The organism is Rhizobium sp. TBD182, assembly GCF_001950375.1.
Lineage (GTDB): Bacteria > Pseudomonadota > Alphaproteobacteria > Rhizobiales > Rhizobiaceae > Agrobacterium > Agrobacterium tumefaciens.
Genome location: NZ_BDLN01000009.1, coordinates 110,145 through 167,815 on the forward strand (window position 1 = coordinate 110,145; position 57,671 = coordinate 167,815).

Genomic DNA, 57,671 nt, shown 5'->3' on the forward strand with positions numbered 1-57,671 from the left:
GTTTTCCCTGGAAAACGTCGGGAATGTCAAAGCGCTTACAGGCACCGCCCTGATTTTGCCGCCGGTCCCAGATAGCTCCTCTTCAACCGAAGCCTACCCGCATGTTCTGGGCCGATCTGACGCCCAACCATAGTCCCGTGCCCTAGACACCGAACTTATTCGCTTCAGGAAGGCGTTCGCGGACGCGCAAGACATGACAACCGATTTGAGATGCCCATTAGAATTATTCAGTATTAAATACTATTCTTATTTAATACAACAGTACAGTATCTTATTATAAGATACGAAATTACTAATAATACATAATTATTTCTTAAATTTGTAAGTATAATCATCACCGGAAAAGCGCATGATGCCGAAATATGACCCATGAAGGGCTCGATTTTCTTGTGGGAGCCATAACGATGAGAAATATTCCCGTTGTCGGAAAGTTTTTGACGGTATTTGCGCTATTCGGCGTATGTGCAATCCTGATTGCGGCCTACTCCGCCATACAGATCAAATCGATCGATGGAAGTTATAGTGACCTTATTGCGCGTGACAGCGCAGCGGCCTTGAATTTGGCACTCGCGAACCAAGAACTGCTGAACGGGCGTGCGGCTTTGGCCGATATGATGATCGCCTTTACGGAACAGGGTAATGCCGCTGCCGAAGCTGAGGTGAAGGCCACACGCGACAAGTTCATGGTATCGATGGATGGAGCCATCGCCAATATCCCCGAAGACAACCGCCTGCGCGTACTCAAGGACGACGTGACGACGCTCTATAACGTGACGTGCAAGAACGCCTGGCACCTGGGCCGAACCGCATCAACCGTGGATGAGGCACTTGCGTCGCAAAAAGCGTTTGGCACCGAGTGCCAGCCAGTCTTTGCCAAGATCGGCGCGAAACTTACACAGATAGCCACTGATATTTCGAACCGTAGCGCCCAGCAGAGCGATGATCTGAGCGACATAAGCCAACGGACTGCACTAATTACCGTCGCGGCGGTCGTCCTCGGCTTCATCACCGTCGTCGTCATCGGATATTTCGCGATCAGCAGCTGGCTTGTCACGCCGATCCGGGGTCTTGTCGGCACGATGCAAACGCTTGCGGAGGGTAACCTGTCCGTCAAGGTCGAGGGAACGGACCGGCGCGACGAGGTCGGCACGATGGCAAAGGCCGTTGAGGTCTTCAAGGATAACGAATTGAAGGCCCGCCGGCTGGAAGCGGATGCGGCGCAGGTGCGTAACCAGTCCGAGGCAGAGCGTCAAAGAACCGCCGAAATTGATCGCAGGCGCGCCGCCGAAATGGCGGAAGCGACCAGCGGCCTTGCCGAAGGTCTGAAGCATATGGCCAATGGCGACCTGTCCTACCAGCTGAAAACGCCTTTCTCCGCAGAATTCGAAAGCCTGCGTGCGGACTTCAATATCGCCGTAAACCAGCTTAGCAAAACACTGCTGTCCGTTGCCGATGTCACGGCCACGATCGACAACGGCTCTCGCGAGTTGAGTTCAAGTGCGAGCGACCTGTCGCAACGCACGGAAACCCAAGCCGCATCGCTAGAAGAAACAGCCGCAGCGCTCGACCAGATAACCAGCAACGTCAGCAATTCGACCAGACGGACTGAGGAGGCCCGGATCGTGGCGGTCGAGGCCAACAGATCCGCGCAGACATCCGGTCAGGTCGTCGCAACTGCGGTCGATGCCATGAAGCGCATAGAAAGCTCTTCAAGCCAGATTTCCAACATCATAGGCGTCATCGACGAGATTGCCTTCCAGACCAATCTTCTGGCACTCAACGCCGGCGTCGAGGCGGCCCGTGCGGGCGAGGCAGGCAAGGGCTTTGCGGTTGTGGCACAGGAAGTGCGTGAATTGGCCCAGCGCTCGGCGCAAGCGGCCAAGGAAATCAAGGAGCTTATCCGCAACTCCGCCGACGAAGTGCAGAACGGCGTGAAACTCGTGACCGCAACCGGCGACGCACTCAAGATCATTGAAAGTCACGTCATCGCCATCAATACACAACTCGACGCCATCGCGACATCCGCAAGGGAACAGTCGGTCGGGTTGGCCGAGGTCAACAGCGCGGTAAACCAGATGGACCAGGTGACGCAGCACAATGCCGCCATGGTCGAAAGGGCGACGGCCTCCAGCGCATCGCTTGCCGGTGATGCCGAAAAACTCCGCCAGATCGTCGGCCAGTTCAAGCTGGATGGCGCAATGGCCAGCACCAGCACGGCTAGAACCGCATATAAGCCTTCAGCGCCGGTGCGCGTTGCGGACAACGCACAGCCGAGACCATCCCCGGCACGTCGCATGATCGGCCAGGTGGCCGCAGCGCTCGGCGTATCCACGGCCTCGAAAGATCAGACATGGGGCGAATTCTGATCCACTCTCTCAGAAGACACCCGGATAGCTTATCCGGGTGTCTTAAGGTTATCTATATCAGTGAAAACCGCTCCTCCGTCATGCCGGGCTAGACCCGGGGTGACGGCACCAGGAGGAATTCCACCCACACCCGTTGGCAACTGTCAGGCAGCCGCGTCCCATACCGGTGCAAGCCCGTCCGGCGAGACGATACGGCCATCCGGTCGAGCAAGAGCACGGATCGCGTCCGTCTCAGCGACCGACAGCGTGAAATCGAAGATCGCAAGGTTTTCATCAACACGGGCTTCGCTCACCGTCTTCGAAAGCGCAATAACACCCTGCTGCTGCACGAGCCAGCGCAGCACCACCTGCGCCACCGACTTGCCCCGGCTTGCGGCGATGTCCTTTAGAACCGGATCGGCAAAAACCTTGCCGTCGGCCATACCGTAATAACCCGTCACCGACATGCCGGCAGCCTTGGCCGCCGCGATCACCATATCCTGATCGATATAGGGATGGTATTCGATCTGATTGGTGACGATCGGCGCCTTTGACAAACTGACCGCCTCAGCCATCAACGCCGTATTGAAGTTGGACACGCCGATATGGCGAACCTTGCCGGCGTCGCGAACCGCGTTCAGCGCGCCGATCTGCTCGGCCAGCGCTACCGCTTCGTTCGGCCAGTGCAGAAGCAGGAGATCGACATAATCGGTCTTCAGTTTTTTCAGGCTCTCATCGACGGAGGCAAGAAAGGCATCGTGCCTGTAGTTCTCCACCCAGACCTTGGTGGTCAGGAAGATATCGCTGCGTGCCACGCCGGAACCGGCAATGGCTTCGCCGACTTCGGCCTCATTACCGTAAATCTGTGCGGTATCGATATGGCGAAAGCCGGCCTTCAGGGCATGCGGAACGATCCGAAGAACATCGGGGCCGGGAATACGGAAGGTACCGAAGCCAAGCACCGGGATCGATGCGCCGTTGGCGGTGACATCAAACATATATTTTCTCCTTTTAGGGTACGCCCGGCCAGCCCTGCGGCAGTGGCCGGGATTTATATGAAAACTCAGGCAGTCTTCAGCGAGAGCGAGGCGCGACGGTCGAGTGCACTGCTCCAGAGGGTGAGAATGAGGGCAATGGCGACAAGGATGGCGCCGACCCATGGGGTTGCGGCAAGGCCCATCGGCGATTCCACCACCAGACCGCCAAGCCACGCACCAATCGCGATGCCGAGATTGAAGGCGGCGATATTGAGCGCCGAGGCGACATCGACAGCGCCGGGGCGGTGTTCCTTGGCCAGCTGCACCACATAAAGCTGCAGGCCGGGAACGTTGGCGAAGGACAGGAAGCCGAGCGCCACCAGCGTGATCAGGGTCAGAACCGGCGAAACGGCGGTGAAGGAAAAGACCAGCAGCACGATGGCTTGTGCCAGAAAGAGGCCGATCAACGCCTTGACCGGATTGTGGTTGGCGATTTTGCCGCCACCGATGTTACCGGCGGCAATGGCGATGCCGTAGAGCACAAGGATCAGGCCGACGCTCTTTTCGGAGAAGCCCGTGACATCCTGAAGGATCGGCGCCAGAAAGGTGAAGGCTACGAAGGTGCCGCCGTAACCAAGTGCGGTGATGGCGAAAACGATGAGCAGTCGGCCGGAACCCAGCACCCGCACCTGATCGAGAAGGCTGGCGGGCGGCGCTTTCTTCAGCGTTCCCGGCAACAGGGCCGCGATACCGGCAAAGGCGATGACACCAAGACCTGCAACCGCCCAGAAGGTGGCGCGCCAGCCGAAAATCTGCCCGATATAGGTACCGATCGGCACGCCGGTGACGATGGCGACGGTCAGACCCATGAACATCATGGCAATCGCCGAGCCACGGCGGTTTTCCGGCACGAGATCGGCGGCGATGGTGGCGCCAACGGAGAAGAACACGCCATGGGCGAAGGCGGAAAGCACCCGCGCGACCAGAAGCGTCTCATAGCTTGGCGACACGGCGGCTGCGACATTACCGACGACGAACAGCGTCATCAGACCCAGCAGCAGCGGCTTTCTTTCGATCTTGCCGGTCAGCGCAGTCAGGATCGGCGCACCGAAAGTGACACCCAGCGCGTAAACGCTGACGATAAGGCCGGCAAGCGGCAGGGTAATGTGGAGATCTGCGGCGACCGTCGGCAAAAGACCGACGATGACAAACTCCGTGGTTCCGATCGCGTAAGCCGCGATCGTCAAGGCAAATATGGCCAATGGCATGACGAGTACCTCTTCGCCCGGAGCGGGATCGCGGGCGTTATGGACAGCGGGTACTGTCCGGTTGGATCAACTGTATGATTGCAATATGGGCGAAGGGGACTTGCATGATAATCAGCAAGATTGGATAAAGGCCTTTGAATTAATTTCACAAGTGGTGCAGCGATGGACAACAGGGCCGGAGAAATGGAAGTCTTCGTCGCGGCAGCCGAGCTGGGGAGTTTTTCCGCAGCCGGGCGCAGGCTCAAGCTTTCACCCTCGGCGGTAAGCAAACTTGTCACCCGCATCGAAGACCGCCTCGGCACCCGCCTTCTCGCTCGCTCCACCCGAGTGGTGACGCTGACGCCGGAGGGGGAAATCTATCTTTCCCGGGCAAGGCGCATTCTGGCCGACATCGCCGATACGGAGCAGATGGTAGCAGGCGGCGGCAAGGTGGTGCCGCGGGGGCTATTACGTGTCAACGCCACGCTGGGCTTCGGCGAAAGGTATCTTCTGCCGCTCGCACCGGAGTTTTTATCTCTTTATCCGGAAATCGAGCTGGATATCTCGCTGACCGACGGCGTCATCAGCCTGATCGAGGAGCGCACCGACATAGCGGTACGATCCGGCGGGATGGCGGATTCGTCCCTCAAGGCAAGAAAGCTGAAAGAGGTCCGCCGGATCATCGTCGCCTCCCCTGCCTATATCGGAAAACATGGCATGCCGGAAAAGCCGCAGGATCTGGCCCAACACAATTGCATCAGCTTCAATTTCAGTCGCAGCCTCAACGAATGGCCTTTCCGTGATCCCGGCACGACGGAAGTCTACCGCCTTCCCGTGACCGGCAATGCCTCGGTCAACAGCGGCATGGCAATGCGTCGGCTGTGCCTGACGGGCCTTGGGCTGGGAAGGGTCGGAGAGTTTCATGTCGAGCCGGATATCGAGGCCGGTCTGCTCGTGCCGGTGCTGGAGGATTACAATCCGGGCGACATGGAGGTGATCCATGCCGTTTATGCCGGACATGATCACTTGGCCGCCCGCGTACGCGCCTTTATCGATTTTGTCGCGGCAAAGGTCGGGCGGTGACTAGCCGCCTCAGACGAGGCTGTGAACCATCTTCGCCAGCCAGTCCACGAAGACACGGACCTTGTTGGTGACGTGCCGTGTCTGCGGATAAACGACATAGATCGGCATGGGTTCGCGCCGCCATTCCGGCAGAACCGGCACAAGCTCGCCACGCGCAAGCGCATCCTTGACCATGAAAACGGGCAGCTGCACCATGCCCATGCCCGCCAGCGCGGCGTTGAGATAGGTGCGGCTGTCATTCACCGACACGACATAGTTGGGCGTAATCTCGACGCTGCGAAGCCCGTTGTCGAATGAGATCGGCATGATCTGGCCAGTGGTGGCATTGAAATATCCCACGGAATGATGTCCGTTTTCGAGATCTTCCGGCTGTTGCGGCATGCCGAAACTCTCGATGTACAGGGGAGAGGCGAAGGTTTCGAATTTCAGCTCGCCGACCTTGCGCGCTATAAGGGATTGATCCCGCAAGGTGCCGACCCGCAGCGCGCAATCGACATTCTCCGCGATATAATCGACCAGACGGTCGCCGACGCCGAGATCGAGCCGGATTTGCGGATAGCGCTGGTAAAATTCGCAAAGATGTGGAATAACCACGAGGTCCGCGAAGACACCGGCCATTTCCACCCGCAACCGGCCAGACGGCTGCACCTGCGCGCTGGACATGCTGCCATCAAGCTCTTCGATTTCCGACAGAATCTGCGAGGCCCGCTCATAATAGAGAGCGCCGTCCGTCGTCAGCATCACCCGCCGCGTTGTGCGGTTGAGAAGCGTGGTATGTAAATGCGCCTCCAGCGCCTGGACCATGTTGGTGACGGTGGTTTTGGGCATGTTCAGCGCGGTCGCGGCGCGGCTGAAATTGCCGGTTTCGACGACGCGAGTGAATACCCGCATGGCGGAAAGCTGATCCATGTCGCTATTATCCGTTTTTTTGGAATAGTGTTTTCATTTTGACGTACTTGATCGTTTTCTCCCGAACAATAATATGAATTTCAGATTTTGCAAATATGGTGAGCTGCTGATGGCGGCGCACGGGACCGGATCAGATGAAAGCGCACTGGGAAAATATCGAAGGCTGTGGGGGCTCGGCGTCCCAGCTTTCCGTGCGCCGATATGAAAGTGCCGGCCTGTGCACCAACCCGCCCGTGGTCCTTTATTTGCGCGGCGGCTCGTTTCTTGAAAAGGGCGGCAATTGCCCGGAGCTTCCGGTGGCACGCGCGCTCGCTGAAAGCGGCGCGATCGTCGTCGAGGCCGACTATAGCAAGTCGTCCGGCAACGAGTTTCCGATGGTGATCGATTGTGCCTTCGAAGCGCTGGATCATCTGAGCCGGGACCGCAAGCATTATGGCGGCGCAAAATCGCTGCTGTTTGTGGCCGGCGAAGAGGCTGGTGGCAATGTGGCGGCTGGGCTTGCGCTGAAGGCGCGTGACCGCATGCCGGGCAAGCTTGCCGGTCAAATACTTCTGTCGCCCATGATCGACCCGATGATGACGACGGAATCCTTCCGCGATGCGGACAGGATCGGCATGCGCCAGCGCTGGGCGGATGGTTGGAGCCATTACCTTGCCAAGGCCTGCGGGTTTTTTCACCCCTATGCCGCGCCCTGCCAGTGTACGCGGCTGAACCGGGTGGCGCCGGCGCTGATCTTTACCGCCGAGGACGACCCTCTGCGCGACGAAACGGTCGGTTATGCCGACAGGCTCATCGCCTCCGGTGTCAGCGTCCGGCAGCATGTTTTCCCCGCCGGTATTGGCTGGACGGGGCTTTATCAAGGAAAGGGCGGCGGATGGGTCCCATCCGTCTGTTCGGAGTTCAAGACCTTCGTTGACCAGATAAAACACTGAAATCGCATTTTGAGCATGTCCAGTAAAAGTGCGTAGCGGTTTTACGCCCGGACCATGCAACAAAACACACAGATAGAGAAACTGACCGGCTCCTGATCCGAGCCAAGGAGAGACCCATGACGCTGACCACAAAGCGCCGGGCCCTGACGGGCGCCGGTATCGGGCTTGCTATGTCCGTTGCAGCCGCAGCACTCATTTTCGACCTGCCCACCAGCCGTGATGCGACGGCAGCTTCCACCCCGGCTGAAACGCCGGCTATCCCAGTCACCGTCGCCAAGGTGGAAAGCCGCGATGTGATGCGCTGGGAAGAATTTTCCGGCCGTCTCGAAGCCGTCGACCGCGTGCAGATCCGCTCCCGCGTCGCTGGCCAGATCAAGGCCGTGCATTTCCGCGAAGGCGCGCTGGTGAAGGAAGGCGACCCCCTCTTCACCATCGATCCGGCCCCCTATCAGGCAGCCGTTGCAGGTGCTGAAGCCCAGGTCGCCTCCGCCGAAGCCAAGGTCAGCCTTGCCAAGACGGAACTCGACCGTGGCCGCAGGCTTTCCGACAATCGCACGATCTCCCAGAGCGATCTCGACCAGCGGCAAAGCTCGTTTGCGGATGCCGAAGCCCAGCTTCGCGCCGCCCGCGCGACGCTGACAACGGCTCAGCTCGATCTTGGTTACACCGAAATCGTTGCACCGGTTTCCGGCAGGGTCGGCCGCATCGAAATCACCGCCGGCAACCTCGTTGCCGCCGGCTCGACATCGCCTGCCCTGACGACGCTGGTTTCGGTCAACCCGATCTATGCCAGCTTCAACGCCAGCGAAGGAACGGTAGCGAAAGCGCTTTCCGAGCTGCCGAAGACAACCGACGCCCTGCCCGCGCTCGAACAGATCCCGGTGGAAATCGGCACGCTTTCGGATGAAGGCACGCCGATCAAGGGCACCCTGCACCTCATCGACAACCAGGTCGATTCCGCCAGCGGCACCATTGGTGTGCGTGCGGTCTTCGAAAATCCTGATGGCAGGCTCATTCCCGGCCAGTTCGTGCGGGTGCGCATGGGTGAACCGAAGCCGGAAAACCGGATAGTCATCAGCGACCGCGCCATCGGCACGGATCAGGACAAGCGGTTCGTCTTTGTCGTCGATGCCGAAAACAAGGTGAGCTACCGCCAGATCAAGCCCGGCGCACCGGCTGACGGCCAGCGCATCATCGACAGCGGCCTTGCCGCCGGCGATACGATCGTCGTCAACGGCCTGCAGCGCATTCGCCCCGGTGCAACCATCGCACCGCAGGCGGAAGACAAGGTCGCCGCCTCGCAATAACGCCGTCCCGCCTCCGGCGAGACGCATTTCACAAAGAACCGGCCCTCACCGGCGGCCATGATGCCGCCGGAACGGTCCTTGCATTTCCAAATCTACCCGGAGAGGGGACTGGATATGAATATTTCCAGATTTTTTGTCGACAGGCCGGTCTTCGCCGGCGTGCTGTCGATCCTGATCGTGGTCGCAGGCCTTCTCGGCATGCGCGCCCTGCCGATTTCCGAATATCCGGAAGTCGTTCCGCCATCCGTCGTCGTCCGCGCCACCTATCCCGGTGCGAACCCGGCCGTTATCGCCGAAACCGTCGCCACGCCGCTTGAAGAACAGATCAACGGCGTCGAGGACATGCTCTATATGGGCAGCCAGGCGACATCGGACGGCGTGCTGACGCTGACCGTCACGTTCAAGTTGGGCACCGACCCGGACAAGGCGCAGCAGCTGGTGCAGAACCGCGTGTCGCAGGCCGAACCGCGCCTGCCCGCGGAAGTGCGCGCACTCGGCATCACCACCGTCAAAAGCTCGCCCGACTTCATCATGGTCGTCAATCTCGTGTCGAAGACCGATGCCTATGACATCACCTATCTGCGCAACTATGCGACGCTGAACGTCAAGGATCGCCTCGCCCGTATCGAAGGCGTGGGTCAGGTGCAGGTCTTCGGCGCGGGTGACTATTCCATGCGCGTCTGGCTGGATCCGCAAAAGGTGGCCGAACACGATCTCGCCGCCAGCGACGTATCCGACGCCATCCGTCAGCAGAACGTCCAGGCCGCAGCCGGCGTTATCGGCGCATCGCCAAGCCCCAATGGCGTCGACCTGCAGCTCAACGTCAATGCCCAGGGCCGTCTGACGACTCCGGAGGAATTCGGCAACATCATCGTCAAGAGCGGCGCGAACGGCCAGATCACCCGTCTTCGCGACGTCGCCCGCATCGAACTCGGCGCTGCCGACTATACGCTGCGCTCGCTGCTCGACGGCGAACCCGCCGTGGCGATTGCCGTATTGCAGGCTCCCGGCTCCAACTCCATCGAAATCGCCGATAATGTCCGCGCGACAATGGACAATCTGCAACTGGCGATGCCTGATGGCGTGAAATATGAAATCGTCTACGACACGACGAAGTTCGTTCGCTCGTCCATCGAAAAGGTCGTTGATACGCTCCTCGAGGCCGTTGGCCTCGTGGTACTGGTGGTCATCCTGTTCCTCCAGACCTGGCGCGCCTCGATCATTCCGCTGATCGCCGTTCCGGTGTCGATCATCGGCACCTTCGCCGTCATGTATGCCTTCGGTTTCTCCATTAACGCGTTGACCCTGTTCGGCCTCGTGCTGGCCATCGGCATCGTGGTGGATGACGCGATCGTGGTGGTGGAAAACGTCGAGCGAAACATCGAAAACGGGCTTTCTCCGCGTGACGCCACCTACAAGGCTATGCGCGAAGTCTCCGGGCCGATCATAGCAATCGCGCTTGTTCTGGTCGCCGTTTTCGTCCCACTGGCTTTTATCTCCGGCCTTTCCGGCCAGTTCTACCGGCAGTTCGCGCTGACGATCGCGATTTCCACCGTCATTTCGGCGATCAATTCTCTGACGCTGTCACCCGCTCTTGCAGCCCTGCTGCTGAAAGAGCACGACGCACCGAAAGACTGGCTGACCCGCTTCATGGACCGGATTTTCGGCTGGTTCTTCCGTGGCTTCAACCGCGCCTTCGGGGCCGCCTCCAACGGTTACGGCAAAACCGTAGGCGGGCTGGTAACGCGCAAAAGCCTCGTCATGATCGTTTATATGGCGCTGGTGGCTGCCACCTACGGCATGTTCAGCGCGGTCCCAAGCGGGTTCGTACCGGCGCAGGACAAGCAATATCTCATCGGCTTCGCCCAGCTTCCGGACGGCGCAACGCTTGACCGCACGGAAAGCGTCATCAAGCGGATGAGCGATATCGCCATGCAACAGCCGGGCGTCAGCCACGCCATCGCCTTCCCCGGCCTGTCGATCAACGGCTTCACCATCGGCTCCAATTCGGGCATCGTCTTTGCAGTTCTCGACGACTTCGAAAACCGCAAGACGCCGGAACTGTCAGGCGGCGCCATCGCAATGCAGCTGAACCAGAAGTTTGCCGGCATTCAGGATGCCTTCATCGCCATGTTCCCGCCGCCGCCGGTTAACGGTCTCGGCCAGACGGGCGGCTTCAAGCTGCAGATCGAGGACCGTGCCGGTTACGGCTACCAGACGCTTGACGAAGCGGCCAAGGCGGTCATCGCCAAGGCATACCAGACACCGGAACTGGCAGGCATCTTCTCCAGCTTCCAGATCAACGTGCCGCAGCTCTTCGCCGATCTCGACCGCGCCAAGGCCGAGCAGCTGGGTGTTTCGGTCAGCGACGTCTTCCAGACGCTGCAGATCTATCTGGGCTCGCTTTATGTCAACGACTTCAACGCCTTCGGGCGGACATACAGCGTGCGTGTGCAGGCAGATGCGCAATTCCGCGCCCATGCCGAAGATATCGGCCGCCTGAAGGTCCGCTCGTCCACCGGTCAGATGATCCCGCTTTCCACGCTGTTGAAGGTAGATGCAACGACAGGACCGGAGCGCACAAACCGTTATAACGGCTTCCTTGCAGCCGATATCAACGGCGGTCCGGCACCGGGCTTCTCCTCTGGACAGGCGCAGGCAGCGATCGAGAAAATCCTTGCCGAAAACCTGCCGGCCGGGATCGAATACGAATGGACGGACCTGACTTACCAGCAGATCCTTGCCGGTAATTCCAGCCTCGTGGTCTTCCCGCTGGCGCTGCTGCTCGTCTATCTCGTATTGGCTGCGCAATATGAAAGCCTGACCCTGCCGATCGCGATCATTCTGATCGTTCCGCTCGGCGTTCTCGCCGCATTGACAGGCGTCTGGCTGACGGGAGGGGACAACAACATCTTTACGCAGATCGGCCTTGTCGTCCTTGTCGGACTATCGGCAAAGAACGCGATCCTGATCGTGGAATTCGCCCGCGAGCTGGAATTCGAAGGACGAACGCCGCTTCAGGCCGCAGTCGAGGCAAGTCGCCTGCGCCTCCGCCCAATCCTGATGACCTCACTCGCCTTCATCATGGGCGTGGTGCCTCTGGTCATCTCCACCGGTGCGGGTGCGGAAATGCGCGCGGCCATGGGTGTCGCAGTGTTCTCCGGCATGATCGGGGTGACGTTCTTCGGCATCTTCATGACACCGGTATTCTACGTGCTGGTGCGCAAGCTGTCGGGTAACCGTCCTCTCATCCAGCACAAACAGGAAGAACCTGCCAATTCGGACTACAAGCTCGAAAAGGCCGGCTGAGACCTGATCCAATCCACCGCAAACTTCGACGAAAGCCCGCCGCGCATCTCACGATGCGCGGCGTTTTTGTTGGTGGGAACGTCCATGTGCATCGCCTGAAACAGAATCTGTTTCAATGACTTAAGCAGCAAGCACATACATGTTGCGCCGCAATAAAGAAATAACGAATACACTATATCCGCATAAGGCAGCAGATACGTAAAGGAACAATGCTATTTTATGCTTTCCATTTTGTGGTAATTTCAAGAACAGGGTGATTCGGGCTAAATGATTTAGTTCAGGGGTGACATGATGGAGCAGGAATACGAAAACTGGGCGACAACCATTGCCTATTCGATAGTAATGCATGAAGGTCTGGATCTAGCGCTTGCCGCGCAGAATCTGGACAGAGGCAAGACCAGAAACAACCGTGAACGGCTGATGGAAGCCATCCGCAAATCTCTGCTGGAGGCCCGTTCGCGCAGCCATCTGTCGGTAGCGCAGCGGCTCTGAAGTCTGTCGCCGTATCCGATGCTGCCACAGGATCAGGTTGGAAGCAGATCGGTCCTTATCGCGGCTTTCAGCGGCAGGTGGTCCGAGGCAATGCGCGCCAGCGCACTGTCATGCGCTTCCACCTGCTCGATCAGCCCTTCGCGGTTGGCGATGATCCTGTCGAGCGCAAGCACCGGCAGGTTGGATGGAAAACTGGGCACTGCTGGCGGCAGGGCGCCGAATGCATCTCTCAGAGTATTGAGCGACGAGCCATTGCCGAGACGCCATTCGTTCAGGTCTCCCATGAGGATGGTCGCGCATTCGTTTCGCGCTTCCAGAAGACCGATAAGCGCCTTTGCCTGCTGGGCACGGGAATGCCTCAAAAGACCGAAATGCGCGGCGATTATTCGCAGTGCGCCACCGCTTTTCAAATCCAGTTCCACCACCAGCGCGCCGCGCGGCTCCAGCCCCGGCAATTTCAGCGTATGAACATCCCGCACCGCACCTTCCTTGAACAACAGGACATTACCGTGCCATCCATGCGCCTTCACACCCGCCAGAACAGGCACGGGGACAAGCCCGCTTTCCCGCTCCAGCCGGGCAAGATCGAGCAGGCCCGTGCGCTCGCCGAAACGGCTGTCCGCCTCCTGTAGCGCGATGATATCCGCGCCGATTTCCTGAATGACGCGGCTGGTGCGATCAGGATCGAACCTGCGGTCGCGGCCGACGCATTTATGGACGTTGTAGGACGCGATGACCGGGAAGGAGTGATCTCTCTCCACCTGCCCGGCATTCTTCCGTTGGTGGCGGTCGCGCAGCGACTGCATGACGAAGGCGGGCAGGCTGCTGTTTTTCGCCAGTGCCGTTTTTCCACGCTCCAGCAAACTGTTTTTCTTCACGCTGCGACGCCTCCCGATGCGCAAATTAAAAGTTCTAGAGCGTTTCCGACGTATGGCGCTCTAAAGATACGGCGAAGCGAGCCACAGGACGCGCTCCACAAAACGGACAACGAATGGCCGCGCATTCAGTTCGCTCAGTCGCACGGGTAAAGCGGTTGCCCGTGCTTCCCGGATGCGGTTTCCGATGGTCGCGGCGAATTCCTCATCCATAACTTCCAGATCGACTTCGAAGTTCAGCCGCAATGAACGAGGGTCCAGGTTGGAAGAACCGATGTAGCTCCAGCGCTCGTCGATCACCAGAAGCTTGGAGTGATTGAAGGGCCCTGTCGCCCGCCAGATGCGGCAGTAATTCTTCAACATCTGGTCGAATTGCGCCGTCATCGCCCTGTCCACAAGCACCAGATTGTTGCTTTGCGGCACGATGATATCCACCACGACTCCCCGCCTCGCTGCGGTAATGAGCGCTGAAATAAGCTCCCGATCGGGGAGAAAATAGGGCGACATGACGAGAATGGAGGAGCGGGCGACGGAAAACGCCCCCATCAGCATCTTGTGATTGGTCTCTATGCTCTTATCCGGCCCCGAGGAGGAAACGCGCGCAACGATCTGTGAACCCGGCACACCATCGGGAATGGCGATATCCCAGACCGGCGTGTGCAGAAGCTCCCCCGTCGTGAACCTCCAGTCCTCCGCCGCAATGGAGAAAAAATCAGAGACAACCGGCCCGCTGATCTTGAAATGAGTGTCGTGCGCCTGTTTTTCGCCGCCGAATTCAAGGGTGAAGCCCTCGCGGATATTCATGCCGCCGCTAAAGGCGAGGCGCCCGTCCACCACCAGGATCTTGCGGTGGGTGCGCAAATTCGCATAGGGCAGCCGCAGCCCAATGATGACATTGCCGTTGAATACATCGGCAACGATGCCTTTTTCCCTGAGCGTCGGCAGAATGCTCGGCACGGAATAGCGCGCGCCCACGGCATCCACCAGCACCCGCACCTCCACGCCCCGGAACTTCGCCCTTTCCAGCGCCGCGACAAAACGCGCACCGATCCTGTCATTGTCGAAAATATATGTTTCGAGGATGATCGACCGCTTCGCCTCGCCTATCGCTTCAAGCATGGCGGCATAGGCCGCGTCGCCGGTGACAAGCGGCTCGATGCGGTTACCGGTCGTCAGTGCGTGGCGCGTCACCCGGTCGCCGAGCGTCTTCATCGCCTCGAAACGGCGTCCGAACCGCGCGGCAATCACCTCGCCGCTCGCATCCAGACGCGCCACGCGATCCATGATCTCGTCCTGCATGAAAGACCGCTGCTGCCTGATACTGGACCGGCGAATCCGGTTGATGCCGGCAATCGCATAAATGACTGCACCGACGATCGGCGACAGAACGATGACGCCCACCCAGCCAAGCGCGGAGCGGACCTCTTCCTTCGTCATCGTGGCATGTACGGCCGCCACGGTTCCCATCAAAATGGAAAGAGCGGCAAGGATATGAGGCCAATAGGCGATGACGAGATCGAGCATGATGCAACTATAGGGCATCGTGCCGAAAAGTGTACCGCGGTTTTGGGAAAACCCGATGCGTAAACAAAAAGGTAGGGCAGTTCGCCGATCCCGCGATACCGGACCGGCACCGGAAAGGCCAAGAAGACCGGACGCCCATCGTTTTACGGGATAGACCCTTGCGGGATTAACGGTGGAAAGTGACGATGCGATATGTCATGAGAGCGCATCTTGATCTGTGAGCAGGGGCACTTGCGGGCTTCTGTGGCGTTTGAAAGCAGAAGGCCGTGATGCAGGAAAATACCCAGGGCGCCGTCATCGTCATTTCCAGCCACGTCATGCGTGGATCGGTCGGCAACCGTGCCGCAGTCTTCGCGCTGGAGACCCTTGGCTATCCGGTATGGGCGGTGCCCACAATCGTTTTGCCCTGGCACCCCGGCCATGGCCCGTCCACCCGGATGCGCTTTCAGGACGACGACTTCGACAAGGCCATGGCCGACCTCGAAAACGCCAAATGGATCGGCGAGGTCAAGGCTGTCCTGACCGGTTATTTCGGCAGCGCGGCGCAGGTGCTCTCCGTCGCAAGGCTGATCCGCAATCTCAAGGAAAAGAACCCGTCGCTGATTTATGCCTGTGACCCGGTCATGGGCGATCTGGGCGGACTATACATTCCCCTTGAGACTGCCGAAGCCATCCGCGATCACCTCATTCCGCTTGCCACCGTCGCCACGCCAAACCGTTATGAACTGGCCTGGATGAGCGGTGCCGAGCTTGAGACCAACAATGCCATCATGGATGCCGCGCTCGCACTCGGCCCGCCGAAAATGCTGGTCACCTCAGCCGTGTCGATGATGGCGGGCGGCACGGGAAATCTTTATTTGAGCGGCCGGCACGCGCTGATGGCGGAACACCGCGCCATAGAAGACGCACCGAACGGTCTCGGAGACCTGATGGCGGCGCTGTTCCTTGCCCGGCTGCTGGAAGGCATGGACGACGAGAAGGCGCTGCAACTGGCCACCGCCAGCGTGTTCGAAATTCTGGCGCGAACCAAAAAACGCGACATGAACGAATTGACGCTGGAGACGGATTCTTCAAGTCTCTCCACACCCATGGCGATGGTGCAGATGCGCCATCTCTTGCATCCTTCGCGCAGCAAGCGCAAATAGCGGCTAAAGGATTGGTCTTCAACGCACCGAGTTCTTCTCTTGATCTTGGTCCAAGCACAACGGTACTGCGATAGATGAAAGATTTTCCGGAAAACCTTCTCAACGGCTACAAGAACTTCATGAGCGGCCGCTATGCCGACGAGCGCGAAAGATACCGCGTTCTGGCTGATACCGGACAGAAACCGCAGACCCTGTTCATTGCCTGTTGTGACTCCCGTTCGGCGCCGGAAACGATTTTCGACTGCGGACCGGGAGAACTTTTCGTCGTGCGGAACGTCGCCAACATGGTGCCGCCCTTTGAGCCTGACGGTCAGTACCACGCCACATCAGCCGCCATCGAATATGCCGTGCAGGTTCTGAAGGTGAAGGACATCGTCGTCATGGGCCATGGCCGCTGCGGCGGCATTCAGGCCGCACTCGACCCCAATCTTGAACCTCTGTCGCCCGGCGACTTCATCGGCAAATGGATGAACATGGTGAAATCCGCCGCCGAGCAGATCCAGAGCAACGACGTCATGACCGCTTCCGAGCGCCAGACGGCGCTGGAGCGCGTTTCCATTCGCAACTCCATCGCCAACCTGCGCGGCTTCCCCTTCGTCAAGGCGCAGGAAACCGCCGGCAAGGTGAAGCTGCATGGTGCCTGGTTCGATATCTCGACCGGCGAATTGTGGGTGATGGACGGCAAAACGGGCGACTTTCGCCGCCCGGACCTGTGATTGTCGAAACCTTCTCAAAGCTTCGTCACCCCGGACGTGATCCGGGGCCAAGCGCGATCAAGTCTTTGATTGCTTAGGATTGTTTTCACGGCGCAGACGCGCCGTGACTGGATGCCGGAACTAGTCCGGCATCACGGAAGTGGACGTTCCAATTGGGATAAAGCGGCCTTATTGGCCGTCAATCGCCTTGCCGATAAACGCAATCGCCTGCTGATAAACGCTTGCAGCGTTCCAGCCCTGAATGGCCGCGTAATTCGTCTGCCCCTGCTGATAACCCGCACCGCGCTGCCAGCCGTGGCCGACAAGGAAGTTGGCGGTGGAGGCCAGCGCATCGGCGCGCGAACCGACGAGATCGATGCGTCCGTCGCGGTCGAAATCCACGCCGTAGCGCACAACGTTCAACGGCAGGAACTGCGTCTGGCCGATTTCGCCATGGGCAGCACCCTTGGCGTTAACGTTCAGCGAACCGCTGCCGACGAGCTTCAGGGCCGCATAAAGCTGCTCGGTAAAATAATCCGAACGGCGGCAGTCGAAAGAAAGCGTCGCCACGGCGGACAGCGTGTGCTGGTTGCCCATGAAGCCGCCAAATCCGGTTTCCATGCCCCAGATGGCCAGAAGCGGGCCGGCCGGCACACCATAGGCCTTTTCAATCGAGGCGAAGAGAGCCGCATTGTTCTTCTTCATGGTCTTGCCGCGCGAGATGATCGTCTGGCCGCCACGCTTCTGCATGAACTGGTCGAAGGACAGCTTGAAGCTGTGCTGGCCGCGATCGGCGCGGATGGTCGCCTGATTGTAGGAGACGCCGGAGAAGGCACGATCAAGCACCGAGGCGCTGACACCGCGGCTCGCCGCTTCCTGCTTGAAGGCACCGACCCAGGCGTCGAACCCTGCCGAAGTGTTGCCGCATTGCGCAGCCACAACCGGCGTCGCCGCCAAAACCGAGACCATGGCCACACCAGCCAGAATTGCCTTCATTGCCCGCATCAAAATCTGCCTTCGATATCCTTTGGGGAATTTATCCCGAGAACCAAAACGTCGCTGCTGTATGGGCTCGGGTGCCAAATTGCTTTTTGGCCGCCTAAATTGCCTTTTGGCAGCAAGGCCTGCAAATAAACTGGCCGTGATGATAGCCAATTGGAAAACCCGCCTGCCCCACACAGAACAGACGGGTTATACTTAACGAACCTTAAAAAATCGTATCAAGCCGCCGCCTTGCGGGGCTTGATGAGACCACGATTGACCAGAAGTTCGGCGATCTGGATGGCATTGAGGGCAGCACCCTTGCGCAGATTGTCCGAAACAACCCAGATGTTGAGGCCGTTTTCAACCGTCGCATCCTCACGGATACGCGAAATATAGGTCGCATCCTCACCGGCGGATTCAACCGGGGTGATGTAGCCGCCATCTTCATGCTTGTCGATCACAAGGCAACCCGGCGCTTCGCGCAGGATGTCACGCGCCTGATCGGCGGTGATCTCGTTTTCGAACTCGATGTTGACCGATTCCGAATGACCGATGAAAACAGGAACGCGCACGGCCGTGCAGGTTACCTTGATCTTCGGATCGAGCATCTTCTTGGTTTCGGCCAGAACCTTCCATTCTTCCTTGGTATAGCCGTCTTCCATGAAGACGTCGATATGCGGGATGACGTTGAAGGCGATGCGCTTGGTGAACTTCTTCGTTTCGACCGGATCGGCCACGAAGACGGCGCGTGTCTGCTGGAACAGTTCGTCCATGCCTTCCTTGCCAGCGCCGGAAACGGACTGGTAGGTGGAGACAACGACGCGCTTGATCTTGGCAAAGTCATGCAGCGGCTTCAGCGCGACAACGAGCTGGGCCGTGGAGCAATTCGGATTGGCGATGATGTTCTTGCGGGTGAAGCCCGAGATCGCGTCAGCATTGACTTCCGGAACGATCAGCGGAACGTCCTGGTCGTAGCGCCATGCAGACGAGTTATCGATGACGACGCAACCCTGCTGGCCGATCTTCGGCGACCACTTCTTGGAAATCTCGCCGCCGGCCGACATCAGGCAAATATCCGTGTCGGAAAAATCGTAGTTTTCGAGGTTGGAAACCTTCAGCGTGCGGTCGCCATAGGAGACTTCCGTGCCCTGCGAGCGGGAGGAAGCGAGCGGCACGACTTCATCTGCCGGAAAACCACGTTCGGCCAGGATGTTGAGCATTTCGCGACCGACATTGCCGGTGGCGCCTACAATTGCAACTTTGAAACCCATGATCAAGCTCTCTTTCTGTCTCTCCTCTTTTGGGTGAGGTGGGGAACCCGCATCGCATTGCGGCTTCCTCGATCCCCAGCCAAACCGGGGAGAGAGCGGTGGCCAGAGACGTCAGACGGTTTTAATCGTCGTTTTGGCCGTAATTCGGATAGAATAAGAAAGACGCGGATCATCGCCGGCGGATTGTGCCGGTGCTTCCATGACAATCATGTCTGCAACATGCCTGCGCAAGGTGATGCTCCTTCTTCGCGAGAAGCTATTAGAAGGTTTGGTGTTCGTGTCAAGAAAAAAGGCACGTTGCGAGCGACCCGGCGCATAAGCGCAAATGCCACCTCGCGACATTTTTGCACGTTATGCATTAGACTAAAGTCATAATCCGAAAGCATCGCTCTCATTGGGGTTACTCTAACATTACGCGCATTGCACCCTTACGGGGGAGTCCGGAGGAGAGACAGGGCTCTGCAATGCGCTCATTTGACATCTGTGGAGGACAGACAATGGCAAACGTAGCAGCCGTGAGCGGCGCCGCCCGTCCCATGACGGGTGAGGAGAAGAAGGTGATTTTCGCCTCTTCTCTCGGAACAGTCTTCGAATGGTACGATTTTTATCTGTACGGCTCGCTCGCGATCTATATCGGCGCGAACTTCTTCAGCCAATATCCGGAAACGACACGTAACATCTTCGCGCTTCTGGCATTTGCCGCCGGCTTCCTCGTGCGCCCCTTCGGCGCCCTGGTGTTCGGGCGTCTCGGCGACATTGTCGGCCGTAAATACACCTTCCTGATCACCATTCTCATCATGGGCGTTTCGACATTCCTCGTCGGCGTCCTGCCCGGTGCATCGCAGATCGGCATCGCAGCCCCGATCATCCTGATCATCCTGCGCATGCTTCAGGGTCTGGCGCTTGGCGGCGAATATGGCGGTGCTGCAACTTATGTGGCCGAACACGCGCCCAACGGTCGCAGAGGCTATTACACCTCATGGATCCAGACGACGGCGACGCTCGGGCTCTTCCTGTCGCTGATGGTCATTCTCGGCGTGCAGTTCGCACTCGGCAAGGAAGCCTTCGCCGCCTGGGGCTGGCGTATTCCCTTCCTCGTTTCGGTTCTGCTGCTTGGCGTATCGGTCTGGATTCGTCTGAAAATGAACGAATCTCCTGCCTTCAAGAAGATGAAAGAAGAAGGCAAGACCTCCAAGGCGCCGCTCAGCGAAGCCTTCGGCCAGTGGAAAAACGCAAAGATCGCCCTGCTTGCCCTCGTCGGCGCCGTTATCGGTCAGGCCGTCGTCTGGTATACGGGCCAGTTCTATGCACTGTTCTTCCTGCAGAGCATTCTGAAGGTGGACGGCCAGTCGGCCAACATCATGGTCGCGGCGGCCCTCATCCTCGGCACGGGCTTCTTCGTGCTCTTCGGCTGGCTTTCCGACAAGATCGGCCGCAAGCCGATCATCATGGCGGGTCTCGTTCTCGCGATGCTGACCTACTTCCCGCTGTTCAAGGCGCTCACATGGGCGGGCAACCCGGCACTGGCGCAAGCGCAGGCCAGCGTTCGCGCCACCGTGACCGCTGCACCGGGCGACTGCAAATTCCAGTTCAACCCGACAGGTACGGCGAAATTCACCACGTCCTGCGATATCGCCACCTCGTTCCTGACACGCAACTCCGTTCCCTATGACGTCGTTGCTGGAGCGGCTGGAACGCCGGCAAGCGTCAAGATCGGCGACGCCACCATTGCGAGCTACGACGCCATCGCAGCCGGTGCCGATGCTGCCGCAAAAGACAGGGCCTTCCAGAAACAGGTCAACATCGCGCTGCATGACGGCGGCTACCCGCTGGTGCGCGGCGTAGCACAGGTGCCGGACGCAAAACTGGATGCCTTCATTGCCGCCAACCCGGAACTCAACCTCAATGCGGAAGCCGTTCGCGCCGCCGACAAGAAGATGGTGGCGACCGACAAGCTGGTGGCCGACAAGTTGCTGACGCCGGCCGAGACCGCCGGAGCGGCGGAAATGGCCGTCTACAGCATTGCCGGTGGTGGTACCTTCGCCATGGTCGCCGATCCGGCTGCCGTGAACTGGGTCGTCATCATCGCGGTCCTGACCGTCCTCGTGATCTACGTGACGATGGTCTACGGCCCGATTGCGGCCCTGCTGGTCGAACTGTTCCCGACCCGCATCCGCTACTCCGGCATGTCGCTGCCCTACCATATCGGCAACGGCTGGTTCGGCGGCCTGCTGCCCGCCACCGCTTTTGCGATGAGCGCGGCGAAGGGCGATATCTATTACGGCCTCTGGTACCCGATCGTTTTCGCAGGCATCACGCTGGTCATCGGCCTGCTGTTCCTGCCGGAAACCAAGGATCGCGACATCCACACCATGGAGTGAGCGGTTTCGCTCCCGACGATAGAGACCCGGCGCTGACGCGCCGGGTTTTTTATTGCCGCAGTACCGCCAGTGCCCGAACTGGCCTTTCGCAGGCTGTCAATCCGCCGCAGGTAGAAACCGCCAAAAACAAGACAAAAACGCTCGAAATAGGCTATGACGCCCTATCGTGCGGAAAAGGGAGAGCCATTTTGAAAATCGGGACGCCTAAGGAATTATATGATGGCGAGGCGCGCGTCGGCATGACGCCCGACAGCGCGCAAGGCCTGCAGAAACTCGGATATGATTGCATCCTCGAAACAGGCGCGGGCAAGGCGGCGGGATTTTCCGACGACGCCTATCGCGCAGCCGGTGTCACCATCGTCGATAGCGCCGATGCGCTTTATACCGGTGCCGACATCATCGCCAAGGTTCGTCCGCCGGAAACGTCGGAGATTGATCGCCTGTCTTCGGACAAGACGCTGATCTCGTTCTTCTATCCCGCACAGAACAAGGACCTTCTGGAGCAGGCGAAGGAAAAGGGCGCAAATGTCATCGCCATGGACATGGTGCCGCGCATTTCCCGCGCCCAGAAAATGGACGCGCTGTCCTCCATGGCCAACATCGCCGGTTATCGCGCCGTCATCGAGGCTGGCAATAATTTCGGCCGCTTCTTCACCGGTCAGGTAACCGCCGCCGGCAAGGTGCCGCCCGCCAAGGTGCTGATCATCGGTGCCGGCGTTGCCGGTCTTGCCGCCATCGGCACAGCAACCTCGCTTGGCGCCATTACCTATGCCTTCGACGTGCGCCCGGAAGTGGCCGAACAGATCGAATCCATGGGCGCCGAATTCGTCTATCTCGATTTCGCCGACCAGAGCCAGGATGGCGCAGCGACCGGCGGTTACGCCGCCCCCTCGTCGCCGGAATTCCGCGAAAAGCAGCTTGAGAAATTCCGCGAACTGGCACCGCAGATCGATATCGTCATCACCACGGCGCTGATCCCCGGCCGTGACGCCCCGAAGCTGTGGCTGGCCGACATGGTGGCGGCAATGAAGCCGGGTTCGGTCATCATCGATCTCGCCGCCGAGCGCGGTGGCAATTGCGATCTCACGGTGCCCGACCAGCGCGTCGTCTCGGACAATGGCGTCATCGTCATCGGCTATACGGATTTCCCGAGCCGCATGGCCACGCAGGCCTCAACGCTCTATTCCACCAACATCCGTCACATGATGACCGATCTGACGCCCGCAAAGGACGGCAAGGTCGTTCACAACATGGAAGACGACGTCATCCGCGGTGCGACCGTCACCTATCAGGGCGACATCACCTTTCCGCCACCGCCACCGAAGATCCAGGCCATCGCCGCGCAGAAACCCAAGGAACGAGCAAAAGAGCTTACGCCTGAGGAAAAGCACGCCAAGGAACGGGCCGAGTTCAAGGCGCAGACGAAAAGCCAGGTCGGTCTGCTCGTCATCGGTACGGCGGCCCTGCTTCTCGTCGGCCTTTACGCGCCGGCAAGCTTCATGAGCCATTTCATCGTCTTCGTGCTCGCTTGCTTTATCGGCTTCTCCGTCATCTGGAATGTCAGCCACTCGCTGCACACGCCGCTGATGGCGGTGACGAACGCGATTTCCGGCATCGTCATTATCGGCGCGCTGCTGCAGATCGGTTCCGGCAACTGGCTGGTGGTGATCCTTGCCTCACTTTCCGTCCTGATCGCGACGATCAACATCGTCGGCGGTTTCCTTGTGACACGGCGCATGCTCGCCATGTTCCAGAAGTCCTGAGCCGTGTAGGGGACACATAATGACCATTGGTATCGTTTCCGCGGCCTATGTTGCCGCAGCCGTTCTATTCATCCTCTCCCTCGGTGGTCTTTCCGGGCAGGAAAGCGCCAAGCGCGCCGTCTGGTACGGCATAACAGGCATGGGTCTTGCCATTGTCGCCACGGTCTTCGGACCTGATGTCGGCAACTGGTTCATCGTACTTCTGATGCTGGCGGGTGGCGCCGTTCTCGGCTACTTCGTCGCAAACCGCGTGCAGATGACCGAGATGCCGCAGCTTGTTGCAGCACTTCACTCCTTTGTCGGCCTGGCCGCCGTCTTCATCGGCTTCAACGCCCATATCGAGGAAGCGCATGTCGCCTCGCTCGATGAGACGGCGCGCTCCCTGTTGACAGGCTTTTCCGCCCTCCTCGCCCACAAGACGCCGGTAGAACTGGCAATCATGAAGGTCGAGGTCTTCCTCGGCGTCTTCATCGGCGCCGTCACCTTCACCGGTTCCGTCGTCGCCTTCGGCAAGCTTGCCGGCAAGGTGGACGGCAAGGCGAAGAAGCTTCCGGGCGGACACGTCCTCAATGCCGGTGCCGCGATCCTGTCGCTCGTCCTGCTCATCATGTATTGCAACGGTGCTGGCGCATGGACGCTGGTGCTGATGACGCTTGCCGCCTTCTTCATCGGCTATCACTTGATCATGGGTATCGGCGGCGCAGATATGCCTGTCGTCGTCTCGATGCTGAACAGCTATTCCGGCTGGGCGGCGGCCGCCATCGGCTTCACGCTCGGCAACGATCTCCTGATCGTTACCGGTGCGCTTGTCGGCTCCTCGGGTGCGATCCTGTCCTACATCATGTGCAAGGCCATGAACCGCTCCTTCATCTCGGTCATCCTCGGCGGCTTCGGCGGCACGACGGGTCCGGCGATGGAAATCGAGGGCGAGCAGGTGGCAATCGATGCCGAAGGCGTGGCATCAGCGCTGAACGACGCTGACAGCGTCATCATCGTGCCCGGTTACGGCATGGCGGTGGCACAGGCGCAACAGGCCGTTTCCGAACTGACCCGCAAGCTGCGCGCCGACGGCAAGACCGTGCGTTTCGCCATCCACCCGGTTGCGGGTCGTCTTCCCGGCCACATGAACGTGCTGCTCGCCGAAGCAAAGGTGCCCTACGACATCGTGCTGGAAATGGACGAGATCAACGACGATTTCCCCAATACCGACGTCGTCATCGTCATCGGCTCCAACGACATCGTCAACCCGGCGGCACAGGACGATCCCAACTCGCCCATCGCCGGCATGCCGGTTCTGGAAGTATGGAAATCCAAACTGGTCATCGTTTCCAAGCGCGGCCAGGGCACGGGCTATTCCGGCATCGAGAACCCGCTGTTCTACAAGGACAACACCCGCATGTTCTACGGCGATGCGAAAAAGTCGATCAACGATCTTTTGCCGCTGATCAAGTGATGAAAAAGGGCGTTTCCGGGAGACCGGAAACGCCCTTCTTACAGATGGGAACGCGAACGTTTCTTCCGTCATGCCGGACTTGATCCGGCATCCAGCCACGGCGCGTCCGCGCCGTAAAAGAGTCTTTCGCGATCAAAGACTTGATCGCACTGGACCCCGGATCAGGTCCGGGGTGACGCTGTGCGGATGCTACGGCCCCGCCACACGAAACTTTATCGATAGACCGCTCTCAAAGCACCCGGTAACGCCGGTTGAAATACATCAGTGCTTCGTCGCCCTCATTGATCTTCATATCGACGACATCGCAGATCAGGATATCGTGCGTGCCGCCATCATGTGCCTCGCGAATGCGGCAATCGAAGGAGACCAGTGCGTCTTCCAGAACAGGCGAGCCGGTTTCGAGCACGCCCCAGCTTCCGGCAGCGAAACGTTCTTCCGCCGGTGTCTTGCCGCCGAACAGGGTGCTCAGCACCTCGTGCTTGGAAGCAAGCGTGTTGACGCAGATGACGCCATTGCCCTTCACCACATTATAAGCGGAAGAGCCGCGGTTGAGGCAGACGAGAAGCGTGGGCGGATTGTCGGAAACGCTGCAAACGGCCGTCGCTGCAAATCCCGCACGGCCTGCCGCACCGTCCGTGGTGACGATGTTGACTGCCGCACCGAGCCGCGCCATGGCGTTTCTATAATCGAGGCTGCGTTCCTGTGCAGTCTTCGTCTCCATTTCCGCTTCCTTTTCAAGAGACATCATCCGCATCTAAACCATCCTTCCTTAACAGGCCCTCAAGCCAGAACACAGGCGTCTTCAAACGCCAGTCGCGGCAGGCGGCCGAACAGCTTCGACGGATCGCCGTAACCAAGATTGATGAGGAAATTGGATTTCCACGTCGTACCCGCAAAAAATGCCGCATCCACCTTGCCCTTGTCGAAACCGGACATGGCTCCGGTATCAAGCCCGAGCGCGCGGGCGGCAAGAATGAGATAACCGGCTTGCAGCGTGGCATTGCGGAATGCCGTTTCCTCGGCCATCGCCGCACTGGAGGTGAACCAGGAACGCGCATCGGCATGGGGAAACAGCACCGGCAGCTTCTCGTAAAATTCGCTGTCGATGGCAGCGATGACCGTGACGGGTGCTGCCATGGTCTTTTCCAGATTGCCCGAAGAAAGCGCCGGCCTCAATTTTTCCTTGGCTTCCGGGCTGCGTACGAACACGAAACGCGCCGGCGAGCAATTGGCCGAAGTCGGCCCCATCTTCGTCAGGTCATAAAGCGCTGTCAGCGTCTCATCCCCGATTGGCTTGTCCGTCCAGCCATTGTGGGTGCGTGCCTCGGTGAAAAGTGTTGCCAATGCAGCGTCGTCCAATGCTCTCGTCATTTTACTCTCAAATCCCGTCAGAATGTTTGTGTTGCCGGTAGCAGAAACTGCAAAAGCCGCGCGTTGAAAAGGTCAGAATCGGTGATATTGACCGCATGCGCTCCGAAATCGAGAAGGCAAAGCTCGCTTTGCGGCAAACCTTCCGCAAGACGCAGCGACCGGGTATAGGGCACCAGAAGATCGTCTTTGGTTGCCACTACCAGAACCGGACTGCCGATCTCGCCGAGGCGCGCGTCGACATCAAAGGCCCGGAGCGCCGCGATGCGCCGAAGCACATTCGCCCTGCCCTGAAAATGCGCGACGCCATGCGCATCGTCACGTGCCAGCCGCTCCTGATGCTCTGACATCCAGGCCGCCGGATAAAGAAACAGCGGCTGGGCTTTCACGAAAGCCTCGACACCGGATTTTTCCAGAAGCTCGATCCGTACATCGAAGCAGCGCCCGGAATGCGGATCAGCCTTGCTCCAGGCATTGATAAGAACAAGCCTGTCGATGAGGCCGGGCTTGCGAAGCGCGATATCGAGTCCGATCAGACCGCCAAGCGCATGGCCCATGAAGTGAAATTTTTCGAGGTTCAGCGCCGAGACGATCTCCAGCACATCATCGGCCATCGCCGATATGCCGCCATCTGCCGGCACCTCGCCGCCGGTCCGGCCAGTTCCGCGATGGTCATAGGTAACGATCCGGAAATGGCTGGAAAGGGCCTCGATCTGCGGCGCCCAATAGGCGCCCGATCCACCCAGCCCCGATGACAGCAGGATAGTGGGCGCCTCAGGCTCGGCCCGGCCATGAACCTCGAAATGCATCATTTTGCCGTTTCGCCTTACTTGCCGATATGTGCGACGGTGGCGATTTCCACCAGTGCATCAGGCTTTACGAGGCCGCACTGGATGCAATAACGCGCGGGCTTGTCGCCGGGGAAATATTCGGCATAGACCGTGTTAACGGCCTGGTAATTCGCCCAGTCGGTGATGAAGATGTGGTTCATCGTCACGTCCTCCATCGTGCCGCCGGCGGTCTCAATAACGGATTTGATGGTTTCCAGAACATGGCGTGTCTGGGCGCTGGCATCGCCCACATGCACGACATTATTGTCCTTGTCGAATGGCAGCGTTCCGGAAACGTAAACCACGCCATCGGCAAGGGTTCCCGGCGAAAAAGGGGCGATGGGTTTGCTTGTACCGGCAGGCACGACGATCTTCTTCGGCATTTCATTCTCCTCTTTGTGTTTGGGGATCAATCCCTGACGGGTGCGGCCTGCGAGATGACGCCGCAGAAATCATTGACGGTCGCCACCCAGCCGAAAAATTTCTCGACATTGTAGACAGTCGCCTGCTGGATATAGTCCGGGCCCAGATGATGCGTGGCATCCTCCAGCATCACCCCGAAATATTCGAGATGGAAAGCGTCGCGCAGCGAGCTTTCGACGCAGACATTGGTGGCGATGCCGACGAACACCAGATTGCGGATGCCGCGGGCGCGCAGGACGCTGTCCATATTGGTGTTAAAAAAACCGCTGTAACGCGTCTTCGGCACCAAGATATCGCCGGGCTGGGGCTGCAACTCGTCAACGATGGCATAGTCCCATGTGCCCTTGGCCAAGAGTTGGCCCTGCAATTCAGGCCTTTTGCGCATTGTTTTCAGCGCGTTGGACTTGTGCCAGTTGGGCGAACCCGGCCCACCGGCCTCGACATAATCCTTGTCCCAGCCATTCTGGAAATAGATGACCTGAACACCTGCCGCCCGCGCTGCATCCAGCGTCTTCTTGATGTTGGCGATGGTGCCCTTGGCGCCGGAAATATCGAACCCGGCAAGATCGACATAACCGCCCTCGGTCGAATAGGCGTTCTGCATGTCGACCACGACAACGGCGGTCTCGCTGGGCTTGAGGGTAATCGGCTCCGGCCTTGCGGGAAGTGTGACACTTTCCGAACGGCTTTCCGGCCCCTTGTAACCCGCCACGACGGCTTCACTCATTCCGCTGCCTCCAGTTCGGCCAGCACATGCTGGCGGCTCTTCATCAGCGGTTGTACATATTTGCCGAATTTTTCGACGCCTTCGAGAAAATCGTCAAAGGTCAGCATCACGCCGCCCGTTCCCGGCACTTCACTCATTTCATCCAGCATCGCCGCCACTTCCTCATAGGAGCCAATCAGCGTTCCCATGTTAATGTTGACCGCCGAGACGGGATTGGACATGTGCCGGACATTGGTATCAGAGCCGGACTTGGTGTCGACAGAACTCTGCAGGCCGAGCCACTTGATCGCGTCCTCATCCGCGCCCGCCTTGTAATGCTCCCACTTCGCCCAGGCATCCTCGGATTTTTCTTCCGCAAGGATCATGGTCAGCACGACGGATTTAACCTCGCGACCCGACTTTTCCGTTGCCGCCAGAAGTCGCTCATTGGTGGGTGCAAAAGCCTTTGGCGTATTGACGCCGACGCCGAAGCAGAAGCTGTAATCGGCGAATTTGGCAGAGAACGCCATGCCGGAATTGGAGGAACCGGCGCAGATGAGCTTCACATCCCCCTGCGGCACCGGCTTCATGCGGCAATCATCCATCTGGAAGAACTTGCCCTTGAAGTCCGACTGCCCTTCCGTCAGCAACTCTTTCAGCACGGAGGTATATTCGCCGAGATATTCATAGCGATCACCGAAATAATCGTCGCCCGGCCAAAGCCCCATTTGGCTGTATTCAGGACGCTGCCAGCCGGTAATAAGGTTGATGCCGAAACGCCCGCCGGAAATGGAATCGATCGTCGTCGCCATGCGCGCAACGATGGCCGGCGGCATGACAAGCGTGGCGGCGGTGCCGAACAGCTTGATCTTGGAGGTCACGGCGGCGAGGCCCGCCATCAGGGTGAAGGATTCCAGATTATAATCCCAGAACTCGGTCTTGCCGCCAAAGCCGCGCAGCTTGATCATCGACAGCGCGAAATCGAAGCCGTACTTTTCCGCCTTCAGCGTGATTTCCTTGTTCAGGTCGAAGCTTGGCTTGTATTGCGGCGCGTTCTCGGAAAGGAGCCACCCATTATTCCCGATCGGTATAAAAACACCAACTTCCATCTTGCTGTTCCCTTTTTTTGGCATCAGGCGTTTTCCTGATTTGAAGAAAGAGTAGCAGGTTCCGTGCCAGACGAAAAAAAATAATTTTATCAATTGGATAATTTTTTGGAGGCCAATTTCTTTTTACCAAAAGATAAAAATTTTATCATTTGGTAAATTAATATGCCTGTTTATTCGGCAAATATTGAACGCAATGTGCGGGACATGAGCGGCTCTCACAATGGTTCTGAAGCCTTGCACGACAGCGGAAAACCACTCCTCCGTCATGCCGGACTTGATCCTGTATCCAGCCGCGGCCCGTCCGCGCCGCCAATAGAGCCCTGCGCGATCAAGCACTTGATCGCACTAGACCCCGGACCAAGCCCGGGGTGACGGCGTGAGGATGCTAAGACGGGGTCAGCACGAATGTGCAACGAGGCATTTCAAGCGCTGTGAAGACAACCAGCGACAAGCTATGCCAAAACCTCAACCGAGGCGTTGCTGCGCGTAGGCATGCACGGCCCTGAAGGCGGCTTCGGCGCCGGCGACGACCCGCTCCTCTTCTTCGATGGTCAGCGAAATTTCATCGAGCGCGGCCGTAAAGGTACGCCAATGCAGGCCGCGCCCTTCCGGAGCGCCGGCCAGATGGCGCGCGCCGAATTCTTCGGTGAGGCCAAGCTTGGCTGCATCTTTAAGAAGGAAAGCCGCGCCGAGATTCGAGCCTTCGACCACATAAAGCCAGCCCATGGCCTCAGGTAGATCGAACGGCGTTTCGCTGGTAAAGCGCGGCTCGTTTGTTTCAGGAATGGCGTGTCCCAGATCGGCAAGGTCCTGCTCTATCATGGAGAGACGGCGACGACCCTTAAGATCAGGCAGCAGGCCATCAAGCGTTTCATTGGAGAAAAACGCATCGAGGTCGCGATGGAAAAGATATTGCGTTTCCACGAATTTGCCGAAGTTCTCCCGGCTCTCGAACGGCTTCGCTGCCATGATGAAGGTATCGAGACCACCATGCGCGCCACGCGTGGCAGCCCTCAGGCGCTTCACGCGGCTCTGCTCGATCTCTTCCACAGGCGCTGATGGCTCCACAATGGTCATGACGCTTCCCTTTATCCCATATTCAGATTGCCTGATAAAAATCTTTACTTAAACAGTCAAATTTATTTTAGCATTTTTCCTGTGCATCGCTAAAAAATGGCATTCGCGTAAACCGGTGTAAACATTCCATGCCCCACCGGGCGCAACACCGATCCTGAGGCAGCTTTAGAAGCCAATCCCCCCCGTTCCAGCCTCGCGAACAATCATTCTGTAATTACTGCTTTACAACTAACATGTCAGTGTGCCATCAATCTGCAGCCATCTTGGAGGAGCATCTTAATTGACCCAGAAATTCGGCCTTTCGGCAGCACTGACGACCCCTTTCAAAACTGACGGAACCGTCGATACAGACGCCATGATCGCGCATGCCCGCCGTTGCCTTGCAAATGGTTGCGACAGCGTGACACTCTTCGGCACCACCGGCGAGGGATGCTCCGTCGGCAGCCGCGAACGGCAGGTCATTCTCTCCCGCTTCATCGAGGCAGGCATTGCGCCTTCCCGTCTGGTCACCGGCGTTCTCGTGGATTCCATCGAGGATGCGGCCGACCAGTCCGCCGAGGCCCTGAACGCAGGTGCCCGCAATATTCTTCTCGCCCCACCATCCTATTTCAAGAATGTCAGCGATGACGGCCTGTTTGCCTGGTTCTCGGCAGTTTTCGAAAAGATCGGCAAGGGCGCGCGCGACATTCTCGTCTATAACATCCCTTCCGTGACCATGGTAACACTGTCGGTCGAACTGGTGGGGCGGCTGAGACAAGCGTTTCCGGGCATCGTCACCGGCGTGAAGGACTCCTCAGGCAACTGGAGCCACACAGAGCGCCTGCTGAAAGAACACGGCGATCTCGCAATTCTGATCGGCGATGAGCGTGATCTGGCCAAGGGCGTTCGCCTGGGCGGTCAGGGAGCCATCTCCGGCGTTGCCAATTTCCTGACGCAGGAAGTCCGCGCCATGGCCGTTGACGGCAAGGACGATGCGCGCATCGTCGATCTTGTTGTGGAACTTCTGAAATTTCCGGTTACGCCCGCCGTCAAGGTGCTGGTATCACACACGACTGGGGAAAATATCTGGTCTGATGTGCGCGCGCCGCTCGTTGCCATTTCACCGGAGGGCCGGCGGCAGATCGAAGGCGCATTCGACGCGCTGTTTCGCAAACAGGCCGCCTGAACAGACCTTGAAAGGTTGAGCATGGACGATACCGGCGAACAGACATTGCGGGAACGGGCGTATGAAAGCTTTACGCATCACCTTCTCTCGCGCGACGTTCGCCCTGGGCAATTCATCTCGCAACGCCGCCTCGTGGAATTGACGGGTCTGCCGCTGGGCGCGATCCGGGAAGCAATTCCACGGCTGGAGGCGGAAGGTCTGATCAAGACCGTGCCGCAGCGGGGATTACAGGTCGCCCATATCGACATCAACCTCATCCGCGAGGCGTTCCAGTTCCGGATCTTTCTCGAGAAGGAGGCCGTGGCGCTCTTTACGCGTTCGGCCTCGGACGAGACCATCGCCAAGCTGTTGAAACAGCACCGCGATATCGTCGAGGCGACGGAAAACGGTGGGGAATCGCCGGAGCTGGACCAGCACGCGCAGCAGGTGGACTGGGGCATGCACGACGCCTTCATCGATAGTCTCGGCAATTCGATCATCTCGAACGCCTACAGGGTCAATTCCATCAAGATGCGCCTCATCAATCAGGAGCGCTTTCGCATCGCAGGCCATGTCAAATCGGTGATGAAAGAACACCTCGCCATTCTCGAAGCCATTGAGAAGCGATCTGTCGAAGACGCCGTGGAGCGGCTGACCGCCCATATCCGCAACGCAAGGGACAGGGCGCTGGCAGTATAGGGCAATTCCGGTAGGGCAGAAGAAAGGTCCTGGCCGGAATTGCATGAAAATAAGCAACAAGCCGGAGGTGAGGAGAATTTCCGGCTAACTGGAGGAGAACTGACATGACGCATTCATTGCTCAACCCCACGCGTCGCGCCTTTCTGGCAGGCACGGCAGCGATCGGTGGCAGCGCGGTGCTCGGCATCCGCCCCGCATCGGCGGCGGTGAACTGGAAAAAACACGCCGGCACCACGCTTGAAGTCAACCTGGTCAAAAGCCCGCGCAGCGAAACGCTGATCAAATATCTGGGCGAATTCGAGGAACTGACCGGCATCAAGGTCAATGCCGAAGCAACACCTGAACAGCAGCAGCGCCAGAAGGTGGTAATCGAGCTTTCCTCCGGCAAGCCGAGCTTCGACGTCGTTCATCTGAGCTACCACGTGCAGAAGAGACAATTCGAAAAGGGCAAGTGGCTGGCCGATATCAGCGGCTTCCTGAAGGACCCGTCGCTGACCGATCCGTCCCTCGTCGAAAAGGATTTTGCCGAAGCCGGCATGCTGTTTGCCAAGGATAGCGACGGCGTGCTGCGCTCGCTGCCATTCTCGGTGGATTACTGGATCGTCTACTGGAACAAGGAACTCTTCGAAGCCAAGGGCCTGAAATACCCTGAGACCTTCGAGGAACTGGTGACGGCAGCGGAAAAGATCACCGATCCCGCAACCAACACCTACGGTTTCGTCGCCCGCGGCCTGAAAAATGCCAACACCCCGGTCTGGACTTCGTTGATGCTGGGTTACGGCGCAAAGCCGATCGGCGCGGACGGAAAGGTCGACACCGAATCCAAGGAAGCGGTCGAGGCAGCGAAACTCTATCAACGCTTGATGACCAAAGCCGCCCCTCCCGGCGTTTCCGGCTTCAACTGGGCCGAAGCGCAGTCTGCCTTCCTTCAGGGCAAGATCGGCATGTGGTTCGATGGCGTCGGTTTTGCACCGCCGATCGAAAACCCGGAAAAATCCCGCGTGGTCGGCAAGGTCGGTTACGGTGTCATGCCGAAGGGCCCGGCAGTACAGGCGGCCGGCACCTTCGGCGATGGCCTTGGTGTCGTCGAAGCCAGCAGCAAGAAGGAAGCGGCCTACCTCTTCTGCCAATGGGCGATCTCGCACGACATGGGCGCGCGCCTGTTGCAGGCGGGTGCAGGCGTTCCGTTCCGCCAGTCCATCCTCGAAGACCAGAAGGTGCGTGAGGGCGTGAAGATGCCGGCCGCCTGGCTGGATGCGGTCGTCGGTTCCGGCAAGGTCTCGCAGCTTGCCCTACCGGTCATCATTCCGGTCACGGAATTCCGCGACATCTACGGCGTCGGCCTCACCAACATGATCGGCGGCGCGGACCCGGCAGCTGAGCTGAAAAAAGCGACGGAACAGTTCGCACCCGTTCTGGCGCGTAGCGAGGGATAATGGCCTCCGTGAGCATCGAAAACACCAAAACAGGCGTCAGCCGGAAAGAAGGGAGCAGGCCCGCAAGGCTTGCTCCCAACTACTGGCCTTTCGTCATACCGGCACTTGTCGTCATCTCGGCGGTTATCGTTTTTCCGTGGGTCTTCACCCTGTGGATGAGCGTCCATCGCTGGACGCTCGGACAGGAGCAGAGCTTTATCGGTTTCGATAACTATATAAGGCTCGCAAGCGACGTGAGGTTCTGGGAATCGCTCTGGCACACCCTCATCTATACCGTGCTGTCGGTCGTCGCTCCGCTGTTTCTGGGAACATTGGCGGCGCTGGTTTTCGATGCGCAGTTTCCGCTGCGCGGTTTTCTGCGCGGCGTGTTCGTGATGCCGATGATGGCGACCCCGGTCGCCATCGCGCTCGTCTGGACCATGATGTTCCACCCGCAGCTCGGCGTTCTGAACTATCTCTTGTCCTTCATCCATATCGGACCGCTGGAATGGATCTACAACCAGTCCACCGTCATCCCCTCGCTGGTGCTGGTGGAAACCTGGCAATGGACGCCGCTCGTCATGCTGATCGTGCTCGGCGGACTGGCTGCAGTACCCCGCGAACCCTATGAGAGCGCCGAAATCGACGGTGCCAACGCCTGGCAGAAGTTTCGTTACCTGACCATGCCGATGATCGCGCCGTTCCTGATGATCGCCGTCATCATCCGCTCCATCGATGCCGTCAAAAGCTTCGACATCATCTACGCGATGACGCAGGGCGGCCCTGGCACGGCCTCGGAAACCATCAACATCTACCTCTACAACACGGCGTTTTCCTACTACGACATCGGTTACGGCTCGGCCATGGCCGTCGTCTTCTTCATCATCATCGTGGCGCTGTCCTTTGTGCTTTTGATGGTGCGCCAGCGTGCGCAATGGAACGAGATGGAGGATCGCTGATGGCTCGCCAATTGCTCAAACGTAAAAACCTCGACCGCATCGGCCTGTTTTTCGTGGCGCTGGTGATGATTTCGCCTGTTATCCTGTTCTTCATCTGGATGATCTCGCTGTCGCTGAAATATGAAATCGACAACGGCGCTTATCCGCCGATCCTCATCCCCGAGCGTTTCGCATGGTCGAACTATGTGAAGGTGTTCGAGGAGAATAATTTCTTCCTCTATTTCTGGAATTCGGTGCTCGTCACCGGTGCGGCCACCATTCTGGCGCTGGTGATCGGCGTGCCCGCCGGTTACGGCATCGCCCGGCTGAAGGCGGAAAAGTCGGCTGTCGTCATCATGATCGCCCGCATGACGCCCGGCCTCTCCTTCCTCATTCCGCTATTCCTGCTGTTCCAATGGCTGAACCTGCTCGGCACGCTCTGGCCGCAGATCATCATCCATCTCGTGGTGACGGTTCCGATCGTGGTCTGGATCATGATCGGTTATTTCGAAACCACGCCGAAGGAACTGGAAGAAGCGGCAAGCATCGATGGCGCATCCTCCTGGCAGGTGTTCCGGCTGGTGGCGTTGCCGATTGCCAAGCCCGGCATCGTCGTCTCCTTCATTCTGGCGGTCATCTTCTCGTGGAATAACTTCGTCTTCGGCATCGTGCTGGCAAGCCGTGAAACGCGCACCCTGCCGGTGGCGGTCTACAACATGCTCTCCTTTGAACAGGTGAGCTGGGGACCGCTTGCCGCAGCCGCGCTGATCGTGACGCTGCCGGTGCTGCTGCTCACCATGTTCGCGCAGAAACAGATCGTGGCGGGCCTGACCGCCGGCGCCGTCAAGGGCGGCTGAATCAACCAATTAAAAATACGGGAACCAAAAACATGGCACCGGTCAATATTCTAAACGTCCAGAAGCGCTTCGGCGCGGTCAACATCATCCACGGCATCGATATCGATATCAAGGATGGCGAATTCGTCGTGCTGGTCGGCCCTTCCGGCTGCGGCAAATCCACCCTGCTGCGCATGATTGCGGGCCTAGAAGAAGTCAGCGACGGCGAAATCCATATAGGCACACGCGAGGTCAGCAACCTGCCCGCCCGCGACCGCGATATCGCCATGGTCTTCCAGAACTACGCCCTTTATCCGCACATGACGGTGAAGGATAATATGGGCTTCGCGCTGAAGCTGAAGAAGGTGAGCGCCGACGAAACCAAGGCCAAGGTCGACAAGGCCGCCGCCATTCTGGGGCTGGACAAGCTGCTCGACCGTTATCCGCGCCAGCTTTCCGGCGGCCAGCGCCAGCGTGTAGCCATGGGACGCGCGCTGGTGCGCGATCCGCAGGTCTTCCTGTTTGACGAACCGCTGTCTAACCTCGACGCCAAGCTGCGCGTGCAGATGCGAGGCGAGATCAAGGCCATGCATCAGCGCATCGGCACCACCACCATCTACGTCACCCACGACCAGGTGGAAGCCATGACCATGGCCGACAAGATCGTGGTGCTGCATGACGGCGTGATCGAGCAGATCGGCGCGCCGCTCGAGCTTTATGACCGTCCGGCCAACCTCTTCGTTGCCGGTTTCATCGGTTCGCCTGCGATGAATTTCATTCGTGGACGCGTCGAAGAAGGCGTGTTCCGCACCGTGAAGGGCTTAAGCCTTCCCCTGCCCGCCAACAGCGACATCGCCGCACTGGGCGGTCGCGACCTCGTCTACGGCGTGCGCCCGGAACATATCCGTGCAGCAAGCGGCGGTATCGAAGGCCGGGTCGAACTGGTCGAAGGCACCGGCTCGGAAATCTATGCCAAGCTGAACTGCAAGGGCGACGAGATTGCCTGCCTGTTCCGCGAGCGGCTGGACGTGAGGTTCGGCGATACGATCCATATCGCCATCGACCCGGAAATGGTTCACCTTTTCGACAAGGCAACCGGCAAGCGCATTTAAGGCGCATGCCGAGTAAAATTGCGTAAGACAAAGACATAGGGTGACGGGCATGGACAGCCAACACGAGAGCCGCAAACATGTGCTGTGCGTGGGTGCAGCCGTGCTCGACACCCTGTTTCGCGTCCATGACATGCCAAAGGGCGAAGGCAAGGTCCTGCCCTACGAAATGTTGCAGATCGCCGAGGGCATGGCATCCAGCGCAGCCTATGCGGTGCACCGCATGGGCGGGCGCGCCAGCCTTTGGGGTGCTGTGGGCGACGACGAGACCGGAACCCGCATCCTGCGCGATCTCGCCGAAAGCGGTATCGACACCACAGGCATGACAGTCGCCGCCGGCGCACGCTCGGCACTCTCCACGATCATTATCGATGATCGCGGTGAAAGGCTGATCGTGCCTTTTTATGATCACAGGCTGCATGAGAAGAAGCGCTGCTGCACACCAGCGGACCTCGCCGCTTACGACGCCGTGCTGGTGGATGTGCGCTGGCCGGAACTGGCGCTCGATGTTCTTGATGTGGCACGCGCACTCGGCAAACACGCCATTCTCGACGGCGACGTCGCGCCGGTCGAAACCCTCGAAAAGCTCGCACCCGCCGCAACCCACATCGTTTTTTCCGAACCCGCCGCTGCCCGGCTGACGGGGCTTGAGACGGTAGAGGACATGCTGCCGGTGCTGCACGCCCGCTACCCGCAAACCTTCATCGCCGTCACCGCCGGACCGGCAGGCTGCTGGTGGACGGAAGCTGGCGATCCCACTGTCCATTTTCAGGAAACGATGCAGGTCAACGCGGTGGATACGCTGGCGGCAGGCGACATTTTCCACGGCACCTTTGCGCTTGCCATAGCCGAAGGCATGGAAAGCCGCGCCGCCATGCGGCTCTCCTCCGTTGCCGCTGCGCTCAAATGCACGGTCTTCGGCGGCCGCATCGGCGCACCCACACGCGAAGAGACCGAAGACGCGATGCGGCAATGGCTGGAGCGTGAACGGGGACCGGCGCTACGCGCCTTCTGAGCGCATCCATTGCCCGCATAAAACTATTCCATTTTTGCGATGCCGTTTCCCGGCGAACTAGGCTAACGTCAAGTCAGAGCAAAGCTTTTCGCAAGCCGCGCTTGTTCCACCTTGAGCCTGCATTCCGCAAAAGTGATCGCCCGATGCATCAGACGACCCGCCCGAGACTGCGCGATATCGGCTTGCCGCCCGGCCATTTCGAGACCGGCCCGCTCAATGCCATCACCGATGTCGAAGGCGTGACGATCGGCCATTCGACCGTCATCGAAGGCGACACGATCCGCACCGGCGCAACCGCGATCCTGCCGCATGGCGGCAATCTTTTTCAGGACAAGGTGCCCGCCGCCTTCGCCGTCTATAACGGTTTCGGCAAGTTTGCAGGCTCGACCCAGATCGAGGAACTCGGCGAACTCGAAACGCCTGTCATCCTCACCAATACGCTTGCAACCGGCCGGGCAATCGAGACGATCAACCGCCACACACTGGCGCAGCCGGGTAACGAAAAAGTGGTGTCGATCAATGCGGTCGTCGGAGAGACCAACGATTCCCGCCTCAACGACATCCGCGCTGAACGCCCGACCGTCGAGGAAATTTCGGCCGCGCTGAAAAACGCTGCCACAGGCCCGGTGGCCGAGGGCGGCGTTGGAGCCGGGACCGGCACGGTGGCTTTCGGCATGAAGGGCGGCATCGGAACCGCATCCCGCATCGTCACCGTCGCGGGGGAGGCCTATACGCTCGGCGTTCTCGTGCAGTCCAATTATGGCGGCCATCTTCTCGTCTGCGGCAAACCCTATGTGAGCCCGGAGCACAAGGACAAGGACGGCTCGATTGTCATCATCATCGCAACCGATGCGCCGCTGTCGTCGCGCAATTTGAAGCGCTTGGCCGCTAGGAGCTTCGGCGGCCTCTCGCGCACCGGTGCGGCACTGAGCAATGGTTCCGGCGATTACGCGCTGGCATTTTCGACCAACGAGCGCCTTCGCCGCACGCCCGCACGCCGTAAGGCAGTTACAGACTATCCTGAGCTCTCCAACGATGCGATCTCGCCGCTCTTCGAAGCCGCAATAGAGGCAACCGAGGAGGCGATCCTCAATTCGCTCTGCGCGTCAACAACAACATCAGGCTTCAACGCTGGAACCGGCAAGGCCGCAACGGTTGAGGCCATTTGCATCGATACCCTTAAAACCCTTCTTTCAGCCTGACTTTTCCAGACGGAGTTTTCATGACTAGCCAATCCGGTCGCATCGTTTATCTCAACGGCGAATTTCTGCCCGAGGCGGAAGCCCGCCTTTCCATCTTCGACCGCGGCTTCCTGTTCGGCGACGGCATTTATGAAGTCACCTCCGTTCTCGAAGGCAAGCTGATCGACAGCGACCTGCACATGGCGCGGCTGGAACGCAGCGCCCGCGAAATCGACGTGCCGCTGCCGGTCACAACAAAGGAAATCGTCGAGGCCGAACGTCGCCTGATTGCCGACAACAACCTTGTCGAAGGCATGATCTACCTGCAACTGACGCGCGGCGCGGAAGACCGCAACTTCCTGTTTTCCGCCGATTTGAAGCCGACGCTGGTGATGTTCACGCAGGCCAAGAAACTCGTCGGCACCGCCGTGGAAGAGGCCGGCATTGCGGTCAAATCCGTTCCCGACCAGCGCTGGGCGCGCCGTGATATCAAGACCGTCTGCCTGCTGCCGCAGGTCATGGCAAAACGCATCGCCAAGGCTGAAGGCTGCGATGAGGCGTGGATGATCGAGGATGGTTTCGTCACCGAAGGCGCATCCTCCACCGCCTATATCATCACCGGCGACAGGAAGATCATCACCCGCGGCAACAGCAACAAGACCCTGCCCGGCTGCACCCGCCTTGCCGCCCTGCAACTGGCCAAGGAGGCCGGTTTCACGCTGGAAGAACGGCCTTTCACGCTGGAAGAGGCGATGAACGCAGACGAAGCCTGCCTGACCAGCGCCTCCAACTTCGTGGTTTCGGTGACGAAGATCGACGGCAAGCCGGTGGGTGATGGCAAACCAGGCGCGATGGTGAAACGCCTGCGCGCGCTCTATCTCGAAAACGCCCACCGCACCGCGATCTGACCGGGATCAATCTTCGAGAACCGCCCATATGCGCTCGACAACGGGACGGCGGTTCTCCTTGGAACGATAAAGCCGGATATCCACGGCAATATCGAAACTGTGATCGGCGGCACGCACCAGCGCGCCGCTATCCAGCTCGTGCCGCATCAGGCTTTCCGGCACCCAGGCAACACCCCATCCCGCCATCGCCATGGCTTTCAGCCCCACCGACATGCTGCCCTCATGCACCCGCTCGAATTTCGGCAGGCGCGCACTCAGGAGATCGCGCAACAGCGGCCCGAAGAACGATGCTTTTTCGTAATCCAGATAGGCAAAGGGTTTTTTCGCGCTTTCCGTCAGGCTGTGCAGCGGTGCGCCGTCCTCTGTGGGGGCGGAAACGGGAATGATGTTTTCCGCGCCAAGCACGCGGAATTCGAAGGTCTGCGCATCGAGCAGCATCGGCACTTCGGGGTGGGCGTAGGTCAGAAGGAAATCGCTCTGCCCGTCCACCAGCGAATTGAGGTTCTCCTCCATGCTGCCGGAATCAGGCCGCAGAACCGAAAACAGCGGTCCCGCCTTCTCGTTCACCCGTTTCAGCCAGTCCGGGAAGAAGGTGAAAGACAGCGTGTGCAGCGCCGTCAGCCGCACTGTTCTGGCATCCTCACCGTCTTCCTGCAACAGGGTGCGACGGGCGTGGTAAAGCTGCTTCAGGGTTTCCTGCGCCACCGGAACGAACTTCACCCCGGCCTCGGTCAGCCGTGAGGGATAGGAAGCGCGATCGACCAGCGTCGCGCCCACCCAGGCTTCCAGCTGCTTGATCCTCCGGCTGAAAGCGGATTGCGTCACATGCCGCTCTTCCGCCGCCTTCGAAAAATTGAGCGTTCCGGCCAGCGCCAGGAAATCCTCGAGCCATTTGACTTCCAAGGGCCTGTTCTCCCACAAAGATGTTGAACCGGCCTTTAGCTGGAACAAGGGTCTTTATTAGGAGCAATAGCAGCTGATTGAAACCCTGTTAAAGGCTTCTTGAATATTCGATCATTCGCGCCCGGCTCGCCACAAGCTCTATCCGGCTGTCGCTCAATTGATTGAGGCAGATGCGCTTCGTCCACGGCCCGTCCGAGAGCGTGAAGAGGAAGCGACCATTGCCGAGCGCCGTCAAAGGCATGGAGCGGCGCGTGGGACCGATACCCATGGTCAGCGACGAACCGGAAATCGTAAATTCCGCCCCTTCGATAGAGCGCCAAGATCCGGAAAGCTCATCGGGCACCGCATGGTCACCAACCGGCAGGAACCGACGAGCGGCGTGGCCTGCCTCGCCGACGATGGCGTCGCCCTCGAGCCTCAGAAGCATCGGAGAGGATGCGGAGCGCGATGACACCCAGCCATCGGCATCTTCATAAAGCGTGTCGTCGCCATCGATGAAGGTCGAGGTACTGCCCTTGATCTCCAGCCACCACGGTCCGCTTTCGGTGACATAGAGGCCTTCCGGCAAGCGGGCGGCGGGTTTGGGTAAAGGCAGACCGGTCAGGGCCGCCATACTTTCCAGCGCAATCTTGAAGCCGTTGGTATCCTCGCGGTTCGATACCACGACGAAACCCGTGCCGTTTTCCGGATCGAGAAGGAAGTACGTCTTGTAGCCGGGATGCGAACCGCCATGACCGACGAAACGTCTGTCGCCGAGATGTGACCAGCGCAGGCCGAGACCATATTCGCTCATCCGTCCATCGGCGAGCCGCCGCTCGGTGGAAAGCCCGTCCAGAACGCCGGCAAAGCTGCCCTCTCCGCGCATCAGCCCCTGCAGCCAGCGGGTCAGCGCTTCGGCACTGCCGGCAAGACTGCCCGAAGCGGAAATATGCAGCCCCGCCGCCGAAAGTTGCCAGTTGCTTTCAGCCTTCCAGTAACCCGGCACCAATCCGTCGACCGGATCATTCCAGACGTCCGGCGCCTTCAGGAAAACACCGAACGGTCCGGCAATTTGCGTCTGCACGAAATCGTCAAAACGGAAGCCATGGCGCTCCAGCGCCGCCTCGACCAGACGATAACCGGTATTCGAATAGGAAACCTCGCTGCCGGCCGGAAAGTTCAGCCGGGTCAGCCGCGACAGATAGTCTAGAAGCGGGCCGGCCTTCGTTTCGGTGTAGACGGAAAGACCAAGCAGCGAGAGGCATTCGCGCGTGTCCGGCAATCCGCCGCTCATATCCAGCGCCTGCCCGACAGTGACGTCGCGGAGTGGCGATTGCAGCTCCGGCAGATGCTTTCCGAGTGGATCGTCAAGCCCGATCAGATCGGAATGGGCAAGCACCATGGCACAGAAGGCATGTTTGGTGACGGAAGCGTAACGCACCACGCTTTTCGGCGTGAACGGCGCAAACGTCGAAAGGCTCTCAACCCCGCCCGCATGGGCAAAACGGATGCCATTGAGATCGAAACCGATCACTGCTCCGCCTGGCTCGTTGCCGGCCCATTGCGAGACGAAACTCTCGGCAAGCGTCGAAGCGGCGTTCCAGTCGAATTGCTGTGACATTGTTCGGTCTCGTGTCTTCGTGGGTCTTGTGGGAAGCCTCATACCGCTGCCGCGACCTTCTCCCCGGTGGGAAGAAGAAGCGAGCAGCATCCGCTCGATCTATGTGCGACGTGGGCTCAAGCCGGCTCTTCCAGCCGGATACTCAGGCTGCGCAACTCTTCGGTATGCGGGTGTTTCGTGCGGCCTTCGCGTAGATCGCCTGCATTCAGCTGCTCGACCATTTCACCATTCAGCATCACGCCCACCTGTGGGCACAGATGCGCGATAACAGCCAGATTGTGGCTGACGAGGATATAGGTGAGGTTGCGCGCCGCCCGCAGATCCTGCAACAGGTTCAGGATTTCCGCCTGCACTGAAACATCGAGCGCCGAAGTCGGCTCATCGAGCAGCAGGACCTGCGGATCGGCAATCAACGCACGCGCAATCGCCACGCGCTGACGCTGGCCGCCGGAGAGCTGGTGGGGGTAACGGAAGCGCACCGCCTGCGGCAGGGCCACATCCGATAGCGCCTGCTGGATGCGTTTTTCGATATTGTCCATGCCGTGCACCAACGGCAATTCGCTGAGGATACGGTCGATAGTCTGGCGCGGATGCAGCGAACCATAGGGGTCCTGAAACACCATCTGCACCTGCCGGAAGAATTCCGGCGTGCGCTTCAGCGGCGCATCCTTGCCGGCAAAGGCGATGCGGCCTTCCCAGCTTTCATTAAGGCCGGCCATGGCGCGCAAAATGGTGGACTTGCCCGAGCCGCTTTCGCCAACGATGCCGAAGCTGCCGCCCTTTTCCACCGAAAAGGACACGCCCTTCACCACTTCACGGTCGCCGAACTTGATACGGAGATTTTCGACGTCGATCATAGGCTGGACCACGCTGCATCACGGTTGAGAACGGGAAGACGCTCGCGCGGATGCGTCAGCGAGGGAATGCAGTTCAAGAGACCCTGCGTGTAAGGATGCTGTGCTTTCAGGAGTTCGGAAGCCTTCAGCTCCTCCATCACCCGGCCGGAATACATGACAGCCACGCGGTCGCAGAAATGCGAGACAAGCGGCAGGTCGTGGCTGATGAGGATGAGACCCATGCCGCGTTCCGATACCAGCTCCTCGATCAGCCGCAGGATTTCCGCCTGCACCGTGGCATCGAGAGCACTCGTCGGTTCGTCGGCGATCAGAAGCTCGGGATCGGGCGCCAGCATCATGGCAATCATGACACGCTGGCCCATGCCGCCGGAAACCTCGTGAGCGTAGGACGAAGCGACCTGGCGCGGATTGCGGATCTTCACCTGATCGAGCAGAGCGATTGCCGCCTCCATGGCCGCACGCTTGCTGCCGCCCTTGTGGGCGCGCCAGGCTTCCGCGATCTGTGCACCCATGGTCTTGACCGGGTTCAGCGAATATTTCGGATCCTGAAGGATGAAACCTGCCCGTTTTCCTCGGATCTGGCGCATCTGCTTTTCACTGGCGGAAAGCACGTCGATACCGTCGAAGGAGAGCTTGTCGGCCCTGATATCAGCATTGGAGGGCAGAAGCTTCATCAGCGCGCGCGCCGTGAGGCTCTTGCCCGAACCGGATTCACCGACGATGCCGAGCTTTTCTGTTCCGAGCTTCATGGAAACACCGCGCACCGCCTCGAAGCGGCTGGTGCGGGTCTGGAACGCGATCTTCAGATTTTCGATTTCGACCAGCATGGCTCAATGTCCCTTCGGGTCGAGCACGTCGCGCAGACCATCGCCAAGGAAGTTGAAGGCGAGCGAGACGAGGAAAATGGCGATGCCCGGAATGGTGGCGACCCACCATTGTTCGAAGATGAAGCGCTTGGCCGTCGCAATCATCGCACCCCATTCCGGCGAAGGCGGCTGCGCGCCCATGCCGAGGAAGCCGAGGCTTGCGGCGGTGATGATGATCGAGCTCATGTCGAGCGTGATGCGCACGATGAGGCTCGGCACGCAGAGCGGCGCGATGTGACGGGCGATGATGCGCCAGGCGGAAGCGCCTGTCAGCCGGTAGGCCGCAACGAAATCGCTGCCGCGAACCGTCATGGTTTCGGCGCGAGCGAGACGCGCATAGGGCGGCCAGGCGGTGAGCGCGATGGCGAGAATGGCGCTTTCGACGCCAGGCTTCAGCGCCGCGACGAAGGCAAGCGCCAGGATGAGGCGCGGGAAGGCCAGGAACACATCGGTCACCCGCATCAACACCGTATCGACGATACCACCGAAATAACCGGCGATGCAGCCGATGGCGAGACCGATCGGCGCAACGAGAACAACGACGGCAATGACCATGCCAAGCGTGACGCGACCACCATAGAGAATGCGCGAAAGAATGTCGCGACCCAGCTCATCCGTGCCGAACCAGTGCTCGGCACTCGGGAAGGCAAGGCGGTTGCCGAGGTTCTGCGCGGCCGGATCGTAAGGCGCGATGAACGGCGCCAGCAGCGACAGCGCAATGAAGATGATGATGATCGTGAGACCGACCACCGCCAGCGGATTGGACTTGAGGTTCAGCCAGATGCGGTACCGGTTTCCCCAGGCAGCCTGCCTGCGGGAATGCGGCGTCTCATCCAGAGCCCAGTTTCTGAAAGTTGCTAACATCATCGAACGCGGGGATCCATTACTCGGTAAAGTACGTCTGCGAGCAGGTTGAGGCCGACATAGATCAGGCCGATCAACAGGGTCGCTCCGACGACAGGGTTCATGTCCGCGTTCATGAGCGAGACGGTGAGATATTGGCCAAGGCCCGGCCAGCTGAAGACGGTTTCCGTCACCACGGCACCTTCCAGAAGGCCGGCATAGGTGAGTGCGAGAACCGTGACGAGCTGTACGGCAACCGTCGGGAAGGCGTGCCCCCAGATAACGGTCATTGCCGAAAGCCCCTTGGCACGGGCGGTAATGACATATTCGCCCTTCAGCGCATCGATCATGAAGGCGCGTGTCATGCGGGTGATATAGGCCATGCTGAAATAGGCAAGGATGCAGACGGGCTGCACCATATGGGCGATGGCGTCGTAAAACGCGTCCCAGTCGCCGGCAAGCAGCGTATCGACCGTCATCAGGCCGGTGACCGGCGAGATCATGCCGTCATAGATGATGTCCTGCCTGCCCGGTCCGGGTGCGACGCCAAGCGTGGCGTAAAATACCAGCAGCGAAATCAGCGCCAGCATGAAGACGGGTACGGAATGGCCGGCAAGGCAGACGACGCGGATGATCTGATCCGTCAACTTGCCCTGCTTCACGGCGGCCCATACGCCGAGCGGAATGCCGATCAGCGCAGCGAGAATGAGTGCTGCCGTAGCAAGCTCGAAGGTGGCGGGGAAAACGCGCTTGATATCGATCCAAACCGGGTTGCGGGTCAGGATGGAATTGCCGAAATCACCGTGCAGCACCTGCGACACATAGTGGAAAAACTGAACGACCAGTGGCTGGTCCAGGCCCATTTCGGCCCGAACCCGCACAATGACGTCTTCAGGCGCGTTGTCGCCAACTGCCGCGATGACAGGATCGACAGGCATGACGCGCCCGATCAGGAAGGTGATGACCATCAACCCGAACAGCGTCAGAATGACGCTGCTCAGTGTCGACGATATGCTTTTGACGCGCTTGTTCAATGTTACGCTTTCTTAGCATCGTGGTAGGAATTGCCCTCGGAGAGAACGCCGAGTTCAAAGCCGGAAACGCCCTTGCGGAACGCGGCCGTCTTCGTCGTCTGGAACATGAAGACGAAGGGGCTGTTTTCCATGTGCTCGCGCTGCAGCGCTTCATAAAGCTCGATGCGCTTTGCCGGGTCCTTCTCGTCGCGGGCGGCTTCTGCCTTCGCGGCAAAGTCGTCGTTCTTGAAGCGCGAACGCCACAGGAAGGGCTTGGACTTGGCGTCGTCGCCATTGTCCTTGTTGATGTTGAAGACATCGGCATTGGAATGCGGATCGAAATAATCCGTGCCCCATGCGGAAAGCGCCATCTGGTGTTCGCGGCCGCGCATCTTGGTCAGAACCTGACGGTTCTCGGCAGATTGCAGACGCACCTTGATGCCGATATCGGCAAGATTTGCCTGGATGGCCTGCGCCAGATCCGGGTAAGGCTGGGCGGAATAGTGATCCATGGTGATTTCGAAACCGTCGGCAAGACCGGCTTCCGCCATCAGCGCCTTGGCCTTTTCGACATCGCGCTGGTACGGCGTGTCGTTAACGGCGCCGGGGAAACCTTCCGGCTCGAAGCTCTGGTGAACCTTGTGCGTCAGCGGCACGATGTTTTCCTGCATGCCCTTGTAGTCCAGCGCCCATTTGATGGCCTGCCAGACCTGTGGCTTGGCAAGGTTCTCATTGCCCTGATTGAGCGAGATCAGCACCAGCGAGGCGATGCTCTTGCGCTGCAACTCGATGTTGGCGTCGTTCTGGACGGTACGCAGCTGTTCCGAGGTCAGGTCGCGGGCAATGTCGATATCGCCCTTCTGCAACATCAGAAGCTGGGAAGACGGATCGGTGACATGGCGCAGGATGACGCGCTTGATGTTACCCTTGTAGGGGCCATTCGGGTTGACGGTGAGCGCTACGCTCTCGCTCGGCTTCCAGGCCTGCAACATGAAATCGCCGGAACCGGCGCTGTTTTTCTGCAGCCAGCCATTGCCGAGGTCTTCGCCCGAGGCATTTGCCAGCACGGCCTTCTTTTCAACGATCGCGCCGATATTAGCGGAGAGGCAATAGAGCAGGAACGAGATTGCGGTCGGCTTTGCCGTCGTCAGCTTCACCGTCTTTTCGTCGGCGGCAACGATGGTGGTTTCGGCATTGCCAGGCGTGAAGCCGAACTGGCCGATGATGAAGGCCGGGCTCTTGTTCATCTTGATGGCGCGCTGCAGAGAAAAGGCCACGTCTTCCGCGGTCACTTTCGCACCGCTCGAGAAGGTCGCATCGTCACCGATCACAAAGGTGAAAACCTTGCTTTCCGCATCGGCTTCCCAGGACTTCGCGATGACCGGATCGACCTTGGTGGAATCTTCACGGTTCGCCCGCACCAGCTTCTGGTACATGTTGGACATGATTTCACCGCCGACGGCTTCGAAACCCTCATGCGGATCAAGGCTCGTCATGTTGTCCAGCTGCTGCGCGACCACCAGAATATCCTTGGGCGTCGCAGCAAATGCCGGAATGTGCGCATAGGACAGGAACGGTACGGCAGCGCCGGCAATCAGCAGGTTGCGTCTTGAAATCATCGAAAATCCCCTTTCGGACCTTATTTTTCGGAAACGGTATGGGTTCGCCCCAATCCAGTCATTTTTTTTATGTTTTCCCGCGATTACCACGAGCAAACGAGGCGCGACCAATTCCAAATTTGGCAGAGCCTATGCACGGATTGCATTTGCTCCGACCTTGACCTTTCATCTACCAATTCTCAAAAGTCTGACGACCGCGCGCCCGCGCCCCGCCCGTATCCAAAGGTGAATGACCATGACCGATGAAAAAACCGTACCCGTCTTCGACGGCCACAACGACGTGCTTCTGCGGTTATGGCGATCGGGCAATGCCTCTCCCGAAACGCTTCTCATCGAGGGTGATACGGTCGGCCACATCGACCTGCCGCGCGCCAGGAAGGGCGGGTTGGCCGGTGGCCTCTGCGCCATCTACGTCCCCTCGCCCAGCATGGAGAAGGACGCGAACGGCGACTTCACGACACCGGCTGAAGCGGACGCGCTGAAGGCGACGCTTGGCATGGCAGCCCTGCTGTTCCGCGCCGAGAAACAATCAGGCGGTGCGCTGAAAGTCTGCCGCACGGCTGCCGAGATCCGCAGCGCGATGGCAGAGGGCACCTTTGCCTCCGTCTTCCATATCGAGGGCGCAGAAGCGATCGGCGCCGATCTGGATGCGCTGCATGTTCTCCACGAGGCTGGCCTTCGCACGCTCGGACCGGTCTGGAGCCGCCCGAACATCTTCGCCTACGGCGTTCCCTTCCGCTTCCCGTCGACACCGGATATCGGCCCCGGCCTCACCGATGCCGGAAAACGGCTGGTAAAGACCTGCAACGAACTGAAGATCATGGTCGACCTGTCGCACATGAACGAACAGGGTTTCTGGGACATCGCGAAGATTTCGGACGCACCGCTGGTGGCGTCCCATTCCAACACCTATGCGCTGTGCAACCACAGCCGCAACCTGACGGACCGCCAGCTGGACGCGATCCGCGACACAGGCGGTCTTGCCGGCATCAATTTCGGCGTTCTATTCCTGCGCCAGGACGGCGTGAAGAACCCGGCTACCGATCTTGGCGAACTGGTCCGCCATGTCGACTATATCGTCAACCGCATCGGCATCGATCACGTCGCACTCGGCTCGGATTTCGACGGCACCACCATTCCAGCAGCCATGAAGGATGCGGCCGATCTGCAATTGCTGGTCACAGCCCTGCGCAACGGCGGTTATGACGACGCCGCACTCGCCAAGATTTGCCATGGCAACTGGGTACGCGTGCTGGAGAAAACGTGGGGCGCGTAACGCGCCCCGACTTTGGCATTCTCCCCGGACTTCCGTGCCGGAGACATGAAGCGGCAGGCCTCAGGCCTTTGCCGCTTTCTTTTTGCCCGTGGACCGAAACGCCAGCAGGCCTGCGACCAGACCAGCAATGGCCCATTTGATCGGCAGTACATCCGCCGTCTCGCTACGGATCGGCAGAACGGTCACTGTTCCCGGACGCGATTCATATCCGGCCTGCCCGCCAGCCTTCGCATCAGCGATCTGCTGCGGCGAAACAACCCATTCGGCGCCCCGCATCTTGTCATAAGCCATGTAGCCGCCGCCCACCAAAAGGGCTGCGATCAGCGAAATTACTATTCTTGTAGGCATGTTCATTTTGCATTTCCTTCAATTGAAAGAAGCGTTTAATCACATCAAACATCGCCTCCAAGCAATCGGAACGATTAATTCACGGAGTTTTTGATCTAAAATTTGAACATCGCTCTTTTTGGTTGCATTTTTCATTTTAACGGCGAAAATCTCGTTGGTTTGTCGCCAAACTTCACATCGACACGTCACGCATTTCTGCTAAGCAAATTTCCTCAACCGAAACGAATTAGCGACACAATCCTGTGGTTCGCCAACCAAGGGACTGGCGCTGGAAAAAGCAAATGGCAGACAAGAGCGAAATTATACAGACCGATATTACCGAATCCCCGGTTGAAAGCTTCTTTGCCAGAAACCGGCCCTATCTGACGGCCATCGCCATTACGCTCATCTTCGTGATGATGACGTTTGCGATTTACCGCCTCACATCCGAAGTGCGGTACGATGATGTGATCGCAGCTCTTCTGGACACTTCGCTTCCGGCCATTCTTCTTGCAATGGTCTTTACGGCGCTGAGCTTCCTGTCGCTGATTTTCTATGACGCCAACGCGATCGAATATGTCGGCAAAAAGGTGCGCTTCCCGTCCATGGCGGCCACCGCTTTTGCCGCTTACGCCATCGGCAACACTGCTGGATTTGGCCCCTTGAGCGGCGGCGCCATACGCTTTCGCGCCTATTCCAGGCTGGGACTTTCGCCGGGTGACATCGCCCGCGTCATCGCCTTCGTCACGCTGTCCTTCGGGCTGGGCCTTTTGTCGGTCAGCGCCCTTTCGACCTTCATCGTCGCACCACGCATCGCCGCCATCATCGGTCTCGACCCGACTGTTCTAAGGGGCGGAGCGCTCGCCGTCATTGCCGTTCTCGTTACCACCGCCTACGTCGGCCGCAACGGCAAGGCGATCCGGCTTGGCAAATGGCGACTGCGCCTTCCCGACAGCCGCACCTCCTCGCGCCAGTTCCTCGTCTCCGCCTTTGATATCGCCGCCTCCGCCTCCGTGCTTTATGTGCTCCTGCCCGAGACGCATCTCGGCTGGCCGACATTCTTCGCGATCTATGCCACCGCCGTTGGCCTTGGCGTTCTCAGCCACGTTCCCGCCGGTCTCGGTGTGTTCGAAACGGTTATGGTAGCCGGGCTCGGCAACGCGATCAGCGTCGATCAGCTGCTCGGAAGCCTCGTTCTTTATCGCGTCATCTATCACGTCCTGCCGCTGGTTGTTGCCATTCTGGTGATGATCGTTTCCGAAATGAAGCAGTTCGCGGCCAAGCCGGTGGTCTCCGATATCAGCCAGCTTGCCGTGCGGCTGGCGCCACCGCTGCTCTCCACCTTCGCGATCATTCTCGGCACCATGCTGATCTTTTCGAGCGTGACGCCGACGCCCGGCAGCAATCTGGATTTCCTGTCGAATTTCGTGCCACTGCCGATCATCGAGGCGGCGCACTTTCTGACGAGCATTCTCGGCCTTGGCCTCGTTGTCGCCTCCCGCGGCCTCGGGCAGCGGCTGGATGGGGCGTGGTGGATTGCCCTTGTCGCCGCATCGCTGGCGCTCATCCTGTCGCTGGTGAAGGCGATCGCCGTTTTCGAAGCAATCTTCCTCGGCATCTTCATCGCGGCGCTCGCCCTCAATATGCGCAGCTTCAACCGTCATGCCTCGCTGGTCAAACAGGCGCTGGGACCAAGCTGGCTCGCCGCTATGGCCGTCATCATCGCCGGCGCGGCAACGATCCTTCTGTTCGTCTACCGTGACACCGACTACAGCCACACATTGTGGTGGGAATTCGAGTTCTCCGAAGAAGCACCGCGCGGTCTGCGCGCCCTTCTCGGCCTGGTGCTTGCTTCCTCCACCATTGCAATTTTCAGCCTGATGCGGCCGGTCACTTTCAAGCCGGATTCCATCCAGCCGGAAGACGTTGAACGTGCAACCGACATCGTCATGCAGCAGGATTCGGCCGATGCCAATCTGGTGCGCATGGGCGACAAGCATGTGATGTTCTCGGAAAGCGGCAGCGCCTTCATCATGTACGGCATTCAGGGCCGATCATGGATAGCCTTCGCCGACCCCGTCGGCAACGAGGAGGATTTTCCCGATCTGGTCTGGCAATTCGTGGAATCCGCCCGTTCGGCGGGTGCGCGCGCCGCCTTCTACCAGATTTCGCCCTTCCTCCTGTCCCATTGCGCCGATGCGGGCCTGCGTGCCTTCAAGCTTGGCGAACTGGCGCTGGTCGATCTTACCGCATTCGAATTGAAGGGCGGCAAGCTCGCAACCCTTCGCCAGTCCCTGAGCCGCGGCGCCCGCGACGGGCTGACCTTCGAAGTTGTCGAGCAATCGCATGTTGCCGATATTCTGGATGATCTCAAGCAGGTCTCGGATGGCTGGCTCACCCACCACAATACAAGGGAAAAGAGATTTTCTCTCGGTGCGTTCGAGCCCAACTACATTCTCTCCCAGCCCGTCGCCGTGCTGCGCAAGGATGGCAAGATCACCGCCTTTGCCAATCTGATGGTGACGGACACAAAAAAGGAAGCCACCGTCGATCTTATGCGCTTTTCACCGGATGCACCGCGCGGCTCGATGGATTTCCTCTTCGTCAGCATCATGCAGCACCTGCGCGAGGCGGGATATGAAAGCTTCAATCTCGGCATGGCACCCATGTCCGGCATGTCGAAGCGCGATGCGGCACCGGTCTGGGACCGCATTGGCAGCACGCTTTTCGAACATGGCGAACGTTTCTACAACTTTAAGGGCCTTCGTGCGTTCAAGACGAAGTTCCACCCGAAATGGGAACCGCGTTACCTCGCCGTACAAAATGGCGCAGACGCCGCTCTGGCGCTGATGGACGCGACGGTTCTGATCAGTGGCGGCGTCAGAGGAGTGATCGGAAAATGAGAAAATACAGCATGCTGAAAGCAGCCCTTGCCGCTTCCGCCCTGTTCCTCTCCCCGTTGTTTGCTTCCAGCGCCGCCTTTTCGCAGGACAAGCCAGCCTATGACACCGGCATGATTCCCGCCGAGCACATCATGGTGCCGGATGGTGAAATTCTCGCCAGCGTCTTCCTGATTTCCGATGCGGACGGATGGACCGGCACCGACGAAGAACGCGCCAAAGCACTGGTGGAAAAGGGTGCCGCGGTGGTCGGCATCGATTTCAAGGAATATCTGAAGGCACTCGAGGCCGATGATGACGAGTGTATCTATATGATCTCGGACATCGAGTCGCTGTCGCAGCAGATCCAGCGCACCGCCGGGACCGCAAGCTATCGCCAGCCTATCCTCACCGGCATCGGCAAGGGCGGAACGCTGGCGCTCGCCATGATCGCGCAAAGCCCGGTCTCCACCGTTCAGGAAGCCATCGCGGTTGACCCCAAGGCTGGCCTGCCGCTTGAGAAGATACTCTGCACCCCGGCCACCAAGGACAAGGTGGACGGTGAAACGGTTTATGGCCTGACCGATGGCCCGCTGCCAGCTCCTGTCAGCGTGCTGTTCACGCCCGATGCGGATCAGAAGGGCCGCGACCACGTTAACGCCCTGGTGAAGCTTCATCCCGATATCGAAGTGACTGATGTGACAGGCAAGGCGGATGAGATTTTGTCCCAGACCCTGTCCGACAAGGTCGATGCGGCGGGCGACACCAGCAGCCCGCTAGGCCTGCCGATCACGGTCCTCGAAACGAGCCCGGCGATGGACACCATGGCGGTGATCTATTCCGGTGACGGCGGCTGGCGCGATCTGGACGAGGAAGTCGGCGGCGCGCTGCAAAAGCAGGGGATACCTGTGATCGGCGTCGATGCCCTGCGTTACTTCTGGAAAGAAAAACAACCGCAGGAAGTGGCCAATGACCTTGCGCGCATCATCGACACCTACCGCAAGGAATGGAAGGTTCGGAACGTCGTGCTGATCGGCTATTCCTTTGGCGCCGATATCATTCCCGCCACCTATAATCTCCTGCCCGAACGCGCGAAATCCCATGTCGTGCAGCTGACGCTGCTTGGACTTTCGACCGAAGTCGATTTCGAGATTTCCGTCCAGGGCTGGCTCGGCGTTGCAGGCGAAGGCAAGGGCGGCAAGACCATCGACGACATCGTCAAGATCGATCCGAAGCTGGTGCAATGCGTCTATGGCACGGAGGAAGAGGATGAAGATCCCTGCCCCGGCCTGAAGGCAAAGGGCGTGGAGACGGTCGGCATCGAAGGTGGCCACCATTTCGATGAGGACTATGAGGGGCTTGCCAAGCGCATCGTGACCTCCCTGAAAACCCGGCTACCGAAATAGGCTGTCGCAACCTCTGCGGCTTCGGGAGAATTCCCGAAGCCCATACTTCCATCAGAATTCAATCACCCGAAGCGCCGCCGGCAGGATGCCGGCTCCCCGACTTGCCGATCTCGGCTCGCAAACCTTCCTTGAAGGTTCCACGCATCACGGCCATACTTGCGGAATCGATTAAACTATTATTCAAAAGAAATATGCTGGCGGCGGATATCCATGGCATTTCCGCAACCATGCTTCTGTTGATTACCAATCATAGATTTTATATTTCCCGACCGGTTCAGGGGCCGCCGCATGCTCGCACGAAAGACCAAAACTCCAGTTCTCGTGGAACGCATCGACCAGTTCGTCGGTCGGGTCAGGGAGGCGATGAAAAGCAGCGAGACGTTGCGAAACAAAAAAATCCGCGATCTTTGGGACGCAGAGGTCCGCTACCATTTCGACAATGGCCGCACGGAAAAGACGCTCGAACTTTACATCATGAAATATCGCTATGCCCTGAAGGCCGAATTTGGCGCAAAGAGCACCCCGCTTGCCATCTGCAACATGAAAAAGCTGCGGGAGCGGCTGAAGACCTATATAGAGCGGGCCGACTATCCGAAAACCGGCGTGGCGACCTCCATTGTCGAAAAGATCGAACGGGCGGAGTTCAACACCGCCGGCCGCAAGCCGACAGTGCTTTTGCGGATCGCGGATTTTATTGCAGCGATGAACGGCCTGGGCTCGAAAGAAGAGATGCAGGCCTTGTGGACCGCTGAAATCGACCTCATGAAGGGCAGAGCCCAGACGACGATCATTTCCTACATCACCAAATATCGTAACGCCATCCGCGAAGCCTTCGGTGACGAGCATCCAATGCTGAAGATCGCCACCGGCGATGCAGCGATGTACGACGATGCGCGCCGGGTCAAGATGGAGAAGATCGCCAATAAGCATGGTGCGCTGATCACGTTCGAAAATTACCGGCAGGTTCTGAAGATTTGCACCGATTGCCTCCAGTCCAACGATCCGCTGATGATCGGCATCGGCCTGATCGGCATGACGGGGCGACGCCCCTACGAGGTCTTTACGCAGGCCGAGTTTTCACCCGCTCCCTATGGCAAGGGCGTTTCCAAATGGAGCATCCTGTTTAACGGCCAGGCCAAGACGAAGCAGGGCGAAGGAACGAAATTCGGGATTACCTACGAGATCCCGGTCCTTGCACGCTCCGCAACCATCCTGTCCGCCTACCAGCGCCTGCGCGAAAGCGGGCAGGGAAAATTGTGGCACGGCATGTCGATCGACGATTTTTCATCGGAAACCCGCCTGCTGCTTCGGGACACGGTTTTTAATCTGTTCGAGGATCTCTGGCCGAAGGAAGAACTGCCCAAGCCCTATGGCTTGCGGCACCTTTATGCGGAGGTGGCGTATCACAATTTCGCGCCGCCCCATGTCACCAAGAACAGCTATTTCGCGGCCATCCTCGGACACAATAATAACGACCTCGAAACCTCGCTGTCCTACATGACCTACACGCTGCCGGAAGACCGCGACGATGCATTGGCGCGAGCCAAACGCACGAATGAGCGCACATTGTTGCAGATGGCGACCATCGCCCCCGTCTCCCGCAAGAACCCGTAGCGGTACCCGGAACTGCCCTAGAAAAAGCCTCTAATACGGCCTTGCCTCAGGATAGCGCTGAACACGCTGCCAGCGGTATTTTCGCATGTCTGTCCCAACAGCCCGGACAAATGTGCCGCCCTCAGCTTTTGCCAAGTCTTTCGCCTTTGTCTGCCGGCGTGGTGTTGGCGTTGGCGCTTGGGGCCGCTTCTGCCTGCACGCGATCTGAACGCGGCCACGCACCAAACAATCAATATAAATCTCAACTAATTTAATAATACAAAATATTTACTCTAAATATTACTTTTAATTATACAGCTACGCGCAAGACTATACTGCAATTATCCGCTTCATAACTGGTTCACGCACAGATTTTGCCATAGTTTTTTCGGAGACACATGGTGCTGCCCGCATATACGACTTACGCTCTTTACAATCGTGATATGGAATTGTCGCTGAAACGCGTCGCGAACGACCCCGTCGTATCGCGCGACGCCAAATATTATGCGGATAATATCGGCAAGGTCAAAAACCTCGACGCGTTCCTGAAGGACTTCCGGCTGTATTCCTATGCCATGAAGGCACATGGACTGGAGGAAATGATCTATGCCACCGCCTTCATGAAGAAGGTGCTGGAAAGCAATCTCAACGATCCGAACAGCTTCGCCAACAAACTGAAGGATACGCGATACCGCGACTTCGCTGCCTCTTTCGATTTCGGCACGATCAAAGCGGAAAAATCGGTTCAGACAAAATCCCAGCAGGACCGGTTGATTGCCACCTATCACGCTACGATCGAACAGGAAGGCGCCGAATTAAAGGAAGAGACCCGTTTTTACAACATTGCCATCGAGAAGGTCGGGCATGTCGACGATATCTTCAAGAACACGCGGCTTCGGGATTATATCTTCAAATCCTTCGGCATCGACCCCGAGACCTTCAGCTACAAGCACGTCAAAAACGTTCTGACGAGCGACATCAGCAATGCCGATAGCTACATCAACAAGACCTACAAGTCATTGATCCCGGAGTGGAAGGCAAAGGCGGCCGATCTGCGCATAGAACGTGCAGGCGTCGCGTCCACCGACAAACCGGCGCTCGCAAAGATCGACTACCTGATCAGCCAATATAACAAGCGTATCAACGATGCCAACAAACTCTTCGAGATGGCGGCCGCGTTTAATTTCCGGGACGACGGCCGCGTAGATGACGGCATGCCGGCGCAGACGGCTGCGCAGAGGCGACTGATTAATGAAACCTACGTTCTTTCAAATCCCCGCCTGACGCAGGCCGGAGCTGTTCTCAACCGCGAGTATTTCGCGGACAAGATGAAAACCATCACCGAGGCCAGCCAGATGACGCAGTTTGCGCGCCTGAGAACGATGCTCATCGTCAGCTTCAATCTGACGGACAATGATGAGACGGACAAGAAAATCGGCTGGGCCGTCTTGCAGGATCCGAATGATCCGAAAAGCCCTATCCACAAGGAGAAGGACAAAGGTCTTGTCGATCTGGCACGCGCCTTCAATTTCGGTGCGGATGGCAAGATCAAGACCGGCAAGGTCGCGCAGACCGCCGAACAGCTCAACACCATGATGAACCTCTACTTCAGCCGTTACGATGACAAGGACGAAGCAGCGGACGAAAAGGCAATCAAGAACTACCAGCGCTATATCGGCCTGACGAAAAATCTCGAGGATTTTCTGTCGAACGCGCAGGGCGCGGTCATCATTCGAAACTTCGCCCTGAAGGCCTTCGATATGACCGCTGAAGAAGCCTCGTCCTTCACGCTGAAACGGGTATTTACCAGCGATCTGTCAGACCCGAAAAGTTACGTTTACACTTTGAAAGACGAGCGTTTCGTGCGGCTGGCCAAGGCTTTCAACTTTGATGCCGAGGGCAAGATCGGCTCACCCCGGCTCGCCCAGTCGGAAAACGAGATCACCCGAATATCACGAAATTATCTGAAGGAAGTTACCCGTTGGGACAAGGACAAAAAGGTCAGGGAGAAAGGCGAAAAGGAGGTCACCTACTATCGCCAGAAAATGGAAACGATTGAAACCGTCGATCAATTGCTCTCCGACCGCCGCCTTCTCGATTTCATGCTGATTGCGCAGCGTATCGACCCCAAAACGGTCACCACCGACTACCTCAAGAAGATCTTCAAGTCCGACCTCAAGGACCCAAAAAGCTTCGCCAATACGGAAAAGGATGCCCGCTTCCGCGCACTTGCCGGCTCCTTCAATTTCGACGCCAAGGGGAATATCGTCGCGAAAGCCGGCCAGAGCGTGCAGAACACCCGCAGCCTCATGGAAACACGCGACAAATATGTTCGGCAGACGCTGGAACAGCGGGTCGGCGAAGAAAATTCCGGCGTTCGCCTTGCGCTCTATTTCAAGCGCATGGCCGCCAGCATTTCCAATCCCTACGACATACTCGCCGACAATGCGCTTGCGGAGTTCACCCGCACCGCCCTTGGAATTCCCGCAGAAACCGCAAACTCCAAGGTGGATGCGCAGGCAAAGATGATCGAGAAGAAACTGAAGATAAAGGACCTGCAGGACCCCAAGAAGGTCGAAAAACTGGTCAATCGCTTTTTGCTGACATTCGAAGCGAACAACGCAACGTCGGATCCGCGTCTCGCTCTATTCGGCAGCGGCAGCACGTCCATCAGCGGCAATACACTCGCGACGTTGGGGCAACTCCGCAGCCGCCGCAGAGGTTAGACCATCCATAAGTGTTGGCCGCAGGTTTTGCCCTGCGGCCAACATCATCTTAGTCAAACCCGCCCCTCGCCTGAAGTGCGGTAGAGCAGGGTCAATACGGTCAAAGCCAGCCCGACCAGCGCGACCGAGCCGAAAATGTAGAAGTTCCACTCCGGAGCCAGGCCCCGTTGCAGCACGAGACCGCCGATCATCGGACCGGCGATGCCGCCCAGCCGCCCGACGGCCAGGGAAAAGCCAAGACCCGTACCGCGAATATGGACAGGATAAAGCCGCCCGACCAGAACGTTGGCAAGAATCTGGGTTCCAATCGTTC

48 protein-coding genes (1 of these 48 only partly in view) are annotated in these 57,671 nt (G+C 58.8%); 25 read left to right on the forward strand and 23 right to left on the reverse strand.

Translation table 11 applies throughout. The annotated features are described in order from the left end of the window. Window positions 1-404: 404 nt before the first annotated feature. On the forward strand, window positions 405-2,366 hold the full coding sequence (locus T18_RS21935) for a methyl-accepting chemotaxis protein (protein WP_038492930.1): 1,962 nt from the start codon (window positions 405-407) through the stop codon (window positions 2,364-2,366). Window positions 2,367-2,509: 143 nt separating this feature from the next. On the opposite strand, the gene T18_RS21940 is transcribed toward T18_RS21935, so the two are convergent. After that, window positions 2,510-3,343 (reverse strand): aldo/keto reductase, encoded by an 834-nt coding sequence (locus T18_RS21940; RefSeq protein ID WP_038492104.1) that lies wholly within the window; start codon window positions 3,341-3,343, stop codon window positions 2,510-2,512. 65 nt (window positions 3,344-3,408) lie between these two features. Continuing rightward, complete coding sequence (locus tag T18_RS21945) at window positions 3,409-4,590, reverse strand: MFS transporter (RefSeq protein ID WP_038492107.1); 1,182 nt, start codon at window positions 4,588-4,590, stop codon at window positions 3,409-3,411. A gap of 162 nt (window positions 4,591-4,752) precedes the next feature. Here T18_RS21945 and T18_RS21950 point away from each other — a divergent pair, with 162 nt between their 5' ends. Further along, window positions 4,753-5,652, forward strand: a complete 900-nt coding sequence (locus tag T18_RS21950) for a LysR family transcriptional regulator (protein ID WP_038492109.1) — start codon at window positions 4,753-4,755, stop codon at window positions 5,650-5,652. 9 nt (window positions 5,653-5,661) lie between these two features. Here T18_RS21950 and T18_RS21955 read toward each other — a convergent pair whose 3' ends face one another. Further along, window positions 5,662-6,561 (reverse strand): LysR family transcriptional regulator, encoded by a 900-nt coding sequence (locus T18_RS21955; protein WP_003514057.1) that lies wholly within the window; start codon window positions 6,559-6,561, stop codon window positions 5,662-5,664. 134 nt (window positions 6,562-6,695) lie between these two features. Here T18_RS21955 and T18_RS21960 point away from each other — a divergent pair, with 134 nt between their 5' ends. The 4 genes from T18_RS21960 (at window position 6,696) to T18_RS21975 (ending at window position 12,601) form a co-directional block, all read left to right on the forward strand. After that, the gene (locus T18_RS21960; protein ID WP_013636765.1) at window positions 6,696-7,493 is read left to right on the forward strand and encodes an alpha/beta hydrolase fold domain-containing protein; all 798 of its coding nucleotides are present in this window, start codon (window positions 6,696-6,698) and stop codon (window positions 7,491-7,493) included. 116 nt (window positions 7,494-7,609) lie between these two features. Further along, the gene (locus T18_RS21965; protein ID WP_003514060.1) at window positions 7,610-8,800 is read left to right on the forward strand and encodes an efflux RND transporter periplasmic adaptor subunit; all 1,191 of its coding nucleotides are present in this window, start codon (window positions 7,610-7,612) and stop codon (window positions 8,798-8,800) included. 114 nt (window positions 8,801-8,914) lie between these two features. Continuing rightward, complete coding sequence (locus T18_RS21970; protein ID WP_019565072.1) at window positions 8,915-12,109, forward strand: efflux RND transporter permease subunit; 3,195 nt, start codon at window positions 8,915-8,917, stop codon at window positions 12,107-12,109. A gap of 288 nt (window positions 12,110-12,397) precedes the next feature. Further along, entirely contained in the window at window positions 12,398-12,601 is a 204-nt protein-coding gene (locus T18_RS21975; RefSeq protein ID WP_038492112.1) for a hypothetical protein, read from the forward strand. Window positions 12,602-12,633: 32 nt separating this feature from the next. On the opposite strand, the gene T18_RS21980 is transcribed toward T18_RS21975, so the two are convergent. Both T18_RS21980 and T18_RS21985 read right to left on the reverse strand, forming a co-directional pair. Continuing rightward, window positions 12,634-13,479 carry an endonuclease/exonuclease/phosphatase family protein gene (locus T18_RS21980; protein WP_013636769.1) on the reverse strand — a complete coding sequence of 282 codons (846 nt, stop codon included), beginning with the start codon at window positions 13,477-13,479 and terminating at the stop codon, window positions 12,634-12,636. Between the two features lie 60 nt (window positions 13,480-13,539). Further along, on the reverse strand, window positions 13,540-15,000 hold the full coding sequence (locus T18_RS21985) for a phospholipase D-like domain-containing protein (protein ID WP_038492933.1): 1,461 nt from the start codon (window positions 14,998-15,000) through the stop codon (window positions 13,540-13,542). A gap of 269 nt (window positions 15,001-15,269) precedes the next feature. Between T18_RS21985 and pdxY the strand changes: the two genes are divergently transcribed. Next, window positions 15,270-16,145 carry a pyridoxal kinase PdxY gene (pdxY, locus tag T18_RS21990; protein WP_038492115.1) on the forward strand — a complete coding sequence of 292 codons (876 nt, stop codon included), beginning with the start codon at window positions 15,270-15,272 and terminating at the stop codon, window positions 16,143-16,145. Window positions 16,146-16,219: 74 nt separating this feature from the next. Next, window positions 16,220-16,861 carry a carbonic anhydrase gene (locus T18_RS21995; protein WP_003514071.1) on the forward strand — a complete coding sequence of 214 codons (642 nt, stop codon included), beginning with the start codon at window positions 16,220-16,222 and terminating at the stop codon, window positions 16,859-16,861. 168 nt (window positions 16,862-17,029) lie between these two features. On the opposite strand, the gene T18_RS22000 is transcribed toward T18_RS21995, so the two are convergent. Both T18_RS22000 and T18_RS22005 read right to left on the reverse strand, forming a co-directional pair. Further along, complete coding sequence (locus T18_RS22000) at window positions 17,030-17,845, reverse strand: lytic transglycosylase domain-containing protein (RefSeq protein ID WP_038492118.1); 816 nt, start codon at window positions 17,843-17,845, stop codon at window positions 17,030-17,032. Between the two features lie 215 nt (window positions 17,846-18,060). After that, on the reverse strand, window positions 18,061-19,095 hold the full coding sequence (locus T18_RS22005) for an aspartate-semialdehyde dehydrogenase (protein WP_003514078.1): 1,035 nt from the start codon (window positions 19,093-19,095) through the stop codon (window positions 18,061-18,063). A gap of 497 nt (window positions 19,096-19,592) precedes the next feature. Between T18_RS22005 and T18_RS22015 the strand changes: the two genes are divergently transcribed. From T18_RS22015 to T18_RS22025, 3 genes are all read left to right on the forward strand, one after another. Beyond that, entirely contained in the window at window positions 19,593-21,476 is a 1,884-nt protein-coding gene (locus T18_RS22015; protein ID WP_003514082.1) for an MFS transporter, read from the forward strand. A gap of 188 nt (window positions 21,477-21,664) precedes the next feature. Beyond that, window positions 21,665-23,239: a Re/Si-specific NAD(P)(+) transhydrogenase subunit alpha gene (locus tag T18_RS22020; protein ID WP_038492936.1), complete on the forward strand. Its 1,575-nt coding sequence runs from the start codon at window positions 21,665-21,667 to the stop codon at window positions 23,237-23,239. Window positions 23,240-23,258: 19 nt separating this feature from the next. Then, complete coding sequence (locus T18_RS22025; RefSeq protein WP_003514086.1) at window positions 23,259-24,692, forward strand: NAD(P)(+) transhydrogenase (Re/Si-specific) subunit beta; 1,434 nt, start codon at window positions 23,259-23,261, stop codon at window positions 24,690-24,692. Window positions 24,693-24,921: 229 nt separating this feature from the next. Here T18_RS22025 and rutF read toward each other — a convergent pair whose 3' ends face one another. The 7 genes from rutF to T18_RS22060 form a co-directional block, all read right to left on the reverse strand. Then, window positions 24,922-25,446: an NADH-dependent FMN reductase RutF gene (gene rutF / locus T18_RS22030; protein WP_003514088.1), complete on the reverse strand. Its 525-nt coding sequence runs from the start codon at window positions 25,444-25,446 to the stop codon at window positions 24,922-24,924. Window positions 25,447-25,472: 26 nt separating this feature from the next. Beyond that, entirely contained in the window at window positions 25,473-26,063 is a 591-nt protein-coding gene (locus tag T18_RS22035) for a malonic semialdehyde reductase (RefSeq protein ID WP_003514089.1), read from the reverse strand. A gap of 17 nt (window positions 26,064-26,080) precedes the next feature. Then, window positions 26,081-26,872, reverse strand: a complete 792-nt coding sequence (gene rutD / locus T18_RS22040) for a pyrimidine utilization protein D (RefSeq protein WP_038492124.1) — start codon at window positions 26,870-26,872, stop codon at window positions 26,081-26,083. Window positions 26,873-26,886: 14 nt separating this feature from the next. Continuing rightward, window positions 26,887-27,273: a pyrimidine utilization protein C gene (gene rutC, locus T18_RS22045; RefSeq protein ID WP_003492069.1), complete on the reverse strand. Its 387-nt coding sequence runs from the start codon at window positions 27,271-27,273 to the stop codon at window positions 26,887-26,889. 26 nt (window positions 27,274-27,299) lie between these two features. Further along, on the reverse strand, window positions 27,300-28,040 hold the full coding sequence (rutB, locus tag T18_RS22050; RefSeq protein WP_003514094.1) for a pyrimidine utilization protein B: 741 nt from the start codon (window positions 28,038-28,040) through the stop codon (window positions 27,300-27,302). Continuing rightward, on the reverse strand, window positions 28,037-29,128 hold the full coding sequence (gene rutA / locus T18_RS22055) for a pyrimidine utilization protein A (protein WP_003504013.1): 1,092 nt from the start codon (window positions 29,126-29,128) through the stop codon (window positions 28,037-28,039). The genes rutB and rutA overlap by 4 nt, the downstream gene beginning before the upstream one ends. Before the next feature lie 465 nt (window positions 29,129-29,593). After that, window positions 29,594-30,205: a biliverdin-producing heme oxygenase gene (locus T18_RS22060; RefSeq protein ID WP_003514096.1), complete on the reverse strand. Its 612-nt coding sequence runs from the start codon at window positions 30,203-30,205 to the stop codon at window positions 29,594-29,596. Between the two features lie 280 nt (window positions 30,206-30,485). Between T18_RS22060 and T18_RS22065 the strand changes: the two genes are divergently transcribed. From T18_RS22065 to T18_RS22105, 9 genes are all read left to right on the forward strand, one after another. Beyond that, window positions 30,486-31,370 carry a dihydrodipicolinate synthase family protein gene (locus T18_RS22065; protein ID WP_003504010.1) on the forward strand — a complete coding sequence of 295 codons (885 nt, stop codon included), beginning with the start codon at window positions 30,486-30,488 and terminating at the stop codon, window positions 31,368-31,370. 21 nt (window positions 31,371-31,391) lie between these two features. Beyond that, a complete protein-coding gene (locus T18_RS22070; protein WP_003504009.1) occupies window positions 31,392-32,048 on the forward strand; it encodes a GntR family transcriptional regulator in 657 nt (218 codons plus the stop codon). Window positions 32,049-32,152: 104 nt separating this feature from the next. After that, window positions 32,153-33,484, forward strand: a complete 1,332-nt coding sequence (locus tag T18_RS22075; protein ID WP_003514099.1) for an ABC transporter substrate-binding protein — start codon at window positions 32,153-32,155, stop codon at window positions 33,482-33,484. Further along, window positions 33,484-34,422, forward strand: coding sequence for a carbohydrate ABC transporter permease (locus T18_RS22080; RefSeq protein WP_003514101.1), 939 nt, complete (start codon window positions 33,484-33,486; stop codon window positions 34,420-34,422). Before T18_RS22075 ends, T18_RS22080 begins: the two co-directional genes overlap by 1 nt. Further along, complete coding sequence (locus T18_RS22085; RefSeq protein ID WP_003504003.1) at window positions 34,422-35,258, forward strand: carbohydrate ABC transporter permease; 837 nt, start codon at window positions 34,422-34,424, stop codon at window positions 35,256-35,258. Before T18_RS22080 ends, T18_RS22085 begins: the two co-directional genes overlap by 1 nt. Window positions 35,259-35,290: 32 nt before the next feature. Next, window positions 35,291-36,349 (forward strand): ABC transporter ATP-binding protein, encoded by a 1,059-nt coding sequence (locus tag T18_RS22090; RefSeq protein ID WP_019565059.1) that lies wholly within the window; start codon window positions 35,291-35,293, stop codon window positions 36,347-36,349. A 49-nt stretch (window positions 36,350-36,398) separates the two neighbouring features. After that, entirely contained in the window at window positions 36,399-37,361 is a 963-nt protein-coding gene (locus T18_RS22095; protein WP_038492131.1) for a sugar kinase, read from the forward strand. Window positions 37,362-37,504: 143 nt separating this feature from the next. Beyond that, window positions 37,505-38,563 (forward strand): P1 family peptidase, encoded by a 1,059-nt coding sequence (locus T18_RS22100; protein WP_038492134.1) that lies wholly within the window; start codon window positions 37,505-37,507, stop codon window positions 38,561-38,563. 20 nt (window positions 38,564-38,583) lie between these two features. Beyond that, complete coding sequence (locus T18_RS22105) at window positions 38,584-39,450, forward strand: D-amino-acid transaminase (RefSeq protein ID WP_003514109.1); 867 nt, start codon at window positions 38,584-38,586, stop codon at window positions 39,448-39,450. A 6-nt stretch (window positions 39,451-39,456) separates the two neighbouring features. On the opposite strand, the gene T18_RS22110 is transcribed toward T18_RS22105, so the two are convergent. The 7 genes from T18_RS22110 to T18_RS22140 form a co-directional block, all read right to left on the reverse strand. Beyond that, complete coding sequence (locus T18_RS22110; protein ID WP_003514111.1) at window positions 39,457-40,353, reverse strand: LysR substrate-binding domain-containing protein; 897 nt, start codon at window positions 40,351-40,353, stop codon at window positions 39,457-39,459. Window positions 40,354-40,441: 88 nt separating this feature from the next. After that, window positions 40,442-41,953: a serine hydrolase domain-containing protein gene (locus tag T18_RS22115; RefSeq protein WP_038492137.1), complete on the reverse strand. Its 1,512-nt coding sequence runs from the start codon at window positions 41,951-41,953 to the stop codon at window positions 40,442-40,444. Between the two features lie 116 nt (window positions 41,954-42,069). Next, window positions 42,070-42,810, reverse strand: a complete 741-nt coding sequence (locus T18_RS22120; protein WP_003514115.1) for an ABC transporter ATP-binding protein — start codon at window positions 42,808-42,810, stop codon at window positions 42,070-42,072. After that, on the reverse strand, window positions 42,807-43,637 hold the full coding sequence (locus tag T18_RS22125) for an ABC transporter ATP-binding protein (protein ID WP_003503986.1): 831 nt from the start codon (window positions 43,635-43,637) through the stop codon (window positions 42,807-42,809). The genes T18_RS22120 and T18_RS22125 overlap by 4 nt, the downstream gene beginning before the upstream one ends. A 3-nt stretch (window positions 43,638-43,640) precedes the next feature. After that, window positions 43,641-44,543, reverse strand: a complete 903-nt coding sequence (nikC, locus tag T18_RS22130; protein WP_013636786.1) for a nickel transporter permease — start codon at window positions 44,541-44,543, stop codon at window positions 43,641-43,643. Continuing rightward, a complete protein-coding gene (locus tag T18_RS22135) occupies window positions 44,540-45,553 on the reverse strand; it encodes an ABC transporter permease (protein WP_003514118.1) in 1,014 nt (337 codons plus the stop codon). The genes nikC and T18_RS22135 overlap by 4 nt, the downstream gene beginning before the upstream one ends. A gap of 2 nt (window positions 45,554-45,555) precedes the next feature. Continuing rightward, a complete protein-coding gene (locus T18_RS22140) occupies window positions 45,556-47,151 on the reverse strand; it encodes an ABC transporter substrate-binding protein (protein WP_038492140.1) in 1,596 nt (531 codons plus the stop codon). Between the two features lie 235 nt (window positions 47,152-47,386). On the opposite strand from T18_RS22140, the gene T18_RS22145 reads away from it, so the two are divergent. Further along, window positions 47,387-48,427 (forward strand): dipeptidase, encoded by a 1,041-nt coding sequence (locus T18_RS22145; protein ID WP_038492940.1) that lies wholly within the window; start codon window positions 47,387-47,389, stop codon window positions 48,425-48,427. 60 nt (window positions 48,428-48,487) lie between these two features. Here T18_RS22145 and T18_RS22150 read toward each other — a convergent pair whose 3' ends face one another. Then, window positions 48,488-48,781, reverse strand: coding sequence for a hypothetical protein (locus T18_RS22150; RefSeq protein WP_003514125.1), 294 nt, complete (start codon window positions 48,779-48,781; stop codon window positions 48,488-48,490). 275 nt (window positions 48,782-49,056) lie between these two features. Here T18_RS22150 and mprF point away from each other — a divergent pair, with 275 nt between their 5' ends. The 4 genes from mprF to T18_RS22170 all read left to right on the forward strand — a co-directional run bounded on the left by mprF (window position 49,057) and on the right by T18_RS22170 (window position 57,358). Beyond that, on the forward strand, window positions 49,057-51,657 hold the full coding sequence (mprF, locus tag T18_RS22155) for a bifunctional lysylphosphatidylglycerol flippase/synthetase MprF (protein WP_013636789.1): 2,601 nt from the start codon (window positions 49,057-49,059) through the stop codon (window positions 51,655-51,657). Between the two features lie 11 nt (window positions 51,658-51,668). Next, window positions 51,669-53,039, forward strand: a complete 1,371-nt coding sequence (locus T18_RS22160; protein WP_019565052.1) for a virulence factor — start codon at window positions 51,669-51,671, stop codon at window positions 53,037-53,039. Between the two features lie 288 nt (window positions 53,040-53,327). Continuing rightward, the gene (locus T18_RS22165; RefSeq protein WP_038492144.1) at window positions 53,328-54,653 is read left to right on the forward strand and encodes a telomere resolvase; all 1,326 of its coding nucleotides are present in this window, start codon (window positions 53,328-53,330) and stop codon (window positions 54,651-54,653) included. A gap of 377 nt (window positions 54,654-55,030) precedes the next feature. Then, window positions 55,031-57,358, forward strand: a complete 2,328-nt coding sequence (locus T18_RS22170) for a DUF1217 domain-containing protein (RefSeq protein WP_038492147.1) — start codon at window positions 55,031-55,033, stop codon at window positions 57,356-57,358. Between the two features lie 53 nt (window positions 57,359-57,411). On the opposite strand, the gene T18_RS22175 is transcribed toward T18_RS22170, so the two are convergent. Continuing rightward, on the reverse strand, window positions 57,412-57,671 hold the final stretch of the coding sequence (locus tag T18_RS22175; protein ID WP_038492150.1) for an MFS transporter. 1,027 nt of this gene lie beyond the right edge of the window; only the last 260 of its 1,287 coding nucleotides appear in the window; its start codon lies beyond the right edge, outside the window; the stop codon is at window positions 57,412-57,414.

Bases quoted from the DNA above. Each gene is read 5' to 3' on its own strand.
- T18_RS22100 (WP_038492134.1), top strand. From the start codon at position 37,505: ATGCATCAGACGACCCGCCCGAGACTGCGCGATATCGGCTTGCCGCCC.
- T18_RS22095 (WP_038492131.1), top strand. From the start codon at position 36,399: ATGGACAGCCAACACGAGAGCCGCAAACATGTGCTGTGCGTGGGTGCA.
- T18_RS21970 (WP_019565072.1), top strand. From the start codon at position 8,915: ATGAATATTTCCAGATTTTTTGTCGACAGGCCGGTCTTCGCCGGCGTG.
- T18_RS21935 (WP_038492930.1), top strand. From the start codon at position 405: ATGAGAAATATTCCCGTTGTCGGAAAGTTTTTGACGGTATTTGCGCTA.
- rutB (WP_003514094.1), bottom strand. From the start codon at position 28,040: ATGAGTGAAGCCGTCGTGGCGGGTTACAAGGGGCCGGAAAGCCGTTCG.
- rutF (WP_003514088.1), bottom strand. From the start codon at position 25,446: ATGCGGATGATGTCTCTTGAAAAGGAAGCGGAAATGGAGACGAAGACT.
- T18_RS21960 (WP_013636765.1), top strand. From the start codon at position 6,696: ATGAAAGCGCACTGGGAAAATATCGAAGGCTGTGGGGGCTCGGCGTCC.
- T18_RS21950 (WP_038492109.1), top strand. From the start codon at position 4,753: ATGGACAACAGGGCCGGAGAAATGGAAGTCTTCGTCGCGGCAGCCGAG.
- T18_RS21945 (WP_038492107.1), bottom strand. From the start codon at position 4,590: ATGCCATTGGCCATATTTGCCTTGACGATCGCGGCTTACGCGATCGGA.
- T18_RS22080 (WP_003514101.1), top strand. From the start codon at position 33,484: ATGGCCTCCGTGAGCATCGAAAACACCAAAACAGGCGTCAGCCGGAAA.
- T18_RS22160 (WP_019565052.1), top strand. From the start codon at position 51,669: ATGCTGAAAGCAGCCCTTGCCGCTTCCGCCCTGTTCCTCTCCCCGTTG.
- T18_RS22005 (WP_003514078.1), bottom strand. From the start codon at position 19,095: ATGGGTTTCAAAGTTGCAATTGTAGGCGCCACCGGCAATGTCGGTCGC.
- T18_RS22070 (WP_003504009.1), top strand. From the start codon at position 31,392: ATGGACGATACCGGCGAACAGACATTGCGGGAACGGGCGTATGAAAGC.
- rutD (WP_038492124.1), bottom strand. From the start codon at position 26,872: ATGATGCATTTCGAGGTTCATGGCCGGGCCGAGCCTGAGGCGCCCACT.
- nikC (WP_013636786.1), bottom strand. From the start codon at position 44,543: ATGATGTTAGCAACTTTCAGAAACTGGGCTCTGGATGAGACGCCGCAT.
- T18_RS21975 (WP_038492112.1), top strand. From the start codon at position 12,398: ATGATGGAGCAGGAATACGAAAACTGGGCGACAACCATTGCCTATTCG.
- T18_RS22015 (WP_003514082.1), top strand. From the start codon at position 19,593: ATGGCAAACGTAGCAGCCGTGAGCGGCGCCGCCCGTCCCATGACGGGT.
- rutA (WP_003504013.1), bottom strand. From the start codon at position 29,128: ATGGAAGTTGGTGTTTTTATACCGATCGGGAATAATGGGTGGCTCCTT.
- T18_RS21985 (WP_038492933.1), bottom strand. From the start codon at position 15,000: ATGCTCGATCTCGTCATCGCCTATTGGCCTCATATCCTTGCCGCTCTT.
- T18_RS22170 (WP_038492147.1), top strand. From the start codon at position 55,031: ATGGTGCTGCCCGCATATACGACTTACGCTCTTTACAATCGTGATATG.
- T18_RS22165 (WP_038492144.1), top strand. From the start codon at position 53,328: ATGCTCGCACGAAAGACCAAAACTCCAGTTCTCGTGGAACGCATCGAC.
- T18_RS22090 (WP_019565059.1), top strand. From the start codon at position 35,291: ATGGCACCGGTCAATATTCTAAACGTCCAGAAGCGCTTCGGCGCGGTC.
- T18_RS21940 (WP_038492104.1), bottom strand. From the start codon at position 3,343: ATGTTTGATGTCACCGCCAACGGCGCATCGATCCCGGTGCTTGGCTTC.
- rutC (WP_003492069.1), bottom strand. From the start codon at position 27,273: ATGCCGAAGAAGATCGTCGTGCCTGCCGGTACAAGCAAACCCATCGCC.
- T18_RS21995 (WP_003514071.1), top strand. From the start codon at position 16,220: ATGAAAGATTTTCCGGAAAACCTTCTCAACGGCTACAAGAACTTCATG.
- T18_RS22000 (WP_038492118.1), bottom strand. From the start codon at position 17,845: ATGCGGGCAATGAAGGCAATTCTGGCTGGTGTGGCCATGGTCTCGGTT.
- T18_RS22140 (WP_038492140.1), bottom strand. From the start codon at position 47,151: ATGATTTCAAGACGCAACCTGCTGATTGCCGGCGCTGCCGTACCGTTC.
- pdxY (WP_038492115.1), top strand. From the start codon at position 15,270: ATGCAGGAAAATACCCAGGGCGCCGTCATCGTCATTTCCAGCCACGTC.
- T18_RS22075 (WP_003514099.1), top strand. From the start codon at position 32,153: ATGACGCATTCATTGCTCAACCCCACGCGTCGCGCCTTTCTGGCAGGC.
- T18_RS22085 (WP_003504003.1), top strand. From the start codon at position 34,422: ATGGCTCGCCAATTGCTCAAACGTAAAAACCTCGACCGCATCGGCCTG.
- mprF (WP_013636789.1), top strand. From the start codon at position 49,057: ATGGCAGACAAGAGCGAAATTATACAGACCGATATTACCGAATCCCCG.
- T18_RS22025 (WP_003514086.1), top strand. From the start codon at position 23,259: ATGACCATTGGTATCGTTTCCGCGGCCTATGTTGCCGCAGCCGTTCTA.
- T18_RS22145 (WP_038492940.1), top strand. From the start codon at position 47,387: ATGACCGATGAAAAAACCGTACCCGTCTTCGACGGCCACAACGACGTG.
- T18_RS21965 (WP_003514060.1), top strand. From the start codon at position 7,610: ATGACGCTGACCACAAAGCGCCGGGCCCTGACGGGCGCCGGTATCGGG.
- T18_RS22105 (WP_003514109.1), top strand. From the start codon at position 38,584: ATGACTAGCCAATCCGGTCGCATCGTTTATCTCAACGGCGAATTTCTG.
- T18_RS22125 (WP_003503986.1), bottom strand. From the start codon at position 43,637: ATGCTGGTCGAAATCGAAAATCTGAAGATCGCGTTCCAGACCCGCACC.
- T18_RS21955 (WP_003514057.1), bottom strand. From the start codon at position 6,561: ATGGATCAGCTTTCCGCCATGCGGGTATTCACTCGCGTCGTCGAAACC.
- T18_RS22035 (WP_003514089.1), bottom strand. From the start codon at position 26,063: ATGACGAGAGCATTGGACGACGCTGCATTGGCAACACTTTTCACCGAG.
- T18_RS22120 (WP_003514115.1), bottom strand. From the start codon at position 42,810: ATGATCGACGTCGAAAATCTCCGTATCAAGTTCGGCGACCGTGAAGTG.
- T18_RS22115 (WP_038492137.1), bottom strand. From the start codon at position 41,953: ATGTCACAGCAATTCGACTGGAACGCCGCTTCGACGCTTGCCGAGAGT.
- T18_RS22060 (WP_003514096.1), bottom strand. From the start codon at position 30,205: ATGACCATTGTGGAGCCATCAGCGCCTGTGGAAGAGATCGAGCAGAGC.
- T18_RS22150 (WP_003514125.1), bottom strand. From the start codon at position 48,781: ATGAACATGCCTACAAGAATAGTAATTTCGCTGATCGCAGCCCTTTTG.